Annotated in this window: 50 protein-coding genes, 1 other RNA gene and 2 pseudogenes; 29 read left to right on the top strand and 24 right to left on the bottom strand. The window is 73.7% G+C overall.

Annotated features, from left to right (window positions below):
• Positions 1-130: 130 nt before the first annotated feature.
• A complete protein-coding gene (locus AVW11_RS21295) occupies positions 131-1,591 on the bottom strand; it encodes an MFS transporter (protein ID WP_060178290.1) in 1,461 nt (486 codons plus the stop codon).
• Positions 1,592-1,705: 114 nt separating this feature from the next.
• On the opposite strand from AVW11_RS21295, the gene AVW11_RS21290 reads away from it, so the two are divergent.
• Complete coding sequence (locus AVW11_RS21290) at positions 1,706-2,119, top strand: MarR family winged helix-turn-helix transcriptional regulator (RefSeq protein ID WP_158076152.1); 414 nt, start codon at positions 1,706-1,708, stop codon at positions 2,117-2,119.
• A 407-nt stretch (positions 2,120-2,526) separates the two neighbouring features.
• Positions 2,527-3,750 carry an AfsR/SARP family transcriptional regulator gene (locus AVW11_RS21285; protein ID WP_051700621.1) on the top strand — a complete coding sequence of 408 codons (1,224 nt, stop codon included), beginning with the start codon at positions 2,527-2,529 and terminating at the stop codon, positions 3,748-3,750.
• A gap of 15 nt (positions 3,751-3,765) precedes the next feature.
• Here AVW11_RS21285 and AVW11_RS21280 read toward each other — a convergent pair whose 3' ends face one another.
• Positions 3,766-4,389 carry a TetR family transcriptional regulator gene (locus AVW11_RS21280; protein WP_030852348.1) on the bottom strand — a complete coding sequence of 208 codons (624 nt, stop codon included), beginning with the start codon at positions 4,387-4,389 and terminating at the stop codon, positions 3,766-3,768.
• Between the two features lie 217 nt (positions 4,390-4,606).
• Between AVW11_RS21280 and AVW11_RS21275 the strand changes: the two genes are divergently transcribed.
• The 3 genes from AVW11_RS21275 to AVW11_RS21265 all read left to right on the top strand — a co-directional run bounded on the left by AVW11_RS21275 (position 4,607) and on the right by AVW11_RS21265 (position 7,804).
• Positions 4,607-5,926, top strand: coding sequence for a glycosyltransferase family 4 protein (locus AVW11_RS21275; protein ID WP_076045336.1), 1,320 nt, complete (start codon positions 4,607-4,609; stop codon positions 5,924-5,926).
• Between the two features lie 64 nt (positions 5,927-5,990).
• Positions 5,991-6,725 carry a class I SAM-dependent methyltransferase gene (locus AVW11_RS21270; protein WP_030852354.1) on the top strand — a complete coding sequence of 245 codons (735 nt, stop codon included), beginning with the start codon at positions 5,991-5,993 and terminating at the stop codon, positions 6,723-6,725.
• Entirely contained in the window at positions 6,722-7,804 is a 1,083-nt protein-coding gene (locus AVW11_RS21265) for a prenyltransferase/squalene oxidase repeat-containing protein (RefSeq protein ID WP_076045334.1), read from the top strand. Before AVW11_RS21270 ends, AVW11_RS21265 begins: the two co-directional genes overlap by 4 nt.
• A 107-nt stretch (positions 7,805-7,911) precedes the next feature.
• On the opposite strand, the gene AVW11_RS21260 is transcribed toward AVW11_RS21265, so the two are convergent.
• Positions 7,912-8,214, bottom strand: coding sequence for a hypothetical protein (locus AVW11_RS21260; RefSeq protein WP_076045340.1), 303 nt, complete (start codon positions 8,212-8,214; stop codon positions 7,912-7,914).
• Between the two features lie 112 nt (positions 8,215-8,326).
• Between AVW11_RS21260 and AVW11_RS21255 the strand changes: the two genes are divergently transcribed.
• The 3 genes from AVW11_RS21255 to AVW11_RS37460 all read left to right on the top strand — a co-directional run bounded on the left by AVW11_RS21255 (position 8,327) and on the right by AVW11_RS37460 (position 9,998).
• Positions 8,327-8,962 carry a hypothetical protein gene (locus AVW11_RS21255; RefSeq protein ID WP_030852360.1) on the top strand — a complete coding sequence of 212 codons (636 nt, stop codon included), beginning with the start codon at positions 8,327-8,329 and terminating at the stop codon, positions 8,960-8,962.
• A 78-nt stretch (positions 8,963-9,040) separates the two neighbouring features.
• Positions 9,041-9,424, top strand: coding sequence for a hypothetical protein (locus AVW11_RS37170; protein ID WP_051700622.1), 384 nt, complete (start codon positions 9,041-9,043; stop codon positions 9,422-9,424).
• Between the two features lie 142 nt (positions 9,425-9,566).
• Positions 9,567-9,998, top strand: coding sequence for a hypothetical protein (locus tag AVW11_RS37460; protein ID WP_060178286.1), 432 nt, complete (start codon positions 9,567-9,569; stop codon positions 9,996-9,998).
• Between the two features lie 18 nt (positions 9,999-10,016).
• Here AVW11_RS37460 and AVW11_RS21240 read toward each other — a convergent pair whose 3' ends face one another.
• The 6 genes from AVW11_RS21240 to AVW11_RS21215 form a co-directional block, all read right to left on the bottom strand.
• Entirely contained in the window at positions 10,017-11,027 is a 1,011-nt protein-coding gene (locus AVW11_RS21240) for an LLM class F420-dependent oxidoreductase (RefSeq protein WP_030852377.1), read from the bottom strand.
• Positions 11,028-11,124: 97 nt separating this feature from the next.
• Positions 11,125-13,341 carry an N-acetylmuramoyl-L-alanine amidase gene (locus tag AVW11_RS21235; protein ID WP_076045332.1) on the bottom strand — a complete coding sequence of 739 codons (2,217 nt, stop codon included), beginning with the start codon at positions 13,339-13,341 and terminating at the stop codon, positions 11,125-11,127.
• Between the two features lie 162 nt (positions 13,342-13,503).
• Entirely contained in the window at positions 13,504-14,325 is an 822-nt protein-coding gene (locus AVW11_RS21230) for a hypothetical protein (RefSeq protein WP_030852382.1), read from the bottom strand.
• A gap of 155 nt (positions 14,326-14,480) precedes the next feature.
• Positions 14,481-15,485, bottom strand: coding sequence for an N-acetylmuramoyl-L-alanine amidase (locus tag AVW11_RS21225; protein WP_076045330.1), 1,005 nt, complete (start codon positions 15,483-15,485; stop codon positions 14,481-14,483).
• 89 nt (positions 15,486-15,574) lie between these two features.
• The gene (locus AVW11_RS21220) at positions 15,575-16,216 is read right to left on the bottom strand and encodes a class I SAM-dependent methyltransferase (RefSeq protein ID WP_076045328.1); all 642 of its coding nucleotides are present in this window, start codon (positions 16,214-16,216) and stop codon (positions 15,575-15,577) included.
• Positions 16,217-16,307: 91 nt separating this feature from the next.
• Positions 16,308-18,116: a serine/threonine-protein kinase gene (locus AVW11_RS21215; protein ID WP_076045326.1), complete on the bottom strand. Its 1,809-nt coding sequence runs from the start codon at positions 18,114-18,116 to the stop codon at positions 16,308-16,310.
• 111 nt (positions 18,117-18,227) lie between these two features.
• Here AVW11_RS21215 and AVW11_RS21210 point away from each other — a divergent pair, with 111 nt between their 5' ends.
• The 5 genes from AVW11_RS21210 (at position 18,228) to AVW11_RS21190 (ending at position 24,479) form a co-directional block, all read left to right on the top strand.
• Positions 18,228-19,076 (top strand): helix-turn-helix domain-containing protein, encoded by an 849-nt coding sequence (locus AVW11_RS21210; protein WP_076045324.1) that lies wholly within the window; start codon positions 18,228-18,230, stop codon positions 19,074-19,076.
• Positions 19,036-19,302 carry a DUF397 domain-containing protein gene (locus tag AVW11_RS21205; protein ID WP_076045322.1) on the top strand — a complete coding sequence of 89 codons (267 nt, stop codon included), beginning with the start codon at positions 19,036-19,038 and terminating at the stop codon, positions 19,300-19,302. The genes AVW11_RS21210 and AVW11_RS21205 overlap by 41 nt, the downstream gene beginning before the upstream one ends.
• Positions 19,303-19,337: 35 nt before the next feature.
• Entirely contained in the window at positions 19,338-21,023 is a 1,686-nt protein-coding gene (locus tag AVW11_RS21200) for a serine/threonine-protein kinase (protein ID WP_076045320.1), read from the top strand.
• A 93-nt stretch (positions 21,024-21,116) separates the two neighbouring features.
• A complete protein-coding gene (locus AVW11_RS21195) occupies positions 21,117-23,249 on the top strand; it encodes an acyl-CoA dehydrogenase family protein (protein WP_076045318.1) in 2,133 nt (710 codons plus the stop codon).
• 15 nt (positions 23,250-23,264) lie between these two features.
• The gene (locus AVW11_RS21190) at positions 23,265-24,479 is read left to right on the top strand and encodes a lipid-transfer protein (protein WP_060178277.1); all 1,215 of its coding nucleotides are present in this window, start codon (positions 23,265-23,267) and stop codon (positions 24,477-24,479) included.
• 248 nt (positions 24,480-24,727) lie between these two features.
• On the opposite strand, the gene AVW11_RS21185 is transcribed toward AVW11_RS21190, so the two are convergent.
• The 5 genes from AVW11_RS21185 to AVW11_RS21165 all read right to left on the bottom strand — a co-directional run bounded on the left by AVW11_RS21185 (position 24,728) and on the right by AVW11_RS21165 (position 27,206).
• Complete coding sequence (locus AVW11_RS21185; RefSeq protein WP_060178276.1) at positions 24,728-25,012, bottom strand: hypothetical protein; 285 nt, start codon at positions 25,010-25,012, stop codon at positions 24,728-24,730.
• Between the two features lie 301 nt (positions 25,013-25,313).
• Positions 25,314-25,742, bottom strand: a complete 429-nt coding sequence (locus AVW11_RS21180; RefSeq protein WP_076045316.1) for a hypothetical protein — start codon at positions 25,740-25,742, stop codon at positions 25,314-25,316.
• A 124-nt stretch (positions 25,743-25,866) separates the two neighbouring features.
• Positions 25,867-26,163: a hypothetical protein gene (locus AVW11_RS21175; protein WP_076045314.1), complete on the bottom strand. Its 297-nt coding sequence runs from the start codon at positions 26,161-26,163 to the stop codon at positions 25,867-25,869.
• Positions 26,150-26,695 (bottom strand): RNA polymerase sigma factor, encoded by a 546-nt coding sequence (locus tag AVW11_RS21170; protein ID WP_030852437.1) that lies wholly within the window; start codon positions 26,693-26,695, stop codon positions 26,150-26,152. The genes AVW11_RS21175 and AVW11_RS21170 overlap by 14 nt, the downstream gene beginning before the upstream one ends.
• Before the next feature lie 157 nt (positions 26,696-26,852).
• Complete coding sequence (locus AVW11_RS21165; protein ID WP_225885103.1) at positions 26,853-27,206, bottom strand: response regulator; 354 nt, start codon at positions 27,204-27,206, stop codon at positions 26,853-26,855.
• Positions 27,207-27,423: 217 nt separating this feature from the next.
• Here AVW11_RS21165 and AVW11_RS21160 point away from each other — a divergent pair, with 217 nt between their 5' ends.
• The 3 genes from AVW11_RS21160 (at position 27,424) to AVW11_RS21150 (ending at position 30,451) form a co-directional block, all read left to right on the top strand.
• Positions 27,424-28,278, top strand: coding sequence for a MaoC/PaaZ C-terminal domain-containing protein (locus AVW11_RS21160; RefSeq protein ID WP_076045310.1), 855 nt, complete (start codon positions 27,424-27,426; stop codon positions 28,276-28,278).
• Positions 28,279-28,316: 38 nt separating this feature from the next.
• A complete protein-coding gene (locus AVW11_RS21155; protein WP_060178270.1) occupies positions 28,317-29,393 on the top strand; it encodes a Zn-dependent alcohol dehydrogenase in 1,077 nt (358 codons plus the stop codon).
• A gap of 116 nt (positions 29,394-29,509) precedes the next feature.
• Complete coding sequence (locus AVW11_RS21150; RefSeq protein ID WP_060178269.1) at positions 29,510-30,451, top strand: 3-oxoacyl-ACP reductase; 942 nt, start codon at positions 29,510-29,512, stop codon at positions 30,449-30,451.
• 60 nt (positions 30,452-30,511) lie between these two features.
• Here AVW11_RS21150 and AVW11_RS21145 read toward each other — a convergent pair whose 3' ends face one another.
• Positions 30,512-31,591 carry a hypothetical protein gene (locus tag AVW11_RS21145; protein ID WP_030852453.1) on the bottom strand — a complete coding sequence of 360 codons (1,080 nt, stop codon included), beginning with the start codon at positions 31,589-31,591 and terminating at the stop codon, positions 30,512-30,514.
• Positions 31,592-31,815: 224 nt separating this feature from the next.
• Here AVW11_RS21145 and AVW11_RS21140 point away from each other — a divergent pair, with 224 nt between their 5' ends.
• Genes AVW11_RS21140 through AVW11_RS21130 form a run of 3 tightly spaced genes read left to right on the top strand, consistent with a single transcriptional unit; the run spans position 31,816 to position 34,822 of the window.
• Complete coding sequence (locus AVW11_RS21140; protein WP_030852456.1) at positions 31,816-32,682, top strand: Nif3-like dinuclear metal center hexameric protein; 867 nt, start codon at positions 31,816-31,818, stop codon at positions 32,680-32,682.
• On the top strand, positions 32,679-33,422 hold the full coding sequence (locus AVW11_RS21135; RefSeq protein WP_199818587.1) for a zinc ribbon domain-containing protein: 744 nt from the start codon (positions 32,679-32,681) through the stop codon (positions 33,420-33,422). The genes AVW11_RS21140 and AVW11_RS21135 overlap by 4 nt, the downstream gene beginning before the upstream one ends.
• Complete coding sequence (locus AVW11_RS21130; RefSeq protein ID WP_076045308.1) at positions 33,422-34,822, top strand: bifunctional RNase H/acid phosphatase; 1,401 nt, start codon at positions 33,422-33,424, stop codon at positions 34,820-34,822. The genes AVW11_RS21135 and AVW11_RS21130 overlap by 1 nt, the downstream gene beginning before the upstream one ends.
• A gap of 1,230 nt (positions 34,823-36,052) precedes the next feature.
• Here AVW11_RS21130 and rnpB read toward each other — a convergent pair.
• Positions 36,053-36,455: RNase P RNA component class A (gene rnpB, locus AVW11_RS21125), an RNA gene on the bottom strand.
• Between the two features lie 77 nt (positions 36,456-36,532).
• Here rnpB and AVW11_RS21120 point away from each other — a divergent pair.
• The 3 genes from AVW11_RS21120 (at position 36,533) to yaaA (ending at position 38,977) form a co-directional block, all read left to right on the top strand.
• Complete coding sequence (locus tag AVW11_RS21120) at positions 36,533-37,267, top strand: MerR family transcriptional regulator (protein WP_076045306.1); 735 nt, start codon at positions 36,533-36,535, stop codon at positions 37,265-37,267.
• Positions 37,264-38,094, top strand: a complete 831-nt coding sequence (locus AVW11_RS21115) for a hypothetical protein (RefSeq protein WP_076045304.1) — start codon at positions 37,264-37,266, stop codon at positions 38,092-38,094. The genes AVW11_RS21120 and AVW11_RS21115 overlap by 4 nt, the downstream gene beginning before the upstream one ends.
• A gap of 79 nt (positions 38,095-38,173) precedes the next feature.
• Positions 38,174-38,977, top strand: coding sequence for a peroxide stress protein YaaA (yaaA, locus tag AVW11_RS21110; RefSeq protein ID WP_030848995.1), 804 nt, complete (start codon positions 38,174-38,176; stop codon positions 38,975-38,977).
• Positions 38,978-39,017: 40 nt separating this feature from the next.
• Here the strand turns inward: yaaA and AVW11_RS21105 are convergent, their stop codons facing one another.
• Together AVW11_RS21105 and AVW11_RS21100 are read right to left on the bottom strand one after the other, a co-directional pair.
• Entirely contained in the window at positions 39,018-39,767 is a 750-nt protein-coding gene (locus AVW11_RS21105) for a bifunctional DNA primase/polymerase (protein ID WP_060178264.1), read from the bottom strand.
• A 113-nt stretch (positions 39,768-39,880) separates the two neighbouring features.
• Positions 39,881-40,549 (bottom strand): TetR/AcrR family transcriptional regulator, encoded by a 669-nt coding sequence (locus AVW11_RS21100; protein ID WP_051700440.1) that lies wholly within the window; start codon positions 40,547-40,549, stop codon positions 39,881-39,883.
• A 140-nt stretch (positions 40,550-40,689) separates the two neighbouring features.
• Between AVW11_RS21100 and ddaH the strand changes: the two are divergent.
• A pseudogene (gene ddaH / locus AVW11_RS21095) lies at positions 40,690-41,538 on the top strand (dimethylargininase); the annotation flags it as partial.
• On the opposite strand, the gene AVW11_RS21090 reads toward ddaH, so the two are convergent.
• Complete coding sequence (locus AVW11_RS21090; protein ID WP_076045300.1) at positions 41,535-42,557, bottom strand: small ribosomal subunit Rsm22 family protein; 1,023 nt, start codon at positions 42,555-42,557, stop codon at positions 41,535-41,537. The pseudogene ddaH and the gene AVW11_RS21090 sit on opposite strands and share 4 nt — an antisense overlap.
• A gap of 92 nt (positions 42,558-42,649) precedes the next feature.
• Positions 42,650-43,969 carry a Bcr/CflA family multidrug efflux MFS transporter gene (locus AVW11_RS21085; protein WP_078094137.1) on the bottom strand — a complete coding sequence of 440 codons (1,320 nt, stop codon included), beginning with the start codon at positions 43,967-43,969 and terminating at the stop codon, positions 42,650-42,652.
• Positions 43,970-44,078: 109 nt separating this feature from the next.
• On the opposite strand from AVW11_RS21085, the gene AVW11_RS21080 reads away from it, so the two are divergent.
• From AVW11_RS21080 to AVW11_RS21070, 3 genes are all read left to right on the top strand, one after another.
• On the top strand, positions 44,079-44,840 hold the full coding sequence (locus AVW11_RS21080) for an SDR family oxidoreductase (RefSeq protein WP_060178261.1): 762 nt from the start codon (positions 44,079-44,081) through the stop codon (positions 44,838-44,840).
• A 54-nt stretch (positions 44,841-44,894) separates the two neighbouring features.
• A complete protein-coding gene (locus AVW11_RS21075; RefSeq protein WP_060178260.1) occupies positions 44,895-45,758 on the top strand; it encodes a PhzF family phenazine biosynthesis protein in 864 nt (287 codons plus the stop codon).
• An 85-nt stretch (positions 45,759-45,843) separates the two neighbouring features.
• Positions 45,844-46,419, top strand: a complete 576-nt coding sequence (locus AVW11_RS21070; RefSeq protein WP_060178259.1) for a GNAT family N-acetyltransferase — start codon at positions 45,844-45,846, stop codon at positions 46,417-46,419.
• 172 nt (positions 46,420-46,591) lie between these two features.
• Here AVW11_RS21070 and AVW11_RS21065 read toward each other — a convergent pair whose 3' ends face one another.
• The 3 genes from AVW11_RS21065 to AVW11_RS21055 are packed head-to-tail and all read right to left on the bottom strand — an operon-like array spanning position 46,592 to position 49,759.
• The gene (locus AVW11_RS21065) at positions 46,592-47,461 is read right to left on the bottom strand and encodes a heme ABC transporter ATP-binding protein (protein WP_076045338.1); all 870 of its coding nucleotides are present in this window, start codon (positions 47,459-47,461) and stop codon (positions 46,592-46,594) included.
• A 50-nt stretch (positions 47,462-47,511) separates the two neighbouring features.
• On the bottom strand, positions 47,512-48,696 hold the full coding sequence (locus tag AVW11_RS21060; protein ID WP_076045296.1) for a FecCD family ABC transporter permease: 1,185 nt from the start codon (positions 48,694-48,696) through the stop codon (positions 47,512-47,514).
• A gap of 1 nt (position 48,697) precedes the next feature.
• The gene (locus AVW11_RS21055) at positions 48,698-49,759 is read right to left on the bottom strand and encodes a heme/hemin ABC transporter substrate-binding protein (protein ID WP_076045294.1); all 1,062 of its coding nucleotides are present in this window, start codon (positions 49,757-49,759) and stop codon (positions 48,698-48,700) included.
• A gap of 61 nt (positions 49,760-49,820) precedes the next feature.
• Between AVW11_RS21055 and AVW11_RS21050 the strand changes: the two genes are divergently transcribed.
• The 3 genes from AVW11_RS21050 to AVW11_RS21040 are packed head-to-tail and all read left to right on the top strand — an operon-like array spanning position 49,821 to position 53,744.
• The gene (locus AVW11_RS21050; RefSeq protein ID WP_079250719.1) at positions 49,821-51,551 is read left to right on the top strand and encodes an HtaA domain-containing protein; all 1,731 of its coding nucleotides are present in this window, start codon (positions 49,821-49,823) and stop codon (positions 51,549-51,551) included.
• 50 nt (positions 51,552-51,601) lie between these two features.
• Positions 51,602-53,059, top strand: coding sequence for an HtaA domain-containing protein (locus AVW11_RS21045; RefSeq protein WP_076045292.1), 1,458 nt, complete (start codon positions 51,602-51,604; stop codon positions 53,057-53,059).
• Between the two features lie 19 nt (positions 53,060-53,078).
• Positions 53,079-53,744 carry a PhzF family phenazine biosynthesis protein gene (locus AVW11_RS21040; protein ID WP_107423308.1) on the top strand — a complete coding sequence of 222 codons (666 nt, stop codon included), beginning with the start codon at positions 53,079-53,081 and terminating at the stop codon, positions 53,742-53,744.
• Positions 53,745-53,925: 181 nt separating this feature from the next.
• On the opposite strand, the pseudogene AVW11_RS21035 reads toward AVW11_RS21040, so the two are convergent.
• Positions 53,926-54,426: pseudogene (locus tag AVW11_RS21035) on the bottom strand (biliverdin-producing heme oxygenase); the annotation flags it as partial.
• Positions 54,427-54,525 lie beyond the last annotated feature (99 nt).

Genomic DNA, 54,525 nt, shown 5'->3' with positions numbered 1-54,525 from the left:
CGTGCGCGGGTCTTCCGCCCCACGCGAAGTGGGCTTGCAGCCGGGGGAGGCTGCAAGCCCACGTTCAGGGGGATGTGTGGTTGTTCGCGGCGGGAGGCTGGGCGCGTACGCCCCCTCCCGCGGGGGGTGGTCAGGCCTCGGCGCCCTCGGGGGCGCGGGTCAGCGACCGCAGGACGAGCGCGATCACGATGGCGACGCCCGAGCAGACGGCGAGGGCGAGGAAGCCGTTGCCGACACCCGCGGTGGTCGCGTCCGCGACCGAACCGCCGCCGTCGAGGCGGTCGTCGACCGAGGTCGCCAGGATGGTGCCGATGACGGCGATGCCGAGGGCGGCACCTGTCTCGTTGAAGGTGTTGAGCAGGCCGGAGCCCACGCCCGACTCCTCCACCTTGACGTGCGAGGTGCCGATGCCGAAGAGCGGGACGAAGCAGGCGGGCAGGCCTGCGCCGATCACGGCCAGGGCGACGATCGTCAGCGCGACGCTGTCGGTGCCGGTCGCCAGGATGCCCGTGCCGACCAGCTGGAGGGCGGCTCCGGCCGCGTACATCCCGCCCAGGCCCAGGGCGTTCGCCAGCGACGGCGCGACCAGGGCGACGACGAGGGCGGCCAGGCCCATGGGGAGCAGGGAGAGGCCGGTGGCGAAGGCGCTCATCTCGTGGACCCGCTGGAAGTACATGCTGGCCAGGAAGGAGCTGCTGATCATCACGCTGGCCACCAGGAGCAGGCCGACGCTGGACAGCCAGTAGGTGGGCTTGCGCAGCAGGTGCAGCGGGAGCAGCGGATCGGCCTGGCCGATCTCCATGAACGTGACCGCGGCGAGCAGGACGGCGGCGGCGCCGATGCTGATCCAGGCCGTCGTGTCGCCGAATCCCTCGTGCAGCCGGATGAGGCCGAAGGACAGGGCGGCGAGGCCGGCGGTGGACACGATCGCCGACGGCAGCCGCAGCTTGCGGCCGCTGCTGGTGTTGAGGGCCGGCATGCTGCGCAGGGCGCCGAAGCCGGCGGCGATGCTGACCGGGATGTTGATCAGGAAGGCCCAGCGCCAGCTGATCGCCGTGACGATCAGGCCGCCGAGCACCACGCCGATGGTCGCGCCGATCACGCCGAGACCGCTCCAGGCGGTCAGCGCGATCTTGCGCTGCTCCTCGTCCTGGTAGACCTCCAGGATGATCGACAGGGCGGCCGCGGACAGCAGTGCGGCGCCGGCGCCCTGTACGGCGCGGCCCGCGACGAGCAGTTCCTGGTTGCCCGCGATGCCGCAGAGCACGGAGGCCACGGCGAAGACGGTGAGGCCGGTGAGGAAGGTGCGACGGCGTCCGAAGACGTCGGAGACGCGGCCGCCGAAGAGCAGCAGGCTGCCGAGCATCAGGACGTAGCCGCTGATCGTCCACTGCAGGGCGGTCTGATCGGCCGGCAGCTGGGCGCCGATCGAGGGGAGGGCCACGTTCACGACGGTCGAGTCCAGCATGACCATCAGCTGGGCGACGCCGACCACCACCAGTGTGGTCCAGGGGGCCTTGGCGGGGGCCTGTGCGGGCGTTCGTGCCGCGTCCTGCTCGGCTGTCTGGGGTGCCAGCGTCTGCTCGGTCACCACGTCTCCTTCGTCTGTGTTAACGATTTATGCGAATGCATCGATCTTGGTGCCGCACAGTACATGCATGCGTATGCATCGACAAGAGGAGGCAGTGAACCTACGATGAGTAGCGTGACTGAAACAGCTCTCACCGCCCGCTGGGTGGCCGTGACCCGGGCCTGTGCGCAGATCAACCAGGCCGCCGAGCGCGTCCTGTCCGAGCGCCACGGCCTGTGTGCCAGCGCTTTCGAGATCATGGACGTGATGGCGCGTGCGGATGGCTGGATCCGGGCGGGGGAGCTCAGCTCCCGCGCGTCCCGCAGTCAGCCGCAGGTCTCGCGCCTGCTGGCCCAGATGGTCGGCGCGGGATATGCCGAGCGCAAGCCGTGTTCCAGCGACCGGAGGGGGTTCGACGTCCGGCTCACGCCGTCCGGTCGCGAGCTCTTCTCCCGGTCCGTCGACACCATGGAGGCGGTGCTGCAAGAGGTGGCCGAAAGCAGTCCAGAGGTGAGGGACGTTATGGGGCTAACCGTTACCCGCGAGTAGGGTAATCGTCGGCGCCATTGATCTGTCTGCTAACGTCCCAGGTCAATCGCAGTTCTGAGCCGTCCTGCACATTTCGTGCACGGCGGCGCGGAAGGCTTACCGGGGGGAAGCCGTGCGATCGCGCCAACGGAACGGGCCCCGCATGTCTCCATGTCGGGCCCGTTTCGAAACTCCCCCACGCACGGCGGAGCCGCAGCCGAAATCGGCCGGCGACGCCTGTGTCGACGGCAGCTGAATTCGGGGGAGACATGCTCAATCAGACGATGTCGCGAACACTCGGCCGCGTTCCGGCGGCCCGCGGCCCCGTGGCGCCGCAGTCCGGCTCCCGGGGCGCGGGACCGGCACACCTCAGGGCGAATCCGCCCGCCGGGAGCCCGGCCCGGCCCGCGGCCCCCGCGGACCCGGGGGTGTCCTTCCGGCTCCTCGGGCCGCTGGAGATCGCCACCGGCTCCGGACCGCTCCCGCTGCGGGGCATGAACCAGCGCGCCGTCCTGGCCTTCCTGCTGCTCCACGCCAACCAGGTGGTCGCCACCGGCGACCTCATGCAGGTCCTCTGGCCGAACGGAGACGCCCCGGCCACCGCCCGCAAGGTCCTGCAGAACACCATCTCGGCGCTGCGCGGCGTACTCGCCCGCGGAGCCGTCCCGGCCCACGTCGCCTCACTCGTCAGCCAGGCTCCCGGCTACATGCTGCGGATGGCGCCGGGGGTCCTCGACCTCGAACGCTTCCGGGTCCTCGCCGACCAGGGCCGCGAGGCGCTGGCCGCCGGGCAGCCGGAGAGCGCCGCCCGCCTGCTGCGTACCGCGCTCGGACTGTGGCGGGGCCGGGCCGCGCAGGAACTCGCCGAATCCGGCGTCGAGTGGCCGCAGCTCGCCGTGGTGGACAGCTCCCGCACCGCAGCGTTCGAGGACTACTGCGACGCGGAACTGCGCAACGGACGCCACCACGAGGTGATCGGCGGCCTGGAGGCCGGGGCGGCCGCCGAGCCCTCCCGGGAACGCTCCTGCCACCTCCTCATGCTCGCCCTCTACCGGGCCGGCCACCAGGCCGAGGCCCTGCGGGCGTACGAGCGGCTCCACCAGCAGCTGAGCAAGGACTTCGGCGTCCAGCCCGGTCGCGAGGTGCGGGACCTGCACCAGGCGATCATCAACCAGGACCCCGCCCTGCTCCCCTCCGACGGCCCGGACCTCGACTTCACCTCCCCCTCCGACCCCGAACTGGACCTGCTGTTCGCCCTGCTGGCACTGGTGCAGCGCCAGCGGCGCCCGCACGTGGTCACCCTCGCCGGCGGGCCGGGGGGAGGCCAGGGCTGGCTCCTGTCCGAGCTGGCGAGCACGCTGCGCCAGGACGGCCAGGTCACCGTCTGGCACGTGCGCACCGGTCCGGACGGCGCCGCACTCGGCGACGACCTGCGCGCCGCCCTGCGCCGCGCCACCCCCTACCGGCCGCTGGTGGTGGTCGCCGAGAACCTGCACGACGTCGGCGGCGGCGTGCCGGAATGCGTCGGCGAGGTGATCCGTACGGCGGGCCGCACCCCGCTGCTCGTGGTGCTGACCGCCCGGGCCGAACCCGAGAGCCTCTGGCCCGGCTGGAACGCGGCCGTCCCCTGGGCGACCACCATCATGGTGTGACGCCCGGCGGCTGCTTCAGGACTTTTCCGGCGACGTCAGGTCGATCAGGCGGCAGACCGTTTCGATGTCGATCTTCACCTGGGCGATCGAGGCGCGCCCCGACAGCCAGGTGATCAGCGCCGAGTGCCAGGTGTGCTCGATGACCCGGACGGCCGACAGCTGTTCCGCGGTCGGCGGGTGCTCCAGGCCCATCGCGTCCAGGATGATCGCCGTGGTCAGACGGGACACGGTGTCGACCTCGGGGCTCACGCTGCGGTCCGCGAAGGTCAGCGCCCGCACCATCGCGTCGGCCAGCTGCGGCTCCCGCTGGAGGGCGCGGAAGGCGCGCATCAGGGTCTCCGCGACCCGGGCCGCCGGCTCGTCCCCGGCGGGCGGGCGCTTGCGCAGCGTGGTGTGCATGTGCTGGAGCTGGTCCTGCATGGTGGCGACCAGCAGGTGCACCTTGGACGGGAAGTACCGGTAGAGCGTGCCCAGGGCCACGCCGGCCGCCTCGGCGACCTCGCGCATCTGCACGGCGTCGAAGCCGCCCCGGCTGGCCAGTTGGGCGCTCGCGTGCAGGATCCGGCGGCGGCGTGCCTCCTGGCGCTCCGTCAGGGGAGGCGACGCCGGTGTGGTGACGGCCTTCACTTCCGCACTCATGTGTCCCGTTCCGTGTCGTTGCGCGGGCTGGCTCCGGGCTGATCCGCAGCCAGCATCTCAGGCGCCGCGGTCGTGGCGCGAATCACCTGCTCCACCTCTTACGGTGTGGTTTCCGGCCGGTAGATTCAATGCTCTTAGGCGGATCAAGTCTGAAACTTGTTCTACATTATCCGAGCGGTTACGCTCCGGCGAAAGTGCAGTGAGAAGGGGGCCGAGAGTGACCGCTGAGGCCGTGGCGACGAGCCCTTTCGCGGGTCCCGCCGACGACGGCGAGCGTCCGCTGCGCATCGCCCTCCTCACCTATAAGGGGAACCCGTTCTGCGGCGGCCAGGGCGTCTACGTCCGGCACCTCTCGCGCGAGCTGGTCCGCCTCGGGCACCGCGTCGAGGTCATCGGCGCACAGCCCTACCCGGTGCTCGACACGGGCGCCACACTCACCGAGCTCCCGAGCCTCGACCTGTACCGCCAACCCGATCCCTTCCGCACACCCAAGCGCGACGAGTACCGGGACTGGATCGACGCCCTGGAAGTCGCGACGATGTGGACCGGCGGCTTCCCCGAGCCCCTGACGTTCTCGCTGCGCGCCCGCCGCCATCTGCGCGAGCGGGCCGGCGAGTTCGACGTCATCCACGACAACCAGACCCTCGGCTACGGTCTGCTCGGCGACCTCGGCGCGCCGCTGGTGACGACGATCCACCACCCCATCACCGTCGACCGCCAACTCGACCTCGATGCCGCGCAGAGCCGCGTGAAGCGGGCCTCCGTGCGCCGCTGGTACGCCTTCACCCGCATGCAGGGCCGCGTGGCCCGCAAGCTGCCGTCCGTGCTGACCGTCTCGGGCTCCTCCCGGCAGGAGATCGCCGACCACCTCGGCGTCCGGGACGAGCGCATCCACGTCGTGCACATCGGCGCCGACACCGACCTGTGGTCGCCGGACGGGTCCGTGGCCGAGGTGCCCGGCCGCATCGTCACGACCTCCAGCGCCGACGTGCCGCTCAAGGGCCTCGTGTTCCTCGTCGAGGCCCTCGCGAAGCTGCGCACCGAGCAGCCGGACGCCCACCTCGTCGTCGTCGGCAAGCGCGCCGAGCAGGGACCCGTGGCCCGCGCCATCGAGACGTACGGCCTCCAGGACGCCGTCCGCTTCGTCAAGGGCATCACCGACGCCGAACTCGTGGACCTGGTGCGCAGCGCCGAGGTGGCGTGCGTGCCGTCGCTGTACGAGGGCTTCTCGCTCCCGGCGGCCGAAGCCATGGCCACCGGCACCCCGCTCGTCGCCACCACCGGCGGCGCGATTCCCGAGGTGGCCGGCCCCGACGGCGAGACCTGCCTCGCCGTGCCGCCCGGCGACGCCGGCGCGCTGGCCGCCGCGCTGGGCCGGGTGCTGGGCGACGCGCAGTTGCGGGCCCGTCTCGGTGCGGCCGGGCGTGAACGGGTCCTGACCCGTTTCACCTGGGCCGCTGCCGCCGAGGGGACCGCCGCGCACTACCGTGCCGCCATCGAGGCGTCGCGGGTCGCCCGCAGCCGCCGCGCGCGGTGACCTTCCGCCTGATCCACACCGTCCCCACCCCCGTACACCCCCGCGACCGCGAAGGCAGGACCCCGTGCTGACCGTCGATTTCTCCCGGTTCCCGCTCGCCGCAGGCGATCGCGTACTCGACCTCGGCTGCGGCGCAGGCCGTCACGCCTTCGAGTGCTACCGGAGAGGCGCCCAGGTGGTCGCCGTCGACCGCAACGGCGAGGAGATCCGCGAGGTCGCCAAGTGGTTCGCCGCGATGAAGGAGGCCGGTGAGGCCCCGGCCGGCGCCACCGCCACCGCGATGGAGGGCGACGCCCTGGCCCTGCCCTTCCCCGACGACTCCTTCGACGTCGTCATCATCTCCGAGGTGATGGAGCACATCCACGACGACAAGGGCGTGCTCGCGGAGATGGTCCGCGTCCTCAAGCCCGGCGGGCGCATCGCCATAACCGTCCCGCGCTACGGCCCGGAGAAGATCTGCTGGGCGCTGTCCGACGCCTACCACGAGGTCGAGGGCGGCCACATCCGCATCTACAAGGCGGACGAGCTGCTCGGCAAGATGCGGGCCGCGGGCCTCAAGCCGTACGGCACGCACCACGCGCACGGGCTGCACTCCCCGTACTGGTGGCTCAAGTGCGCCTTCGGCGTGGACAACGACAAGGCGCTGCCGGTGAAGGCGTACCACAAGCTCCTGGTCTGGGACATCATGAAGAAGCCGCTCGCGACGCGGCTCGCGGAGCAGGCCCTCAACCCGCTCATCGGCAAGAGCTTCGTGGCGTACGCGACGAAGCCGCACCTTCCCGTCGGCGCGGCCCAGTGAGCTCGCCCGGGCGTACCGAACACCTGGTCCTGGACGGCGTACTGACCGCGGAGCAGGCCGCCCAGACGGTCGCGGGCATCCTTGCGGTGCAGCGCGCCGACGGCGCCATCCCGTGGTTCCGCGGCCACCACCTCGATCCGTGGGACCACACCGAGGCTGCGATGGCGTTGGACGCCGCCGGTGAGCACGAGGCCGCCGAGCGGGCGTACACGTGGCTGGCCCGGCACCAGAACCAGGACGGTTCCTGGTACGCGGCCTACGCCGACCGGCCCGACGGCGTGGACACCGCCGAGCCGCAGGACGCCAGCCGCGAGAGCAACTTCACCGCCTACATAGCGGTAGGTGTCTGGCACCACTACCTGTCGACCGGCGACGACACCTTCCTCGACCGCATGTGGCCGTGCGTCTACTCGGCCGTGGAGTGCGTCCTGTCGCTCCAGCAGCCGGGCGGCGAGATCGGCTGGAAGCGGGAGGCGGACGGCACGCCGGTCACGGACGCCCTGCTGACCGGGTCGTCCTCCATCCACCAGGCGCTGCGCTGCGCGCTGGCCATCGCCGAGCACCGCGAGGAGCCGCAGCCGGACTGGGAGCTGGCGGCGGGCGCGCTGCGGCATGCGATACGCCGTCACCCCGAGCGGTTCCTGGACAAGGACCACTACTCGATGGACTGGTACTACCCGGTCCTCGCGGGCGCTCTGACGGGCGCGGAGGCGAAGGAGCGGATCGAGGGGCGCTGGGAGGAGTTCGTCGTCCCGGACCTGGGGGTGCGGTGCGTCCTGCCGAACCCGTGGGTGACGGGCGGCGAGTCCTGCGAGCTGGCGCTCGCGCTGTGGGCGACGGGGGAGTCGGACCGGGCGCTGGAGATCCTGCGGTCGATCGGGCACCTGCGCGCGGACAACGGCATGTACTGGACGGGGTACGTCTTCCAGGACGAGGCGGTGTGGCCGGTGGAGCAGACGACGTGGACCGCCGGGTCGCTGCTGCTGGCCGTCGCGGCGCTCGGCGGCGACGAGGCGACCACCGAGGTGTTCGGCGGGGGTTCGCTGCCGGCCGGGCTGGAGCCGGACTGCTGCGGCTGAGCCGGACCTGACGGACGGACGAACCGGGGGCCCTCCCGCCCGTCGGCGGGGAGGGCCCCTTCACCTGCACGGGCGGCGCGGACGGGGCGGCGGCGCCGGGGCCGGCGTCAGCGGCGGTAGAGCCAGCCGGCGACGGCGTGGCCGACCAGGACGTAGACGACGGCGGCCAGGCCGTAGCCCACGACGACCTGGACCCATTCGCGGCTGAAGGTGAACAGGTCGTAGGACCAGCCGGCCAGCCAACTGGCGCTGTCGTGGATGAAGCCGACCAGCTCGTTGCCCTGGTTGGCGTCCAGGAACCAGAGCAGGATCCACAGGACGATCACGAAGGCAAGCACGTCCGCCACCAGCGCGACGGCCCGGCCTGCCTGACTGCTTCCTCGGGTGCGTACTCGCGTGTGTGAGGTCATGCCGCGCGTGTTGCCGCCCGGGCGCGTCGCAAACCCGAACGGGTCCGCCGGGTGGCGGGCCCGCGGGGGCGGGGTGAGGCTGCGGGGGACGCCTGAGTCCCCGGAGGAAACCGTGTCCGTACCCACGACCGTCCGATTCCGTCGCGCCCTCACGGCGGTGGTCCTGTCGACCGCGCTGCTCGCCGGTGCCACCGCCTGCGGCAGCGGTGGCGGCGCCCAGCGGGAGGAGTTGTCCGCGGCCTCGATGGGCGAGTTGGCCGCGCTGGCCGCCGCGGAGCCGGCGGCGGCGGAGGCCGACGAGCGGGCGGCCGTGACGCCTTCGCCGAGCACGTCCGCCGAGAAGCAGAAGTTCGCCAAGACGCGGTTCGTCGCCAACGCCTCGCTCGCGGCGGGCGCCACGTACCAGTGGATCGTCAAGCCCTACCGCGAGGGGAAGTTCAAGAAGGGCGCGAAGGGACGGACGTTCGCACTGATCAAGGCGGGCCTGGCGGGCGCGTTCGCGTACAACCGGCTGAAGGCGGCGGCCGACAACGCCAAGGGCGACCCGCTGCTGTCGAAGGCGATCGCCCCGCTGACGGCGGGCATCGAGTCGCTGAAGGGCCTCGGCAGCAAGCTGCGCAAGGGCGAGGCGGGCGACGCCGACATCTCGTCCTTCGACGACGTGATCAACAGTGTGAAGGAAGCCGGCAGGAGCGCGGGCGCCGAGGTGACCAACAAGGTTCCGAGCGCCTCCCAGCTCGGCGGCTAGCCGGCCGCCACCACCGTGCGGCCCCGGGCCGGGCGGGCGTCAGCGCCCCCTCGGCCGCGGGGCTGTTTCAATGGGCGGGTGATCGAGTACGTGGTGTTGGCCGGCGGGGTCGTCGGCGTCGGGTGGCTGGTGCGGCGCAAGCACCGGGCACGGGTGGCCACAGCGCCCGTGCCGGGGATTCCCGGGATGGCGCGGCAGCCGGCCGGGGCGGGGCGCTGGCGGCCGGGGCGGCTGTACGCCGACGCGGGCGCGGCCCGCTGGGTTCCCCAGCGCGGGGAGGCCGTGGAGCTGCCCGGGGGGCGGGCGAGCGGGCTGCGGGTCCCGTCGTTGAAGGAGGGGATCTCCATCAATCCCGGCTCGCGGATCGTGACCTGCTCCTACGACGGCGGCGGGAGCATCGAGATCGCCGTGATGCCGCTGGATGTGCGCGAGCTGCTGGAGGCCCTGCCGCAGCCGGACTGACCGCGTTCACGGCGTCCCGTCCACCGGACGCCGAAATTCCGTGGTGGTGGCGGTGGATGTCCGGGATTTCCTTGAGGGGGCGGGGCGCGCGCCACACGATGGTCGCCCGAGCAACGCACCCCGAGTCCGAAGGAGTACGCCCGTGCGCATCCGTACCACGGCGCTCGCCGCCGCCGCCGTCACGGCCGCCGCCGTCGCGCTGGCCCCGTCGGCCGCCGCCGCCACGGTGACCACCACGCCCCTGCCCTGGTCGCTGAACCTGCAGACGGCGAACGGCAGCGGGGCCAGTCACTGGACCACCGTCACCCGGGAGGACGGCTACGTCCTCTCACGGACCCTCACCGTCGAGGGAGCCCTGTCCAACACCGGCTCCGGCTGCTACCGGGTGCAGGTCGTGGAGGCCGTCTTCGGTTTCCCGAGTGCCGTGCACGACGCGGGGACGGTATGCGGGCCCGGAACCGTTGCCGTCCACTACGAGGGGCCGGCGATCAGCGCCGGCCTCTTCGTGTGTGCCGTCGCCCCGGGCGGCGGGTGCACCAAGATGGCGGGGCCGGCCTCGCTCTACCGCCGCTGAGCCTGCCCGGCGCGGCCCTCAGCCGGCCAGTTCCGCCAGGACGCGCAGGGTGTGCGGGTCGGGGGCCGTCACCAGGAGGTCCGTCACCGGGCCCGCGCGCCACAGCTCCAGTCGCTCCGCGATCCGTTGGCGCGGTCCGACCAGGGAGATCTCGTCGGCGAACGCGTCCGGGACGGCCCGTACGGCCTCCTCCTTGCGGCCGGCGAGGAAGAGCTCCTGGATGCGGCGGGCCTCCTCCTCGTAGCCCATACGGCCCATCAGGTCGGCGTGGAAGTTGCGGGCCGCGTGGCCCATGCCGCCGATGTAGAAGCCGAGCATGGCCTTGACCGGGAGCAGCCCCTCGGCGACGTCGTCGCAGACGTGCGCCCGCGCCATCGGCGCGATCATGAAGCCCTCGGGGAGGTCGGCCAGCGAGGCCTGGTAGACGTCGGTGCGGGTCGGCGACCAGTACAGGGGCAGCCAGCCGTCCGCGATCCGGGTGGTCTGGGCGATGTTCCTGGGGCCTTCGGCGCCCAGCAGGAGCGGGAGGCCGGCGCGCAGCGGGTGGGTGATGGGCTTGAGGGGCTTGCCGATCCCGGTCCCGTCCGCGCCGCGGTACGGGTGGCTGTGGAAGCGGCCGTCCAGTGCGACGGGCCCTTCGCGGCGCAGCACCTGGCGGATGACGTCGACGTACTCGCGGGTCGCGGTCAGCGGGCTGGCGGGGAACGGGCGGCCGTACCAGCCTTCGACGACCTGCGGGCCGGACAGGCCCAGGCCCAGCATCATCCGGCCGCCGGAGAGGTGGTCCAGGGTGAGGGCGTGCATGGCGGTGGCGGTCGGGGTGCGGGCGGCCATCTGCGCGATGGCGGTGCCCAGGCGGATCCGCGAGGTGTGTGCGGCGATCCAGGTCAGGGGGGTGAAGGCGTCGGAGCCCCAGGCCTCGGCGGTCCACACCGAGTCGTAGCCGAGGGCTTCTGCCTCGGTGGCGAGGTCGAGGTGGGCGGGGTGGGGGCCGCGGCCCCAGTAGCCGAGTGCGAGTCCGAGGCGCATGGGGCGGTCCCTCCAGCCGGTTCTGACGGTGCGTCAGGTGACTGTAGGGCAACGGCCCCCCGCCCGGAAGGGCGGGGGGCCGTCGCGCCGGACCCGGCTACTTGCTGAAGTAGCCGGTGATGTCGGCGATGAGGTCGACGCTGCCGGCGTTGTTGTAGAAGCTGACCTTGCCGTCCACGACGGGGACGATGACCAGGTTGGGGATGGTCTGCCCGGCGGTGAAGTTGAGGTTCGAGGCGCTCGTACGGGTCGTGCCGTTCGGGTACACCGACACGTGGCCGGCCGTGGTCGGGTTGGTCGCCGTCACGTTGAGGACCACCGCGGTGACGCCTTCGACCGGTACGCCCTCGACGCCCGCGGGGCCCGAGACCTGGAGGTCCAGGACCTGGCCCTGGCCGACCGGGGCGACGGGCGCGCCGCCCGTGCCGTCCCGGGTGTCCAGGATCCGCTTCGGACCGAGGTTCATGTGGGTGCCGCCCTCGCCGCTCGCGAGGAAGTAGCCGTTGATGTCGGCGATCAGGTCGACGGTGCCGGCGCTGTTGTAGAACTGGATGATGCCGTCCTGGACGGGGACGACGACCAGGTTGGGGATGGTCTGTCCGGCGGTGAAGTTGAGGTTGGAGGTGCTGGGTCGGGCCACGCCGTTCGGGTAGACCGACACGTGGCCGGCCTCGGTCGGGTTGGTCGCCGTCACGTTCAGCGCGACGGACGTCACGCCGTACGCGGGGACGCCCTGGACGCCCGCGACCTTCAGGGCCACCACCTCGCCGGGGCCGACCTTCGCCTTCGGCGCGCCCACGCCCTCGCGCGTGTCCATCAGGCGCTTGGGGAGGACCGGCACGTACTTGACGTCCGAGACGTCCGCCTCGACGGTGACCGGGAGGCTCGTGGACACCTTGCCGTTCTTGGCGGTCGCCCGGATCTGGACCCGGTGGCTGCCCAGGCCCAGCATGGTGGCGACCCGCGTGGCGTCACCGGTGACCGACGCCACCGGCGTGCCGTCGACCAGCAGCTCGAACGAGTTCACCAGCGACGCGGCCGTGCTGGTGGAGAAGTCGACCACCAGCGGCCCCGGGGTCTTCACCGTGGCGCCCGCCTCGACGGCCTTCTCGTTCACGGCGCCGATCTTCAGCCTGGCCGCCGGGCCCGACGTGCGGATCGTGTCGAGCTGCGGGTACAGCTGGTGGCCCGGGCACTCGGTGTTGAAGCCGTCGCGGTGACCGGAGACGGTCCTGAACTGGTACGGCTGCCCGGCGGTGAAGGCGGTGCCGGCGTAGTTCTTCTGCGTGGCGCCCGCGGTCAGCGTCGTCGTGCCGTTCATGTCGGCGTCGTACTGGCCCAGCTTGTACGCCGCCATCTTCGAGATGCCTTCGAGCGCGGCGGGCGAGGCCCCGGCGCTCGTGTGGTCGCCGAGGACCGCGACGCTCGTCGACTCCGAGTTGAAGCCGTAGGTGTGGGCGCCCATCACCGGCTGGTCCACGCCGCCCTGACGGCCCTCGAAGAGGGTGCCGCACTTGTCGACGAGGAAGTTGTAGCCGAGGTCGCGCCAGCCGTTGGTCTTCACGTGGTAGACGTGCAGACCGCGGACGATGGCCGCGGAATCGGTGCACTCGTACGGGGCGGAGGCCGCCGTGTGGTGCACGAACAGGGCCTTGATCCTGCCGCCGGCGAGGTAGATCGGGCCCTCGTTGTTCAGGGACTCGTCGGCGCCCCACTGGGCGCGCGAGACGACGTCCGGTCGCGGCGCCGTCGATTCCGGCCCGGGGGGCACCGCGGCGGCCGCCGCTCGGGCGCCCGACGCCGGCGCGGACTTCGCCGCACCGGCGCGCCCGGACGTGCCCGGGTCCACCAGGTCCAGCTCCAGGCCCGCGGGCAGCGCGGCGGAGCCGCCGCCCACCCTTACCTCGGCGCCGTCGGCGGAGCCGACCCACACGGGCTCCGTCGCACCTCGCGCGCCCGGGCGGACGCCGTCGAGACCGGCCTTGAGCGGCTCCAGCTCCACCCACGGCGTCCACACCCCGGTCACGGCGTTGCGGCTGCGGGCCTCGATCTTCCCCTGCACCTCTGCGGAGGCGTCCTTCCAGGACACGCCCATGAGCCCGAAGCGCTCGGTGCCCCGCGCGGAGACGGCCGCCTCCGTGGCGCTCTTCGACTCCAGCGCGAGCCTGCGGACCGTGCCCTCCACCGGGCCGCCCGTACCGGCGGAAGCACTGCTGCCCGCCCGGTCCGCGCCGGGCCCGGCGGCCACGGCCACCCCCGACAGGCACAGCGTCGTCACGACGCCGAGCGCGGCGGCGAATGCCGTACCGCGCATACGACTTGTTCTCACGTGTTCCCCCACCCGTTTTCAACTCATCGAATATGAGTACTGGTCGGGTCGATGCTACTGACACGTACCGACAGGCCCCGCACACACGCGTCGCCCCACCGGGGAACCGGTGGGGCGACGCGGGGGAACGGTGAACGCGTACGCGGATCAGCCGCGCTGGATGCCCGAGGTGTCGCTCAGGATGCCGCGACGGCCGTCCTGGGTCTGTGCGACCAGGGCGGCCGCGCCGCGCTGCTCGACCGCCAGGTACCAGGTGCCCGGCGCGAGTTCGGCGATCTGCGCGGACGAGCCGTCCTCCGCGAAGAGGGGACGGGCCACCGGCACCGCGAACCAGAACGGGCTGAAGTCCGACGCCGGAGCGGGCGTCGGGGCCGCCTGGTGGCCGGCACCGGAGTCGTGCGGGCCGGGCGCCGGAGTGGGCGTACCACCGTACGGCGGGACCGGCTGCGGGGTGGAGCCGTAGGGCTGCTGCCCGCCCGGGTAGCCGTACCCGGCCCCCGGCTGCGGCTGGCCGCCGTACGGCTGCGGGGCGGCGGGACGCGCCTCCGGCACCAGCGCACCGGCGAGCGCCGGGACCTTCGCGCCGAAGAGGGCCACACCGGCCAGGGCCAGGGTGGCGAGGAAGGCGATGACGGCGCCGGCGCCCAGGTCGAACGTGCTCGGGCAGGTGATCAGCGCCCACAGCGCGGACCAGGCGGCCGAGACGGCCAGGACCGTACCCCACGCCGACAGCGGCATGCCGAGCACCTTGCGGCTCTCCGGCTGGAAGCGGCCCGCGATCAGCAGACCGGCGGCGATGAAGCCGAGCAGGAAGACGCTGGGCAGCACCAGGCGGTAGGCGTCGGTGTCCCACGGGCTCGGCAGATCGACGCCCGTCGCGGAGTAGAAATCGAGGAACGAGGCGATGAACAGCAGCACCGCTGCTCCGATCACCACGCCGTCGCCTCGAGTGAGGGAGCGGATGTTCACGTCTTAGGTGTCCTTCTCGGTCTCGGTCGTCTCGTGGTGCCGCGGTCGCAGCGCAGATCGAGCCTGCAGCAGGGCGGGCGGCACCATGGTACGGATGTATCCCGCAACCGAGAGGATCGGGGCGGCGGGCCTCCCGGCGGGACGCCCGAGGAGGACTACCCGCCGAGGAAGCCGACGATGCCGTCGGCGATGCCCTGGGCCGCCTTCTGCCGCCACTGCGGACTCGTCAGCTGCGCCGCGTCCTTGGCGTCACGCATGTTGCCGCATTCGATGAACACCTTGGGCCGAGTTGACAGGTTCAGCCCGCCCAGATCGTCGCGGACCACCAAGCCGGTTCCGCCGCCGAGGTAGTTGGCGGGCGCCGAGCCGGTGGTGCGGGCGAAGTTCCCGGCGATGCGTTCGCCCAGCTCGCGCGAGGGTCCGACGATGTTCGCGGTGTCGGCGGCCCCGCTCTTGACCTTCGCCGGGAGGATGATGTGGAAGCCGCGGTTGCCGGCCGAGACGCCGTCGGCGTGGACGGACACGACCGCGTCGGCGTTCGCCTCGTTGCCGATCCGGGCGCGCTCGGTGATGCACGGCCCCCAGGCGCGGGCGCCCGTCTCGTGGGTGAGGACCACCTTCGCACCCTGGGCCTCCAGCGCGGTCCGCAGGCGCTTCGACACGTCCATCGTGAACTCCGCCTCCATGTAGCCGGAGTTGGTGGTCGTGCCGGTGGTGTCGCACTCCTTGCGGTTGGTGCCGATGTCGACCTGCTGGTCGATCTCGTCGGTGTGCTTGAAGTTGCCGGTGTTGTGTCCGGGGTCGACCACCACCGTTTTGCCGGTGAGCGGTCCCTTGACGGGCGCCGGTACGGGGGCCGCGGTCGTGCTCGGGCTGCCGGTCGGGCTCGTGCTCGGGCTCGTGCTCGGGGTGGAGCCCGGTTTCGCGTCCCGCTGGCCCGGCGACAGGGACGCGTGCGAGGCGGGCTGCGGCGCCGGGCCGGACCGGCTCGCGTCCGAGCCGGTCCCGGACAGGGTCTGGGTCAGGACCCAGCCCGCCAGGCAGGCCGGGGCGAGTGCCGCGATCCCGACCACGAGCGTGGAGCGTCGGGTGAACCAGTGCCGGTCCGGATCGGCCGAGGAACCGGACTCGGGGGGCGGGGAGCTGTCGTCGTAGCGCACGTCCGCGATGCTAGACCGCTCCCCGGCGGCCCGGCCGGGACTGCGCCATCCGGGGGCGTGGTGCGCTTATATGAACGGCGGGTGCGGTGTCAGATGCCCGGGCCGGTGCGGCGCAGCACGCGCAGCGAGTCGGTGACGGAGACCTCCTCGAAGGCTCCCGAGGCGAGGGCGCGCAGGTAGATCCGGTACGGGGCCTGGCCGCCGTCCGCCGGGTCCGGGAACACGTCGTGGATGACGAGCGTGCCGCCCTCCGCGACGTGCGGGGCCCAGCCCTCGTAGTCGCCGGTGGCGTGCTCGTCGGTGTGGCCGCCGTCGATGAAGACGAAACCCAGCTTGCCGCCCCACGCCGCCGCGACCTGCGGGGACCGGCCCACGATCGCGATCACGTGCTCCTCCAGCCCGGCCCTGTGCAGGGTCCGGCGGAAGGTCGGCAGGGTGTCCATCAGCCCGATCTCCGGGTCCACGACCGTCGGGTCGTGGTACTCCCAGCCCGGCTGCTGCTCCTCGCTGCCCCGGTGGTGGTCCACGGTGATCGCGGCCACGCCGGCCTCACGGGCGGCGTCGGCGAGCAGGATCGTCGAGCGCCCGCAGTACGTGCCGACCTCCAGCAGCGGCAGCCCGAGCGCCCCGGCCGCGGCGGCGGCCTCGTACAGCGCGAGGCCCTCCCGTACGGGCATGAACCCCTTGGCCGTCTCGAAGGCGGCGAGGGTCTCCGGCTTGGGGCTGGCCATGTCGTTCCTCCTGCTGAGCTGCGTGTGGCGGCCCATGCTGCCCTACCGCCGGGTAGGGGTCCATGCCGGGGGCTGCGCAGGTGCGCGCGGATCAGCGACCGAACAGCCGGGACAGCCCGCCGCCCGGCCCGCCGGAGCCGTCCGCGCGCCGCCGCGCCCGTACGGCCCGCCGGAATTCCGACCGGGTGGCGGAGACCTCCTGGGCCAGCCGCTGGGTGCCGCTCAGGAACGGGAGCCGGTGCAGCAGCAGGTCCATGTGGGCCAGCGCGCTCACGGGATCGCCCGCCTCGCCGATGCTGCGCAGGACGCGGTGGGCCACCTCTGGATCGCCGTACTCGGCCAGCTCCGCCAGGTCCGGGAAGAGGCGCCAGTACAGCTGCGCGGCGCCCGCGCAGTCGCCGACGAGCCAGGCGTCGTGCGCCAGCCGGCGCCGCACGTCGAGCAGGACGGGACTGTCGGCGTCCAGCGCCCACTCCAGGTCGGGCAGCAGCGGCCCCAGCCAGGCGCGTTCGCTCTCCGCCCGCTCCCGGGTGCGGGCGTCCCACTGGCCGTCGCGGTCGCGGGAGCCCCGGTGCATGGCCGAGGCCAGGTGGTAGCGGGCGGTCAGAGTGACGAGTCCGTGCTCGCCGAACACCCTCCCGGCCTGCGCGATGAGCTCACGCAGCTCCTCCTCGTGGCGGCGGCCGTCGCCGGGCCCGAAGGCCGCGGCCTCGCCGACGCAGGTGGCGCGGGCGGTGATGGTGTCCGGATGCTCCAGGCCCAGGACCCGCACCATGCGCGGCAGGATCCGTTCCAGGTCGGTCGCGGACTGCCGGCGGACCCGCACCGCCCGGTGGTAGGCGGCGCGGACGGTGAGGGGGTCCTGAACGCCCAGTTCCTCGGTCAGGTCGTCGACCAGCAGGGAGAGCCGGTCGACGACGTCCGCGGGGGAGTCCTCCAGCAGCTGCGTCAGCCGCCGGTCCAGCATCATGCGGACCGCGCCGTCGGCGGCGGTGTGCACCGAGGGGGCGTACGCGGGCGGCGGCGGGTACGACACGGCAACCGCCGGCCCCTCGGCGGCGACGGCGCGCGCCGCATCGGCGAGCCGGCGGGAGACCTCCGCCGCGTCAGCGGGCCGATCGCGGGGGTCCTTCGCCAGCAGGTCCCGTACGAGGCAGTCCAGCGCGGCCGGTATCCCCGCCCGCAGCGAACTGGGCGCGGGCGGCTCGGCCGTGAGGTGCTGGGCGAGGAGCCCGTGCAGCTCGACGGCGGCGAACGGACGGGCGCCGGTCAGCAGTTCCATGAGCACGCAGCCGAGGGCGTACAGGTCGGCCCGGCCGTCGACCGGCGAACCGTCGGCCCCGCCGGTCCAGCGCTCGGGGGCCATGTACGGGAACGAGCCGATGAGCATCCCGGTGCCGGTCAGGTCCGTACCACCCCCGCTCCCGCCGCCGGCCTTGGCGATACCGAAGTCGAGGACCTTCACCACGCCGCTGTCGGTGACCATCACGTTGGCGGGCTTCACGTCCCGGTGCACGATTCCGGCGCAGTGGGCCGCCCCGAGCGCGTCCGCGATCCGCCCGGCCCACTCCAGGGCGTCCGCGAGCGGCGGCACGCCCTCCGCCAGAACCTCGGCGAGGCTGCGGCCGCGCAGCAGCTCCATGACCAGGAAGACAGCCTCGCGCCCGGCGCGCTCGACACGGCCGAAATCGTGGACGGTGGCGATGTTGGGGTGCGCGAGGTTCCCGGCGAGGCTGGCCTCCCGCTCGAAGCGGCGGGTCTCCTCGGGCGTCTGCGGATAGCCGATCTTGACGGCGACCCGCCGCCCCACCCGTCCGTCCTCGGCCTGCCACACCTCGCCGAAGCCGCCCCGGCCGAGCAACTCCTCCAGTGCGTACCGGTTTTCGATCAGTTCCCCCACGGGCGCATTATCGCCGACGGCCGCCCCGGTCCGCCGAATCGGGTCACCGGGAGGTGTGCGGATGGCTACGCTCAGCCACGGAACCGGCAACTGGCTTGGGGGTGACCGTCCATGGTCGGCGTGCGTGATCTCGATCCCAGCGCCTCACCGCTGGACTACTACGGATCCGAACTGCGCCGCCTCAGAGAGGACGCGGGGCTCAACCAGGCGCAGCTCGGCAGCATCGTCTTCTGCACAGGCTCGCTGATCGGCCAGGTCGAGACCACGCGGAGGGTCCCGACGCGGGACTTCTCGGAGCGGGTGGACGCGGCGCTCGGCACGGGCGGGGTGTTCTCGCGACTGGTGGGGCTGGTGCTGCGGCATCAGCTGCCGACGTGGTTCCAGCCGTATGCGGAGATGGAGGCGCGGGCGGCCTACATCTCCACCTTCCAGGCGCAGTTGGTCTACGGGCTGCTCCAGACGGAGGAGTACGCGCGGGCGGTGCTGGGCGTGCGGAGCGAGGGGGACCTCGACGCCAAGGTCGCCGCCCGAATGGAGCGGCAGCGGATCCTCGACCGCGAGAACCCGCCACTGATGTGGGTCGTCCTGAGCGAGGCCGTACTGCACCAGGAGATCGGCGGCAGGGACGTCATGCGGAACCAGCTGGCTCACTTGCTGGATCTGCGGGGGCGGGAGTGGGTGCGGGTGCAGATCCTGCCGTTCGAGGCGGGCGCCCACGCCGGGCTGCCGGGCTCGTTCACCGTCATGCGGTTCGACGGCGACCCGGACATCGTCTACACCGAGGACTTCGTGCAGGGCCATATGACGGCCAATCCGCAAGCTCTCAGGGAGGGTTCGCTCCGATACGATCATTTGCAGGCTGCCGCCCTCTCCCTGGAGGACTCGGCGGCGCTGATCGCCCGCGTATTGGAGGAGCGCTATGGAGACCAACCAGCACCTGACGGGCGCGAAGTGGCGTAAGTCCTCGTACAGCTCCGACACCGGCGGGGAGTGTGTCGAGTGCGCCCCGCTCGGCGCCCTGGCGTGGCGCAAAGCCTCGTACAGCGGTGACACCGGCGGTAATTGCGTCGAGGTGGCCGCGCAGCCCTGCCTCGTCGCCGTGCGGGACTCCAAGGTCCCCGAGGGGCCGGTTTTCACCGTCCGCCCCGCCGCGTTCGCCGCGTTCGTGAAGGCCGTCTCTGTATGATCCGCTCCCGACTTGGGGAGTAGGGGGCGGGGGACATGGAGCAGGTGGGGCCGGGGGGCCCGACGCATGTGGGGCCGTTCGAGGTCGTCGGCGTGCTCGGGCAGGGCGGGATGGGCCGGGTGCTGCTGGCGGCCGGCCCGGACGGGCGGCTCGTCGCCGTCAAGCAGGTCCTCGCCCACTTCGCGGACGACGCGGGCTTCCGGGCCCGTTTCCGCCGTGAGGTCACCGCCTCCCGCAAGGTCTCGGCCGCGTACACGGCCGCCGTGATCGACGCCGACCCGGACGCCCCGACACCCTGGCTGGCCTCGGTCTTCGTCGCCGGGCCTTCCCTCGGCGCCGTGGTCAAGGCGGTCGGGGTGCTGCCCGAGGACGTCGTACGCCGGCTCGCCGCGGGCCTGACGTCCGCCCTGGCCGAGATCCACCGGGCCGGGCTCGTCCACCGGGACCTCAAGCCCGACAACTTGCTCCTCGCGGAGGACGGCGTCCGCGTCATCGACCTCGGCATCGCCCGGGCCACGGAGGGCGAACCGGACGGCGATACCGGGCTGACGCGTACGGGGTTCGTCGTCGGATCGCCCGCGTACATGTCGCCCGAGCAGGCGGAGGGCAAGCCGCTCACGCCCGCCAGCGACGTCTTCTCCCTCGGTTCCGTGCTGGTCATGGCGCTGACGGGCCGCAGCCCCTTCGCCGGGTCCTCCACGCTCAAGACGCTGTACGAGGTGGCGCACGGCGAGCCGGACCTCAGCGCGGTGCCGGCGGGGCTGCGCGACCTCGTCGCGCGCTGCCTGGCCAAGGACCCGGAGGCCAGGCCGTCCCCGGCGGAGCTGCGCGAACTCATCGGTCCGGTGGCCCCGGCGGGTCGCCAGTGGCCGTCCGCCGTTTACGGGATGCTCGCCGAGCAGCGGGCGCGGATCGACGGGCTGCTGGCCGGGGTTGCGGCGGCCGGCAGCCCGGAGGCGGCCCAGGCCCGCGGATCGGCGCGGATGCCGGAAGACGTGCACGCCGGGGGCCCGGACCCCGTTCCGGCCACCGCGCCCGAGTCCGTGCCTTCGGCGGTCCCCCCGGCCGGCGGCGAGCCGCTCGCGGCTCCGGCGCCGCACGGCGCCCCGGATCCCGTGGCCGAGGTGCCGCCGCCCCCCGCGCGCCCGGACACCGCCGCGGGCGGCGGTCCGCCGCGCGCCCGGCGGCGCCGGGTCGCGGCGCTGGTGGCGGCCGGGGTGCTGCTCGTGGCCGGTACCGGCGGCGCCCTGTACGTACGGGAGCGGATGAACGCCCCCCTCGCCTACACGGCGGTCCCCAGCTGCCAGGAGGCGCGCGGGAAGCTGCCGCTGGACCTGCGGCCGTCGACGGCGGACAGCCGGACCGGGACGGCCGACGGCGCGCAGGCGACCTGCGGCGGGGGCGGGGACACCGCCGCGTCGCCGACCACCCTGGTCCGATGGGGTCTGAGCCTCGGCGGTGACGCGGAGGCCGACGCGGCGGCGCAGAAGCGGCTGTTCCAGTCGGAGGCGGCCGGTCAGCGCGCGGCGGCGCGTCTCGGGTTCGGCACCGAGGCCTACTGGGGGTCGGCCGGCGGCGGCTGGACCTGCGTCCTCGGCGTGAGGGAGGGCAACCTCTCCGTGCGGGTGAGCCTGCGGGCGAAGCCGTACACCAAGGCCGCCTGCGAGTCCAAGGCGAAGGATGCCGCCCGCGCGGCGCTGAAGGCCGCCCCGCGGCGCTGACCCACGCCACCGCCCCGCGCCGACCGGGTCGCCCGTGAAGAACACCTCCATCTGACCTTCCGTCAGATTGGAACGTGTTCTAGTCTGCCGCGCATGGGCATCGGAATCACGCAGGAGCAGCGGGAGTTGGCCGAGGCGGTGCGCGGCTGGGCGGCGCGGGCCGTGCCTCCGGAGGAGGTGCGCAAGCTGCTCGACTCCCCGCCGCGCACCGGGGTGCGGCCCGGTTACTGGGACGCACTCGTGGAGTCGGGGCTGTTGGAGCCGCACCTGGAGGGCGGGACCCTGCTCGACCTGGCCGTCGTCGTCGAGGAGGCGGCCCGGGCCATGCTGCCCGGCGCGTACCTGCCGAGCGCGCTGGCCTCCGTACTGCTGGACCGGGCCGGGGCCGAGCCCCTCGCCGGCCGGGTCGGGGCGGTCGCGCTGGGGCCGGGGACCCTGACCGCCGTGGCCACCGAGGGCGGCGGGCACCTGCTCGACGGGCTCGCGCCGCCCGTGCTCGGCGCGGGCGAGGCCGACCTCGTGCTGCTCGCCGCGGAAGCGGCGCACGGGACCCGCTGGTTCGCCGTGGACGCGGCCGCGCTGGACATCCGTACGCACGAGAGCGCCGACCCGACCCGCCCCACCGCCGAGGTGCGGGCGCGCGGCGCGGCCGTCCCCGCCGGGCGGCTGCTGGAGCTCGACGCGGCCCTGGTCCGCGACCTCGCCTGCACGCTCTTCGCCGCCGACGCCTGCGGCACCGCCGCCAAGGCCCTGCACACCGCCGCCGAGTACGCCAAGGTGCGCGAGCAGTTCGGCCGGCCCATCGGGCAGTTCCAGGGTGTCAAGCACCTGTGCGCCGACATGCTCGTACGGCTGGAGCAGGCCCGTGCGCTGGCCTGGGACGCAGCTCACGCCATGGACGAGCCCGCCGGCGTCCGCTCGCTCGTGGCGGCCCTCGCCGCCGGGACCGCCCTGGACGCCGCGTACTCCTGCGCCAAGGACTGCATCCAGATCCTCGGCGGAATCGGCTTCACCTGGGAGCACGACGCCCACATCCACCTGCGGCGGGCGATCGTCGCCCGCCAGCTGCTCGGCCCCGGCGACGGGCACCGCGTCCGGGCCGTGCGGTACGCGGCGGGCGGGGCACGGCGCGAGCTGCGCCTGGAGCTGCCGGCGCAGGCCGAGGTCCACCGCGCGAAGGCGCGCGCCGCCATCGAGGACGCGCGCGGGCTCGACCCGGCCGCCGCCCGGAGGATCCTGGCCCCCACCGGCTACGCCGCGCCTCACCTGCCGCCGCCCTACGGGCTGGGCGCCGGGCCCGTCGAGCAGCTCGTCGTCCAGCAGGAATTCGCGGCCGCCGGGGTAGAGGTCTCCGACCTCGGCATCGCCACCTGGATCGTGCCCTCCCTGCTGGCCTACGGGACGCAGGCCCAGCGCGACGCCTACGTACTCCCCACCCTGCGCGGGGAGATCACCTGGTGCCAGCTCTTCTCCGAGCCGGGCGCCGGCTCCGACCTGGCCTCGCTACGGACCCGGGCCGAGCGGCGGGAGGACGGCTCCTGGCTGGTCAACGGACAGAAGGTGTGGACGAGTTCCGCGCACAGCGCCGACTTCGCGATCCTGCTGGCCCGTACCGACCCGGACGCGCCCAAGCACAAGGGCCTCGGCTACTTCGTCGTCGACATGAAGAACACCCCCGGCATCGACGTCCGGCCGCTGAAGGAGATCACCGGCGAGGCCCTCTTCAACGAGGTGTACCTCGACGACGTCGAGCTCCCCGCGGACACCCTGGTCGGCGCGGCCGACGGCGGCTGGAAGGTGGCCCGCAACACCCTCGGCAACGAACGGGTGCACATGGCCGACCGGATGACCTTCGACACCGGGCTGGAGGCCCTCCTCGCCCGGGCCGCCGACCTCGACGGCGCCCACCGGGCCCGGATCGGGGCGCTGGCCGCCGAGGCGCACGCCCTGGCCTGCATCGGGCTGCGCACCACGCTCCAGCAGGTGTCGGGGCTGGAGCCGGGCGCGGGCGCCTCCGTACGCAAACTCGTCCAGACCCCGCACCAGCAGCGGACCGCCGAGCTCGCCCTCGAACTGCTGGGTCCGGCGGGCGCGGTGCGGGAGGGGGCGGGGGAGCGGGCGGTGCACGGGATGCTCATGTCCCGCTGCCTGACCATCGCCGGGGGCACCACGCAGGTCCAGCTCAACGTCGTCGCCGAGCGGATTCTCGGCCTCCCGAGGGACTGAAGGGACACCAGGGGCATGAAGTCGTACATCGTGGGCGTCGGCATGACGAAGTTCGAGAAGCCCGAGTCGCGGGACTGGCAGTACTGGGACATGGCCAAGGAGGCCGGGTCCGCGGCCCTCGCGGACGCGGGCGTGGACTACGGGCAGGTGCAGCAGGTGCCGGTCGGGTACTGCTTCCAGGCGTCCACCGCGGGCCAGCGCGCGGCGTACGAGCTGGGGCTGAGCGGCGTGCCGGTCTACAACGTCAACAACAACTGCGCGACCGGGTCGACGGCGCTGATGATGGCGCGGCAGTTCGTGGAGGGCGGGCTGAGCGACTGCGTGCTGGCGCTGGGCTTCGAGAAGATGAAGCGGGGCGCGTTGGGAGGGGGCGCGGACGGGGGTGCCCGCGGCGGAGCCGCTGATGAATCCTTCAAGACGTCACCGGTGGCCCGGCACTACGGGATCATGGCGGCGGGGCACGGCTTCGAGATGTCCCCGCCCACGGCGCAGATCTTCGGCAACGCGGCGCGGGAGCACATGGAGCGCCACGGGACCACGCCCGCGCAGCTGGCGGCGGTCGGCGCGAAGAACCACCGGCACTCGGCGAACAACCCGAACGCGCAGTTCCAGGACGTGTACTCGGTGGAGGAGATCCTCGCCGCGAAGGAGATCCACGCACCGCTGACCAAGCTCCAGTGCTCGCCGACCTCGGACGGCGCGGCGGCCGCCCTGGTGGTGTCCGAGCGGTTCCTCGTCGCGCACGGGCTGCACGGCAAGGCGGTGGAGATCGTCGGGCAGGCGATGACGACGGACACGCAGGAGTCCTTCGCGTCGGGCTCCTGCATCGACGTCGTCGGCAAGCCGATGAGCGCGGCGGCGGCCCGGCAGGTGTACGAGGCGTCCGGGCTCGGCATCGAGGACGTGGACGTGGTGGAGCTGCACGACTGCTTCTCGATCAACGAGCTGCTGACGTACGAGGCGCTCGGCATGTGCGAGGACGGCGCCGCGGGCAAGCTGGTGGAGAGCGGGGCCACGACGTACGGAGGCCGGTGGGTGGTCAACCCCTCGGGCGGGCTCATCTCCAAGGGGCACCCGCTCGGCGCGACGGGGCTGGCACAGGCGGCCGAACTGGTGTGGCAGCTGCGGGGCGAGGCGGGGGCGCGGCAGGTCGCGGGGGCCCGGGTCGGCCTGGCCCACAACGTCGGCCTGGGCGGCGCGGCGGTCGTGACGATGCTCCGCCGGGGGTAGGCCCGGGCAGGGCCGCGCGCCCCGCTCCCGCGGGCGGGGCCGCGGGACCGGGCCTGCCCGAGTGCCCCGACCGCCCCGGCACCGTCAGCGCCGTCAACGACGCGACGGGCTCGGTGCGGGACCGGGGCGCCCGCGAAGCCCTCGGCCGCGCACCCCGGCAGCCTCGCCGGGAAGCAGTGGCCGGCCGATCACCGGTTCCGGACGAACGTGCTGCGGCGCGCGTCCGGAACCGGGCCGGGCGCTTGCGGTCAGGGTGTGGTGAGGGTCGGGTTCTTGACCACCTTCGCGCAGATCGCGTACGCCTTCAGGGTTCCCGCGTTGCTGGGGTCGGAGTTCGTCGCGAACGCCCACCAGCGCTCCCCGCTGATCGGCGCACTCGCCGTCAGGTGGTACCGGTCGGCGTAGGAGTTGCCCGCGGTCACGACGGCGCCGCCGCCCGTCCGGGTCTCGCCCGCCGGACACTCGGCCACCGCCACCGCCCGGCCCGGGTAGCCGCCGGCAGCCGGTGGAATGGTGACCTCCGAGCTCTCCACGACACGCACTACATCATCAGCTTGCGCCAGACCTGCACCCCCGAACACCATCACGACGGCTGCGGCGGCTACGCACGACTTCTTCAACACAGAGATCTGCCTTCACTCGAACCGGAAAGGGCGGGGCACGCACGCCCGGTGCGGCCCCGCCTCCACCTAACTCCAGCCCGCGCGCGCGTCCGCACTCCCACTCCATGTCCGATCGCACGTTCACCGCAGAAACGATTGTCGTTACCGCAAACAGTCCACCCCGCGCGCCTGGGGACGGGGGCTGTCCGCCTCGGACGCGCGCACTGGCGTCTCAGAGCTTCTGGATGTCCTTGTGCACGACGTCGGAGCCGAGGTGGTCGGAGGCCAGGCGCACCTTGAGGGGGTGACCGGCCGGCGCCTTGATGACGATGTCGGGGTACTCGACCAGGCCGGTGCCGTTGCAGGAGGGCTCGGTGGTCAGATTGGACCAGCCGTCCGTGCCCTGCGGGTTGTTCCACGCCACCCAGGCGCAGTCGAGCTCGCCGCTGTAGATCGTCACCGACTTGATCCTGACGGAGTTCACCGCACCGTCGACGCGCTCGTAGAGCACCGTCGCGGTGTTGTGGTGGCGGCCCTTGCCGGCTTCCAGGTCGGCCTGGAGGACCGGGCCGGCCGGGGTGTCGGCGGTGGCCGGAGCCGCGCCCGAGACAAGGGTCGCGGCCACGAGCGCGGCGGCGGCGGGCAGGACGGACAAGCGCATGATCGACCTCTCCACGAACCAGGTTGAGGAAGCTCATCCTGGTCCAGGGAGCGGGCGCGCGCTGCGCCGGAATCCGTCAATCGGTGGCCCGGAACGAACGGTGGGCGGCGTCGGCGGGCCGGGGTCAGCGGGACGCCGGCTTCACTTCGCAGCTGCCGTTCGTGCACTCCCTTCGGATCCGGCCCCGGGAGACGGTCTCGGCCAGGCCGATCGCCCAGCACATGGGGCAGCCGCGGAGCGCGACCACACCGACCGGGGCGAGGAGCAGGGTGGCCGGGCCGAAGACCGGGATGAGGGCGAAGGCCGCGATCAGCGCGCCGAAGCCCACCGCGCCGCGCGCCAGGTGCCGCGGCACGGACGCGCTCGCGAAGCCGGATGCGGACGCGGATGCGGGGGAAGCCGCGGTGTCAGTGGTGGGCACGGGTGTCTCCCAGGGTGTGCTGGAGCGCCGCGCGGGCGCGGTGGAGCCGCGACTTCATCGCGGCGGTGCTCAGGCCGAGGGCCTCGGCGGCGGTCCGCCCGCTGTGGCCCTGGACGTCCCGCATGATCAGCACGCGCCGCTGGTCCGCAGGCAGCGCGGCGATGGCCTCCGCGACCCGTCCGGCCTCCAGGCGCCGCAGCACCTCGTCCTCGGCGGACATGACGGCCGTGTCCGGCAGCGGCGCCCGCTCCCTCGGCATCAGCCGGGCGCGGCGCAGGCACTCGTTGCGGACGATGCGGAACATCCACGACGCCAGCGCCCCGGACGCCCTGAGCATCCCGATCCTGCGGTACAGGATGATCAGCGCTTCCTGGGCCGCGTCCTCGGCGTCCTCGCGCGACGCGCACAGGGAGTGCGCGAAGCGCCGTACGTTCGGGTGCGATCCGGCGACCAGCGCGGTGAGCGAATCGAGGTCGCCGGCCTGCGCGGCGACGACCAGCGACTCGCCGGGCCAGTCCGTACGGTCAGCCACGGGCCCGGCCCCGCTTGCGCAGGACGGCGACGGTGCACGCGCAGAGCAGGACGGCGGCGCCGGCGACGACGAGAACAGTGATCACGTCAACCTCCAGGTCAGGTGCCGACCTCGGCGTCGGCAACATACACAAGAGGCACGGGCACCCCGAAAGGATTCACCCCAGGGCCGGATCGATCACCGTCTCGCCCGTCGAGGCCCGTCGGATCGCGTCCGCCAGGTCCTCGACCGGGCCGTCCCGGACGATCAGCCCCGCCGCGCCGGCGGCGAGCGCGGCCTCCCGCAGCCCCGGGCGGGCCGAGCCCGTCAGGACCAGGATCCGGCACTCCGGAACGTCCTCCAGGAGGGCGGTCACCGCGGCGACCTCCTCCACCAGGGCCACCTCCGGGCGGGCTGCCGCATCCCGGACGACGTCGATGTCGGGCTGGAGGCCGAGCTGGAGCGCCAGGGCCGGATTCTGCGGCTCCAGGAGGACCCGCAGGGTGCGGGTCCGAGGGTGTTCCACGGGCATTTCGTCCACCGGGGCAGCGTATCTGACGGGGAGTCAAGAGTCTTCCCAAGTGCCGGGGCGTGCGTTATACATTCCCTCACCGGTCGAGCCTAGAACGCGTTCTAGAAGCGGCCGCCCCGCATGCGACCTCGGTGCGGCCGACGGTGCGGACGGCCGCGCCGAGGTCTTCCAGGGCAGCGATTTTCCCGCCACACCGACGACAGGGAGCCGCATCCTCATGCCGATCGATGCCGCCAGGGCCCTCGCCGCAGAACCCCGCCAGGGGGACATCGCCTGGGACCACAAGGACATCCAGCTCTACCACCTCGGCCTCGGCGCGGGCCTGCCGGCCACGGACCCGGACGAGCTGCGCTACACCCTCGAATCCAAGCTCCACGTCCTGCCCAGCTTCGCGACCGTCGCCGGAGCCGGCATGGCCATGCTGGGCGGGCTCGCCGCCCCCGGCATCGAGGTCGACCTCGCCCACGTCCTGCACGGCGGCCACTCCATCGAGCTGCACCGGCCCATCCCCGTCAAGGGGCGGGCCACCTCCAGCTCCAAGGTCGCCGCCGTCTACGACAAGGGCAAGGCAGCCGTCATCGTGCTGCGCTCCGAGGTCGCCGACGCCGACGGGCCGCTGTGGACGAGCGACGCGCAGATCTTCGTACGGGGAGAGGGCGGCTTCGGCGGCGAGCGCGGCCCCTCCGCCAAGGAGGAACTGCCCGGGCGCGGACCCGACCGGGTCGAAGAGCGGCACATCCGCGAGGACCAAGGGCTCCTCTACCGCCTCTCCGGCGACTGGAACCCGCTGCACGCCGACCCCGAGTTCGCCAAGCTGGCCGGCTTCGACAAGCCGATCCTGCACGGCCTGTGCTCGTACGGCATGACGCTCAAGGCCGTCGTCGACACGGCCCTCGGCGGGGACGTCTCCCGCGTCCGCGCCTACCGCACGCGTTTCGCCGGGATCGTCTTCCCGGGCGAGACGCTGCGCATCCGGATGTGGCAGGAGACCGGCCGCGTCCTGGTGTCGGTGACCGCCGCCGAACGGGACGACGCACCGGTCCTTGCCGACACCGTCGTCGAACACGCGTAGCCGTAGCACCCGCCGGACACCCCCTAAGGAGCCGCACCGTGCGCGCAGCACTGCAGAGCGAGATCGGCCAGGACAAGCTCGAAGTCGTCGACGACATGGAGGCCGTGGGCTTCGGCCCCGGCAAGGTCAGGATCCGCGTCAAGGCCACCGGCCTGTGCCACTCGGACCTCTCCGCGATGAGCGGCGTCCTGCCGCAGCCCGCCCCCTTCATCCCGGGCCACGAGGGCTCCGGCGTGGTCACCGACGTCGGCGACGGAGTCACCACCCACGCGATCGGCGACCGCGTCCTCGTCTGCTGGCTGCCGCCGTGCGGCCACTGCCCCTCCTGCAGGCGCGGCCAGGGCCACCTGTGCCTGGAGGCGTTCGGGAACGTCGCCACCCCCAACTTCAAGCGGGCGTCGAGCGACATCTTCGGCTTCGCCGGCACGGGCACCTTCTCCGAGGAGATGGTCGTCCCCGCCGCCTGCGCCGTACCCATCCCCGACGACCTCCCCTTCGACATCGCCGCACTGATCGGCTGCGGTGTCACCACCGGCCTCGGCGCGGCCATCAACACCGCCCGGGTGGAGGCCGGGTCCTCGGTGGCCGTCATCGGCTGCGGCGGCGTCGGCATATCCGTCATCCAAGGCGCCAAGGTGCAGGGCGCCGCCCAGATCACCGCCGTCGACCCGGTCGAGTCCCGCCGCGAGGCCGCCCTGCGCTTCGGGGCCACCGAGGCGGTCTCCCCGGAGGAGTTCGCCGACGCCAAGAACCGGATCACCGCCGGCGAGGGCTTCGACTACGTCTTCGAGGTCGTCGGCAGGTCCGCGACCGTGCAGAAGGCGTACGAGATGACGCGGCGCGGCGGCTCCGTCGTCGTGGTCGGGGCCGGCGCCCTCGACGACAACTTCCAGATCAACATGTTCTCGCTGTTCTTCGACGAGAAGAAGATCCTGCCGTCGATGTACGGCGGCGGCGACGTGCTCCGCTCCTACGAGCGCACCATCGCCCTGTGGCGGGCCGGCCGCATCGACCTGTCGAACCTGATCACGCACCGGGTGAGCCTGGCCGAGGTCAACGACGCCCTCGACCAGATGCGCACCGGCGTCGCCCTGCGCACCTGCATCGAACTCTGACCTCGCCGAGCGCCCCGACCACCGAGGGCCCCGACCATCGAGCGCCCCGGTCAGCGGTCGAGCCGACCACCGGCCGACCCGTTCCGCAGATCCGATCTCCGAGGGGAACCGTACGGATGTCACTGCCACTTGAGGGACTCGCCGCCATCGTCACGGGGGCGGGCCGCGGCCTCGGCCGGGCCGAGGCGATCGAGCTCGCGCGGCTGGGCGCGAGCGTGGTCGTCAACGACTTCGGCCAGCCCGGCCGGGACGGCTCGGGGGAGGCCTCGGCCGCCCCGGCACAGGAGGTGGCCGAGGAGATCCGCGCCGCAGGCGGGCAGGCCGTCGCCCACCTCGGCGACGTGGCCGACTTCGAGCAGGCGCGCGAGCTGGTCGCGCTCGCGGTGGGCACGTACGGCAAGCTCGACATCCTGGTCAACAACGCGGGCATCCTCCGCGACCGGATGATCTTCTCGATGTCGGAGGAGGAATGGGACTCGGTGATCCGGGTCCACCTCAAGGGCCACTTCAACACCACCCACTTCGCCTCCGCCCACTGGCGCGAACGCTCCAAGGCGGCCGGCGGCCCGGTCTACGGCAGGATCGTCAACACCTCCTCCGAGGCCTTCCTCGGCGGCTCGGCCGGCCAGCCGAACTACGCCGCGGCCAAGGGCGGCATCGTCGGCCTCACGACCTCGACGGCCCTGGCCCTGGCCAAGTACGGGGTGACGGCCAACGCCATCTGCCCGCGCGCCCGCACCCGTATGACGGAGGACGTCTTCGCCGGCTTCGAGGTCCCCGAGGACGGCAGGCTGGACGCCCTCGCCCCCGAGCACGTGGCGCCGCTCGTCGGCTACCTGGCCTCACCGGCCTCCGCCAAGGCCAACGGGCAGCTCTTCGTCGTGCACGGCGGCATCGTCGTCGTCATGGAACGCCCCAAGGTGGCGGCGAAGTTCGACACGGGCAAGGAGTCCTTCTCCTACGAGGAGCTCGACGAGGTCCTCACCGCGCACTACGACTCCCGCCCGGCGAACGAGACCTTCGCCGCGCCGGAGGTCCTCGGCCTCAAGCACGGCTGAGCCGCTGCCGGGCCCGCCGCCGAACCGCTACGGCTGCCGAACCGCTACGGCCGCGAACCGCTACTGGCGCCCCGCCAGGGGTGCCTGCTGGAGCGGGACCGGGCGGGGCGACGGCGGTGGCGGCGGGTCCACGCGGACCGGCGCGGGAGGCGGAGCAGGAAGGTTCATCCCGACGATCCCGCAGGGCGTCTCCGCCGTCGTGCACGGCAGGTGCAGGCGGCCCTGCGGGCTCCACATCCCCGCCCCGCCGAGCCACCCCGCCGGGGCGGCCAGCCGGAAGACGTGCCGGTCGGCGGGGCGCCACAGGCCGATGTCCCCCTCGGGCAGCCACAACGCCACCCCGCAGGTCTCCGGCATCAGGGCCTGGCCCGGCTGGACCGCGAAGGGAAGCGCCGCCCCGAGCCGCAGGCACTCCGGGAAGCGGACCGGACGCGAACTGCCCAGCACCCCCCAGCCCAGGCGCGGCTCACCCGGGGCGTCGGAGCGGATCAGCAGCAGCCCGCTGTCCGGCTCGGCCAGCAGCAGCCGGTCGTCGCTGTCCTCGGTGATCTGGAGCAGCGGGGAGACCTCGCCGTCGCGCCCCAGGTCCACGGCGACGGCCTTGACGGTCCCCTCCAGCTCGCGGTCCAGCGCCAGCAGCCGGCCCGTCCGGTCCAGCCACACGCCGCCCGAGCAGCGCCCCGGGATCCGGGCCACCCGCTGCGGCCCGAACGCGCACCCGGCGACCTGCCACAGCGTGGTCACGGCGTCCGACGCGGCCACCGCGAAGGCACCGGAGCCGTCCGGGGCCGGCGGGAGCAGGAAGACCCGTACCCCCTCCTCCGCGTCCACCCCGCCCAGCTGGAGCTCCCCGGTGCGCGGCCCGGCCGCGGCGCCCGTCGGGTACAGCAGGGCGAAGGCGTGGCGGTCGGCGACCCGCCGGTGGATCAACACGCGCCCGTCGGCCAGGGGGAGGAGCTCGCTGTCCGCCTCCTCGGGCTGTGCGAGGGGCAGCGGCACCGCGTACGGCTCGGGACCGGCGAGGGTCCAGCGTTCCGCATAGCGGGCCTCGCCTTCTCCGGCGAGCCGGGCGGCGTACGACCCGTCCGCGGAGATCGTGAACGGGGCCGTGGTCGTCATCTCGATGGCACAGACAGTCATCCGGGCCGTCACCTCCGGTGAGGAAGCTAGTTTTCGGCATTCCTGCCGAACAACACGACCAAGGCGGCTTCACACGTAAGGGTGTCCGGGCGGCGATTCGTCTGTGATGGGCGGTGTAATTGTGCTGTGAGGCATCGAAAGGCAGGCGCGGCGGGCGGGCGGCGGGCCGTTCCCCCGGGACCTGCGCTGACCGGGCCGGCCGCCACGGACGGTAGCCTTGGCCCGTGCCCCGTCTCTCTGAAGTCATCGCCGCGCTGGACGCTCTCTGGCCCCCCTCGCGGGCCGAGCAGTGGGACGCGGTCGGAACCGTATGCGGCGAACCCGATGCCGAGGTCACCCGGGTCCTGTTCGCCGTGGACCCCGTCCAGGAGATCGCCGACGAAGCCGTGGACCTCGGTGCCGACCTGATCGTCACCCACCACCCCCTCTACCTGCGGGGTACCACCACGGTCGAGGCCGGCACCTTCAAGGGCCGCGTCGTCCACACGCTGATCAAGAACGACATCGCGCTGCACGTCGCCCACACCAACGCCGACACCGCCGACCCGGGCGTCTCCGACGCCCTCGCCGGCGCCCTGGACCTGCGGATCACCGGCCCGCTGGTCCCGGACCCGACCGACCCGGCGGGCCGCCGGGGCCTCGGCCGGATCTGCGAGCTGGACCGTCCCGAGACCCTGCGCGAGTTCGCCGCCCGCTGCGCGGCCTGGCTGCCGCCGACCGCCCAGGGCATCAGGGTCGCCGGCGACCCGGACGCGATGATCCACCGCGTCGCCGTCAGCGGTGGCTCCGGCGACAGCCTCTTCGCCGAGGTCCGCGCCGCGGGCGTGGACGCCTTCGTGACCGCCGACCTGCGTCACCACCCGGTGTCCGAGGCCCGCGAGCAGAGCCCGCTGGCCCTCGTCGACGCGGCCCACTGGGCCACCGAGTGGCCCTGGTGCGAGCAGGCCGCCGCACAGCTCGACGCGATCTCCGAGCGCCACGGCTGGGGTCTGCGCACCCACGTCTCGCGCACGGTCACCGACCCCTGGACGGCGCACGCGCCGTCCGTCGTCTCCTCAACTCCCTCTTCTATCTCAGGAGCCCCCAACTGAACGCCGAGCCCGCCGACCAGATCCGACTTCTCGATGTCCAGGCGCTGGACGTCCGGCTGTCTCAGCTCGCCCACAAGCGCAAGTCGCTGCCCGAGCACGCCGAGCTCGACACGCTCACCAAGGACCTGACGCAGCAGCGCGACCTGCTGGTCGCCGCCCAGACCCAGGCGAGCGACACGGCGCGCGAGCAGACCAAGGCGGAGCAGGACGTCGACCAGGTGCGCCAGCGCGCGGTCCGCGACCAGCAGCGCCTGGACTCCGGCGTCGGCATCTCGGCCCGGGACCTGGCGAACCTGCAGAGCGAGGTCGTCTCCCTCGCCAAGCGCCAGGGCGACCTGGAGGACGTGGTCCTGGAGGTCATGGAGCGCCTCGAAGCCGCGCAGGAGCGCGTCACCGAGCTCACCGAGCGGGTCTCCGCCCTGGAGGCCAAGGTGGCCGACGCCACCACCCGCCGTGACGCGGCCACCGCCGAGATCGACGACGAGGTCGCCAAGGCCACCAAGGACCGCGAGGTGATCGTCACCTCCATGCCGGCCGACCTGATGGCCCTCTACGAGAAGATCCGCGTCAAGCAGGGCGGGGTCGGCGCCGCGCGCCTCTACCAGCGCCGCTGCGAGGGCTGCCGGCTGGAGCTCGACATGGCCGAGGTCAACGAGATCAAGGCCGCGGCCCGCGACCAGGTCGTCCGTCACGAGAACTGCGGCCGCATCCTGGTCCGTACGGCCGACTCGGGCATCTGATGCCGCGTTTCGTCGTCGAGGCGGACGGCGGGTCCCGGGGCAACCCGGGGCCGGCAGGCTACGGCGCCGTCGTCCTCGACCCGGCCTCGGGCGAGACGCTGGCCGAACGCGCCGAGTTCATCGGCGTCGCGACGAACAACGTGGCCGAGTACAAGGGCCTGATCGCCGGGCTCACGGCGGCCCGTGACCTCGCGTCGGACGCCGAGGTCCTGGTCCGGATGGACTCCAAGCTCGTCGTCGAGCAGATGTCGGGCCGCTGGAAGATCAAGCATCCGGACATGAAGCCGCTGGCGGCCGAGGCCGCGCGGATCCTGCCGCGCGCCCAGGTGACGTACGAGTGGATCCCGCGCGAGCGCAACAAGCACGCCGACCGGCTCGCCAACGAGGCGATGGACGCGGGCAAGCGCGGCAAGCAGTGGGAGCCGTCGGCCTCCACGGCCGTCTTCACACCCCCGCCGGGTCCGCCCGGCGACGCCGCCGCGGGCGCCGCGGCCGCCCGAGCGGCCCTGGCCGCGGCCCGCGGGGCCGCGGACACCGTGGCCGCCCGCGGCATCGCCGCCGACGCCGACACGCTGTTCGGCCCGCCGCCCGCCGGGGCCCGGACGGCTGCGGCCCCCGCGCCGGCGCCCGCGGAGGCAGGGGCCGACACCCTCCTGGCGGCGCCCGGCTCCGGTCCGGGCGGATCGACCCCGTCGGCGCCGCCGGCGCACGACCGGGCCGGCCACGCGACGACCGCGGCGGCTCCCGCAGCGGGCCAGGGCTGGGGTCCCGACATGGGCGCGCCGGCCACCTTCGTGCTGCTGCGCCACGGCGAGACCGCGCTCACCCCGCAGAAGCGGTTCTCCGGGAGCGGGGGGAGCGACCCCGAGCTGTCCCCGGCCGGCCGACGCCAGGCGGCGGCCGTCGCCGAGGCGCTCGCCGCCCGCGGGACCATCCAGTCGGTCGTCAGCTCGCCGCTGCTGCGCTGCCGCGAGACCGCCCACACCGTCGCAGACCGCCTCGGCCTCGACGTCACCGTCGAACAGGGCCTGCGCGAGGTGGACTTCGGTGCCTGGGAGGGCCTGACCTTCGCCGAGGTGCAGGAGCGCTTCCCGGACGACCTCCAGGCGTGGCTGGACTCCCCGAAGGCCGCCCCCACCGGCGGCGGGGAGAGCTTCGCGGCCGCCACCCGCAGGATCTCGGCCACCCGCGACCGGCTGCTGGCCGCACACGCGGGCCGCACCGTCCTGCTGGTCACCCACGTGACCCCGGTCAAGATCCTGGTCCGCCTGGCCCTCGGCGCCCCGCCGGAGTCCCTCTTCCGGATGGAGCTGTCCGCGGCGTCCCTGTCGGCGGTGGCCTACTACGCCGACGGCAACGCCTCGGTCCGCCTCCTGAACGACACCGCGCACCTGCGGTAGGCCCCGGCGGCGGCGGTCGGGATCCGGACTCGGCGTTGTACGGGGCTGCCCGGCCGCTCCGCGCGGGGGGCTGCGCATGCTCGTCCGCGTGGAGTTGGGCGGGATCCGTCGCGGTGGCGGGCGGTGCCGTATCCCTGGCGGGGCGGGGCAGGATTCGGGCCCGGTGCCGTACCCCTGGCGGGGCCGGCGCCGATCCGCCGGGCGGGATCCGTCGCGGTGGCGGGCGGTGCGCGGTGCCGCCGAGGGGTATCTCCTCGGCTCGGCGCCCGCGGGGTGTCTCGGCGGTACTCGGCGGTCGCGCCTCGTCCTGCGGGGACACCCCTCACCGTCCCCGCTCCGACAGCGCGAGCCCGGTTCCGCAAACCCCGAAGCCTGGGCGTGGGGTGGGGACACGGCGGAGTGTCCCCGCAGGACGAGCGCGCGACCCAGGCCGCCTGGCCGAGACACACCCGCACGCGCCGAGCCGAGGAGACACTCCGGCGGGGCACCGCCCCACACCGCGCTGTCCCCGCCCCGCGAAAAACCTGCCACCCCGGCGGGAGCCCAGGGGCCCGCGCCGAGCCGAGGAGACACTCCGGCGGGGCACCGCCCCACACCCCGCTGTCCCCGCCCCGCGGAAACCCTGCCACCCCCGGCGGGAGCCGCCTGGCACGCGCCAAGCCGAGGAGATACTCCGGCGGGGCACCGCCCCAGGGAAATGCTGCCACCCCGGGCGGGAGCCGCCCTGGCACGCGCCGAGCCGAGGAGATACTCCGGCGGGGGCACCGCCCCAGGGAATCCCTGCCACCCCGGGCGGGAGCCGCCCTGGCACGCGCCGAGCCGAGGAGACACTCCGGCGGGGCACCGCCCCACACTCCGCTTTCCCCGCCCCGCGGAAACCTGCCACCCCGGCGGGAGCCGCCCTGGCACGCGCGGAGCCGAGGAGATACTCCGGCGGGGCACCGCCCCACACCCCGCTGTCCCCGCCCCGCGGAAACCCTGCCACCCCCGGCGGGAGCCGCCTGGCACGCGCCGAGCCGAGGAGATACTCCAGCGGGGCACCGCCCCAGGGAATCCCTGCCACCCCGGCGGGAGCCGCCTGGCACGGGGGGAGCCGAGGAGATACTCCGGCGGGGGCACCGCCCCTCACCGCTCCGATTCCGCCCCGCGGTGGTCCGGGTACCGGCGGGAGGCCGGGCCGCATGCCCCGGGCCGGGAAGACCGCTCGCCCCCGAACGGGAGTGGAAGCGGCAGACGAGCCGGCCTGTACGCCGGGTTCTGTCACCCGGTGACCTCGCGGTCGCCGGGGAGACGGCCATCCATCTAGGACCGGCGTTGCCGCCGGCCTCGTGCGGTCTACCCGCGAACTCGGGCGGGCAGCCCTCAAGCGTTCGCGCAGACCCGTCCGGGGACGGATCCTCTTGACCTTGCTCCGGGTGGGGTTTACCTAGCCGCCTGGGTCACCCCAGGCGCTGGTGGTCTCTTACACCACCGTTTCACCCTTACCGAGGGCCGAAGCCCCCGGCGGTCTGTTTTCTGTGGCACTGTCCCGCGGGTCACCCCGGGTGGGCGTTACCCACCACCCTGCCCTGTGGAGCCCGGACGTTCCTCGGCGGGATCCGGAGGATCCCGACGCGGCCGCCCGGCCGACTCGTCTGCCGTGGCGACCATGCTACCGGCTGTGCGATCGCCGCTTGACCTTGCCGCAACGGCAGGGTTTCTACTGGGGGCATGCGGATCGGAGAGATCGCCGCGGTCGTCGGGGTCACCACCCGGGCGATCCGGCACTACCACCATGTCGGCCTGCTCCCGGAACCGGAGCGTCGCCCCAACGGATACCGGGCCTACACCGTCCGGGACGCCGTCCTGCTGGCCCGCGTACGGCGGCTCACCGAGCTCGGGCTCAGCCTCGACGAGGTCCGCGACGTCCTCGCGGACGACGCCGGGCGCGACCTGGCGGACGTCCTGGCGGAGCTCGACGCCGACCTCGCCCGGCAGGAGGCCGAGGTCAAGGAGCGGCGGCGACGGCTCGGCGTGCTCCTGGCCGCGGACCCCGGGGAGGGCGAGCCGATCTCGCCCGCGCTCGCCGAGCTGTTGGCGAAGGCGCCGCGCACCGGCTCCCCGGCCGCGGCGAAGGACCGCGAGCACCTGACGCTCCTCGACGCCCCGGGCGCGGGCGGCGAGGAGATCTACGCCGCGCTCGGACCGCTGGCCGCCGACCCCGGGGTGCTCGCCCTGTACGAGCGGCTGGACGAACTCGCCGACGCCCCCGCGGACGACCCGCGGATCCCGGGACTGGCGGCGGAGCTGGTGGCGGCGGTCCCCGACGAGGTGTTCGCCGCGATCCCCCGGGACGGGGCGGTCGTACCCGGCTTCAAGGAGGCGCTGCTCGCCGAGTACGCGCCCGCGCAGGCGGAGGTCGTCCGCCGGGTGATGGAGGCCTTCATCGAGAGGGGGCGGGGATGACCCGCGCGGTGCGGGCGGCACGGATCGCGGTGGCCGCGGTGCTGCCGGCGGAGCTGGCGCTCGTGGTGTGCGCGGCGGCCGGGGTACGGCCGCCAGCGCCGGTCCTGGCCGCCGCCGAGGCCGTGGTGTGCGGGGTGCTCCTGCTGGAGGCGTGGGTGCTGCACCGGCTGTACGCCGCCGCCCGCGCCGCCGGGGAGGAACGCGGGGCCGCCCTGCGTACGGCCGTCCGGGCCGTGGTCCCGGTCCAGGTCCGGCGGCTGCTGCGGCACGAGCTGCGGGCCGGCGCCTCCCTCGGCCGGTGGGTCCTGCGCCGCAAGCACGGGGTGCGCCCCGGCGACCTCGCCGCCGCGTACACCGAACCGCAGACGGCCCTCATGTACGGGATGCTCTTCGTGTCGGTCGTCGAGACCGTCGCGCTCGCCCTCCTCATCCCCTGGCCGGCCGTCCACCGGGTGGTGCTCGTGCTGGACGTGTACGGGATCGTGCTGGTGATCGCCCTGCACGCCGCCTGCGTCACCCGGCCGCACGTGGTCGGCGCCGACGGCTCGCTGCGGATCCGCTACGGCGCCCTCTTCGACCTCGCCGTCCCGCCGGACGCGGTGGCCTGCGTACGGGTGGAGCGCCGCTATCCCGAAGGGCGGCTGGTCACGCTCTCCCCGGACGGGGTGCTCGACCTCATCGTCGGCAGCCAGACCACGGTGACCCTGGAGCTGAACCGCCCGCTCACCTTCACCCGCCCGCTCGGCGCCCGCGCGTCGGCCCGCACCATCCGCTTCCACGCCGACGACCCCCGCGCCCTGGTCTCGGCCCTGCGCCGGCCGGCGTAGGCGGAGGGGGCCGGGCGGGCGTCTACCCTGGCCGGGGGGCCGCATCCCCTGCGACGTGTCGTACCGAAGGAGAACCACCGTGCTCGTGCTGCTGCCGCCCTCCGAGGGAAAGGCCGCCGGAGGATCCGGCGCACCGCTGGAGCCGCAGGAGCTGTCGCTGCCCGGCCTGGCGCCGGCCCGCGCGGCGGTGCTGGAGGAACTGCTCGACCTGTGCACGGGCGACGAGCTGAAGGCCCGTGAGGTGCTGGGCCTGAGCGAGGGCCTGCGCGGCGAGGTCGCGAAGAACGCGGAGCTGCGCTCGGCGGCGGCCCGCCCGGCGGGGGAGATCTACACCGGCGTGCTCTACGACGCGCTGGGCCTGGCCGACCTGCCCGCGCCGGCGCGGACCGTCGCCGAGGATGCGCTGCTCGTCTTCTCGGGGCTGTGGGGCGCGGTGCGCGTCACCGACCGCATCCCCTCGTACCGCTGCTCGATGGGTGTGAAGCTGCCGGGGCTGGGCGCGCTCGGCGCGTACTGGCGCGCCCCGATGGCCGAGGTGCTGCCCGCCGCGGCCGGGGACGGGCTGGTGCTGGACCTTCGTTCGGCGGCGTACGCGACGGCGTGGAAGCCCAAGGGCGAGGTCGCGGGCCGGACCGCGACCGTGCGGGTGCTGCACTCGCAGATGGTCGACGGCGTGGAGAAGCGGTCCGTGGTGAGCCACTTCAACAAGGCGACGAAGGGCCGGCTGGTCCGGGACCTGCTGGTGGCCGGCGCGGTGCCCGGCTCGCCCGCCGAGCTGGTGACGGCCCTGCGGGACCTCGGCTACGTGGTCGAGGCGCAGGCCCCCGCGAAGGCGGGCCGCGCCTGGTCCCTCGACGTGGTCGTGACGCAGATCCACCACTGACGCGCTGTGGCCGGGGGCGCCGCCCCCGGCGCTCCACGTCTCAACGGCCCAGCGGCCAGGCCACCGTCGCCGGGGTGCGGTCGGAGGTGTCGGCGTACGCGGCGCAGGCGTCCGTCAGGGTTTCCAGGAGGGTGAGCGGGTCCGGGAGGGGGTGCTCCATGCCGCGGATCCAGGTCACCGCCTGGTCGCCGGGGAGGGCCGCCGGCGGGACCAGGACGTAGCTGCCGCGGCAGTGCCAGCGCAGCCCCGGGTGTTCGTCCATGGTTTCGGGGTGGCAGTCCAGCGCGCACGGCCACCACTCGTCCTCGTCCTCGGGGGTGCCGCGGGTGGCGGTGAAGAAGAGCATCCGGGCCTGGTCACCGGTGCCGGCCGATTCGGCGACGGGGCCGACCTTGATGCCGGCTTCCAGGAGCCGCGTCAGGGCGGCGGCGCCGGCTTCCAACGGGACGTCGAGCACGTCGTGGACCATGCCGGTCGCGGTGATGAAGTTGGCCTGGGGCTGGTTGCGCGCCCACCGCTCGATCTGTGCGCGGTCGGTGGTCGACTGGGTCTGCCAGGCGAAGGAGACGGGATGTCGTGCGGGGGTCGGACAGCCGATGCGGTCGCACGAACATCGATAGCCGACGGGATGCGCGGCGGGGGCGAGGGGGAGACCGGCGGCGGCGACGGCCAGGAGGAGCGCCTCGCGCTCGCGTACGGGGTCCTCGGCGGTGGGTTTCTGCCGCCGGCGCAGCCACTGGGAGATCCTGCTCTGCTCGCCGCGTTCGACGCGGCCGGACTCAGACCCCATCTATCCCCTCACCTCACCGTTTCCCCGGCAGACCTTCACATGGTCCCACCATCCTGCGCCCCGGGTGACCGCTCTGTGAGACCGGGGGGCCGGGGATGGGTGAACGCCAATCCCTACATACCCGCAGAATCAGGGCAAACATTCCGGGGTGAACGCAGGTGGTCGGCCGCCTGGCGGGCGGTGACGTTTGCCACCCCGCCGAGCACCCTGTCCACCAGTGCGTCGGTGTACGCGTGCGTGAGCGGCGCGGTGCGCAGCAGCCAGCGGTACGTCAGCGGCCCGAGCAGCATCTCCACCGTCAGTCGCAGGTCGGTGTCGGGCGCGAGCTGGCCGGCCTCGCGGGCCGTGCGCAACCGGGCCTCGTAGAGGGCGAGCTGCGGCTCCAGCAACTGCTCGGTGAACCGGGCGCCGAGCTCGGGGTCGGTGGCGCCGGCCGCGGTCAGGGCGCGCGCGGGGGCCTCGTACTTCTCGTCGTTGAACTCGTCGACCGTCGCCCGCAGCACGGACTTCAGGTCGGCGGCGAGGTCCCCGGTGTCGGGGAAGCCGGCCCATTCGGCATCCGCCTCCGCGTCCCCGGCGAGGGCGAGGGAGGCCTCCAGGAGGACGGCGGCCTTCGAGGGCCACCAGCGGTAGATGGTCTGCTTGCCGACGCCGGCGCGGGCGGCGATGGCCTCGATGGTCAGCTTGTTGTAGCCGACCTCCCCCACCAGGGCGAGCGCGGCGTCGAGGATGGCGCGCCGGGAGCGGTCGCTGCGGCGTGTGGCGTCAGGGGTTCTGGTCATGCCCCGAAACTATCAAAGCGAGACGTCTCGTCTCTCGCTCTCCTCGTCTCTCAACGGTTCGGTAAACCACCCCATCGGTCCACTGCGTCGTCCCGGTCCAGGAGAGACGATTCTCTCCAGCACTCGTCCCGAGTCGTGAAAGCCGTGAGGAGCCTTCTTTGCGCAGAGACGCCACACCCCGGCGCTATCTGATGTGCCCACCCGCACACTTCAAGGTCACGTACTCCATCAATCCGTGGATGGATCCCACGAAACCGGTGGACCTGCCCCTCGCACAGACCCAGTGGGAGGACCTCAGGGACCGGTACGTGTCCCTGGGCCACACCGTCGAGACCCTGGTACCGGATCCCGAGCTGCCCGACATGGTGTTCGCGGCGAACGGGGCCCTGGTGGTCGACGGCAGGGTCCTCGGGGCCCGGTTCGCCCATCCCGAACGCGCCGCCGAGGCCGGACGGCACCTCGACTGGTTCCGCAGCCACGGCTACCGGGACATCCGCGAGCCCGCCCACGTCAACGAGGGCGAGGGCGACTTCGCCGTCACGGCGAGCTTCATCCTCGCCGGCCGCGGCTTCCGCTCCAGCCCGCTCTCGCACGACGAGGCCCAGGAGTTCTTCGGCCGGCCCGTCATCGGGCTCGACCTGGTGGACCCGCGCTACTACCACCTGGACACGGCGCTCAGCGTCCTCGACGGCGACGAGGTCATGTACTACCCGGAGGCCTTCTCACCCGGGAGCCGGGGCGTGCTCAGGCGGCTCTTCCCCGACGCGCTGATCGCCGACGGGCGGGACGCCGCAGCCCTCGGCCTGAACGCGGTGTCCGACGGCCGGCACGTGCTGCTGCCGCAGGCGGCGACCGGGCTGTTCGGCCCGCTGCGCGAGCGGGGGTTCGAACCGATCCCGATGGACCTCGGGGAACTGCTCAAGGGCGGCGGCAGCGTGAAGTGCTGCACCCAGGAGCTGCGACCCGGCCCAGGGCTCGGCGCCGCCTAGTTCCCGGCGTCCTCGGAGGGCGGCGGCCAGGCCCGGCCCCAGTCGGCGTCCCGCGCGGCCTTGTAGAGGTCGCCGTGGCGCTTGGTCACGTTGACGCGGGTCAGGCCGGCGCCGTCGCCCTCCGCGGGGCCGCACAGCTCCAGCAGGACGAGCCCCTTGCGGATCTGCGGCTTGCGCGTGATCCGGGAGGCGGCCGGCTCCACCGGGAAGCGGGTCGCCGCGACGTAGCTGAACTTCTCGTCCTCGTACGGCAGCGAGCCGCCCTTGACCTGCCGGTGCAGGGAGGAGCGGCTGACCCGCGCCGAGAAATGGCACCAGTCCTTGCCGACCTCGATGGGGCAGGTCCCGTCGTGGGGGCACGGCGCGGCGACCTTCAGCCCCGCAGCGATCAGCTGGTCGCGGGCCTCGCGGATGCGCAGGTAGCCCTCGGGCGTGCCCGGCTCGATCAGCACCACCGCCCGGCCGGCCCGGGCCGCCTCGGCGACGACGGCCGTGCGGGCCTGCGGGGTCAGTTCACCGAGCACGTACGACACCGTCACCAGGTCGGCGTCGGGGATCGCCATGCCGGAGCCGATGACGGCCCGCCGCCACTCGGCGCCGCGCAGCACCGGTGAGCCGGAGGCCGCCGCCAGTTCCCGGCCGAGGGCCAGCGCGGGCTCGGCCCAGTCCAGCACGGTGGTCTGCCGCGGGCCGTCCCAGGTGGCGTCCACCGCCCAGGTCGCCGCCCCCGTGCCGCCGCCCACGTCGACGTGCGAGGCGGGCGCCCAGTCGGGCGCGGCCTCGGCCAGGGCGTCCAGGGCGGCCCGTACGGCCTCGAAGGTGGCGGGCATGCGGTACGCCGCGTACGCGGCGACGTCCGAGCGGTCGCGCAGTACGGGTGCGTCGGTGGGGGTCCGCCCCCGGTAGTTGGCGATGAGCCGTTCGACGGCGGCCGAGGCCTGCTTGGGCGGGAGGCCGTCGAGCAGCCCGCCGAGCGTGCTGCGGAGGGTGTCGGCGGTGGTGGGGGCGGAGAGGTTCACCTGCCGAGTTTACGGCGAGCCGGGGCCGGGGCCGTCCGTGCGGCCCGGGCCGGGGCCTCCGCGAGGCCCGGCCCCGGCCCCGGCCGCTCGGCTCAGTCCTCGGCCGCGGCGGGCGCGGTCTGCGCGTCCCGCTTCTGCCAGGGCCGGCACAGGGCCAGGAAGCAGCTCACCGAGAGCACCGCGCACACCAGCTGCACCAGTGCCATCGGGACCGCCGTGTCCTCGCCCGCGATGCCCACCAGCGGCGACGCGATCGCGCCGACCAGGAAGGAGGAGGTGCCGAGCAGCGCGGAGGCCGATCCGGCCGCGTGCGGGGTCCGCATCAGTGCCTGCGCGTTGGTGTTCGGCAGCACGATGCCCATCGCCGACATGAGGACGAACAGTGCGCCCGCGATGGGTGCCAGCCCGACCTCGCCGAAGGCGCCCGTCGCCATCAGCAGCAGGGACACCGCGGAGGCCAGGACGACCGCGAGGCCCACGGCCAGCACCTTGTCCAGGCGGACCCGGCCGACCAGCAGCTTGCCGTTGACCTGCCCGACGAGGATCAGGCCGACCGAGTTCAGGCCGAAGAGCAGGGAGAAGGTCTGGGGCGACGCCCCGTAGATCTCCTGCACCACGAAGGGGGAGGCGGAGATGTAGGCGAAGAGGACGGCGAAGGCGAAGCCGCCGGTCAGGGTGTAGCCGGTGAAGACCCGGTCGCCGAGCAGTCCGCGCATGGTCCGCAGGGCGGAGCCGACGCCGCCGGTGTGCCGCCGCTCGGGCGGCAGGGTCTCGCCGAGGCCGCGCCAGACCATCAGGGTGAGGAGCATGCCGACACCGGTGAGGACGACGAAGACGCCCCGCCAGTCGGCGAAGCGCAGCACCTGGCCGCCTATGAGCGGCGCGACGATCGGGGCGGCCCCGGATATGAGCATCAGGGTGGAGAAGAAGCGGGCCATCTCGTCGCCGTCGTACAGGTCGCGCACGACGGCGCGGGCGATGACGACGCCGGCGGCCCCGGCGAGGCCCTGGAGCAGCCGGAAGGCGATCAGCAGCTCGGCGGTCGGGGCGAGGGCGCAGATGGCGGTGGCCAGGACGTAGACCACCATGCCGACGAGCAGCGGCCGGCGGCGGCCCCACTTGTCGCTCATCGGGCCGATGACGAGCTGGCCCAGGGCCATGCCGGCGAGGCAGGCGGTGAGGGTGAGCTGGATGGTCGCCGCGGGGCTGTTCAGGGCGTCGGTGACCTGCGGCAGGGCCGGCAGGTACATGTCCATGGACAGCGGGGGGAGGGCGGTGAGCCCGCCGAGTATGAAGGTGACGAGCAGGCTCGTGCGGCGGGCGCGCGTCAGGGACGCGGTGGCGCTGGGGGCGGAGGGCGATTCGGGCGACGAGTCGTGCGAGGGTGCCGTCGCGGGGCCTCTCTCCGACATGCGGAACTCCAGTCTTCTCATCTGCTTTTATGCACCCCTGACCGACCCATGCTCTCAGCAATCGGAACGTCCCGGGACCGGAGCGCGCTGTGACGTACCCTGCGGCCCCATGGACGAACCTACGAAGAAGATCGCCGTGGTGACCGGCGCCGGCTCCGGTATCGGCCGCTCGGTGGCCCTGACCCTGGCCGCGGCGGGATGGGCCGTGGCCCTGGCCGGCCGTCGGGCCGAACCGCTCCAGGAGACCGCCGCCGCGGCCGGGGCCGACGCCGACGTACTGTGCGTGCCGGCCGACGTCAGCGACCCGGACGAGGTGAATCGGCTGTTCGAGTCAGTGCGGGCCCGCTACGGACGCCTCGACCTGCTCTTCAACAACGCGGGCACCTTCGGGCCCGGCGGCGTCCCGCTGGAGGACATCACCTACGAGGCCTGGCGCTCGGTCGTCGACGTCAACCTCACCGGGGCCTTCCTCTGCGCGCAGGCCGCCTTCCGGCAGATGAAGGGCCAGGACCCGCAAGGCGGCCGCATCGTCAACAACGGCTCCATCTCCGCCCACGTGCCCCGCCCGAACTCGATCGCCTACACCGCGACCAAGCACGCCATGACCGGCCTGACGAAGTCCCTGTCGCTCGACGGGCGGCCGTACCGGATCGCCTGCGGCCAGATCGACATCGGCAACGCGGCGACCGAGATGACCGAGCGGATGCAGGCCGGCATCCTCCAGGCCAACGGGCAGCTGGCCGTCGAACCGGTCATGGACGCCGCCGACGTGGCCCGCACGGTCCTGCACATGGCCGAGCTCCCGCTGGAGGCGAACGTGCAGTTCGCGACGGTGATGGCGACCGCCATGCCGTACATCGGCCGCGGCTGAACCGCTGCCCGGCCCCCGTTGCCACGACGCGCCGACGGCGCCGATCATGACCGCATGACCGATACCGAGGTACTGCGCTACACCGCGTTCTCCGACGACCCGGACGGCGGCAACCCCGCCGGGGTCGTCCTCGACGCCTCCGGGCTGGACGAGGACGCGATGCTGGAGATCGCCGCCACGCTGGGCTACAGCGAGACGGCCTTCCTCACCGACCCGCCCGAGGGGCTCGGCGGCCAGGAGGGCCGCTCCTTCACCGTGCGCTACTTCAGCCCGAAGGCGGAGGTCCCCTTCTGCGGCCACGCCACCGTCGCCACGGCCGTCGCGCTCGCGGAGCGGATCGGAGCCGGCGAGCTCCTCCTCGCCACCCGGGCGGGAACCGTCCCGGTGTCCGTCACCGCCGAGCACGGCCGCCTGAGGGCCACACTGACCAGCGTCGAGCCGCACATCGAGGAGATCGCCGCCGCCGACCTCGCCGAGGCGCTCGCCGCGCTGGAGTGGCCGCAGGCCGACCTCGACCCGGCGTTCCCGCCGCGGATCGCCTACGCCGGAGCCCGCCACCTGGTGATCGGCGCCGCCACCCGGGCCCGGCTCGCGGACCTCGACTACGACTTCGCCCGGCTGGAGGCGCTGATGCGGCGCCTGGACCTCACCACCGTCCAGCTGGTGCACCGGGCGGGCCCGCGGGAGTTCCACGTACGCGACCCGTTCCCGGTCGGCGGCGTCGTCGAGGACCCGGCGACGGGGGCCGCGGCGGCCGCCTTCGGCGCGTACGCCCGCGCCCTCGGCCTGGTCCCGCAGGACGCCGTGCTGACCCTGCACCAGGGCGCGGACATGGGCCGCCCCGGCGTCCTCACGGTCGAACTGCGCGAGGGCGACCCCCGCGTCCGCGTCGGCGGCGCGGCGGTCCGCATCCCGTGACCCGGCACCTGCGACACATGAGGAGCCGGGCCCGGGACGCAGCCCCGGCGGCGGCGCGGCCGCCCGCCGGGTGCGGAGCCGCAGCGTGAGCGCGGAACCGCGGGTGCTGGGCTTCGCCGAAGCCGACGTGCCCGCGGCGCTGGCCGTCCAGGTCGCGGACCTGGAGGCGGAGGCCTGGCCCGGCTCCACCCCGGGGCACGACCCGGCGCTGGCGCCGCGCACCCTCCTGCTCCTCGACGACGAAGGGGCGGTGGCCGCCGCGCTGGCGCTGCTGTACAAGGGGATCCCGCTCGCCGGGCGCACCTACCGGGCGGCCGGGCTGAGCTCCGTCGTGACGCGCAGCGCGCTGCGCGGACAGGGCTTCGGCGGGCGGCTGGTGGCCGCGGCCCGCGCGGAACTCGCCGCGGACCCGGCCGTGGACCTGGCCCTGTTCAGCTGCGACCGGCCCCTCGCGCCGTTCTACGAGGCGGCCGGCTTCGCCCCGCTGCCGGGCACGGTCCTCGTGGGCGGGACCCCCGGGGACCCGCTGGCCACCGACGCCCCGGGCTTCGACAAGGCGGTGATGGCGGCCTTCTTCACCGAGACCCCGGCCGCGGACCGGGCGGCCTTCACCGCCGTGCGCGTCCCGCTCCACCCCGGCAGCGTCGACAGGCTCTGGTGAACCGTCAGCCGGCGGGCGCGGCCACCGGGTCGCCGCAGGCGGGAGGCCCGTGCCGACGCCCGCACGAACACCCACACGTCCTTGAAGCCCCTCATGGTGCGCGGCGTCCGCTCGTCGGGCGTCGTCGCGGACGTCTTGCCGGAACCGGGCTGCGGACAGTGCACTTCAGCTCTCACGTCCCGGCCTGGGACACGAGGCCGTCGTACGAGCCCTCCACGGCTCGTACGGGGACCACCAGCGGGGCCCCCGTCCGGGGGTGCGGGAGCACCTCGACGGGCTGCCGGTACACGCGGCTGAGGAGGGCATCCTCGAACACCTCGGCCGGCGGGCCGTCCGCGGCGATCCGCCCGTCGTGCAGGACGGCGGCCCGGTCCGCGTAGGCGGCGGCCAGCCCCAGGTCGTGCAGGACGACGACGACCGCGTCACCGGCCCGGGCCCGCTCCCGGCAGATGCGCAGCACCAGTTCCTGGTGGCGCAGGTCGAGGGCGGCCGTGGGCTCGTCCAGCAGCAGCAGCGGCGCCCGCTGGGCCAGTACGCGGGCCAGCGCGACGCGGGCCCGCTCGCCACCGGAGAGAGCGGAGAAGGGGCGCGCGGCGAATTCGCCGACCTCGACCACGGCCATCGCCGCGGCGACGGCCTCCTCGTCCGCTTCGGCGAAGGGGGTGCCGGCCCAGGGCGCGCGGCCCATCCGTACGACGTCCCCCACCGGGAAGGGGAACGACAGTGCGGCCGCCTGGGGCAGGACCGAGCGGCGCAGCGCGAGATCCGGGGCGCTCCAGTCGCCCACCGGGCGGCCGTCGATGCGGACTTCCCCGGAGGCGGCGGGCAGGTCCGCCGCGAGCGCGGCGAGGAGGGTGGACTTGCCCGCGCCGTTCGGGCCGACCAGAGCCAGCACCTCCCCGGCCCGGGCGGACAGGTCGATACCGGCGAGCACCTCGCGCTGCCCGAGCCGGACGTGCAGGTCCACGGCTTCGGCGAGGGCCGTGCCGGGGGCCGGCCGGGCCGGGACGGTGCGGCGGCCGCGGGCGAACAGGCGCGACAGCGCGCCAGGCCTCGCCGCGCCGGTTCCGGGGGCGGTGGTGTGGGTGCGGGTCACGCCCAGCCTCCTTGCTTGCGGCGGGTGCGACGCAGCAGCCAGAAGAAGAACGGGCTGCCGATGAGGGCGGTCAGGACGCCGAGCGGCAGCTCGGCCGGCTGGGCGAGGGTCCGGGCGGCGAGGTCGCCGGCGACCAGGACCACGGCGCCGGCCAGGGCGCTGCCCGGGACCAGGAAGCGGTGGCCGGGGCCGTTGGCCATGCGCAGCAGGTGCGGGACGAGCAGGCCGACGAAGGTGATGACGCCGGCGACGGCCACGGCGGCCGCGGTGAGCAGCGCGACGACCAGGATCAGGGCCAGGCGCAGCCGTTCGACGTCGACGCCGAGGTGGCGTGCGGGCCGCTCGCCGAGCGAGAGGAGGTCGAGCCGGCGGGCGTAGAGGGGGGCGATGAACAGGCCGGCGGCGGCGCACGGCAGGACCGCGAGGACCTTGGGCCAGGTGGCCTGGGCGAGGGAGCCCAGCTGCCAGAAGGTGATCTGGTTGACCTGGCCGCTGTCCGCGAAGAACACGAACAGGCCGATGAGGGCGCCGGCGAAGGCGTTGACCGCGATGCCGGTGAGGATGAGCGTGACGACCTCCGTCTTCCCGCCGTTGCGGGAGAGGAGGTAGACGGCGCTGACGGTGGCCAGTCCCGAGACGAACGCGCAGACGGTGATGGTCCAGTTGCCGAAGAAGCTGAGTCCGAGGCCGATGGCGGCGACCGCGCCGACGGCCGCGCCCGCCGAGATGCCGATGACGCCGGGCTCGGCGAGCGGGTTGCCGAAGACGCCCTGCATCAGCGCGCCCGCGCAGCCGAGGCAGGCGCCGACGAGCAGTGCCAGCACGACGCGGGGGAGGCGTACGTTCCACAGCACGCTCTCGCCGACCCGGTCCAGCGGCGCCCCGCCGAGGCCCAGGCGGTGCTGGGCGGAGGCGAGGACGTCCGCGGTGGGGATGCGGTAGGCGCCGGTGCCGGCGGAGACCAGGGCGAGGAGGAGCAGGGTCGCGACGAGGGCGAGGGTGAGGAGCAGGGCCTTCCGGCCGCGCCACCCGCCTGCGGTTCCCGTGCCGGGGGCGGTGGCTTTGGCGGGGGTAGGGGCGGCTGCGGCCGGGCCGGGTGCGGTTCCCGTGCCGGGGGCAGCGGCTTCCGTGCCGGGGGCGGTGGCTTTGGTGGGGGTGGGGGCGGCTTCGGGGAGCGTCATCTCAGCCCTTGCCGTAGAGCTGGGTGATCAGGGAGGACAGGACCTGGTCCGTGCGCGGGCCGTAGTTGAGCAGCACGCCGTCGTCGACCGTGACCACGCGGCGGTCCATACCGGCCGGGGTCTGGGCGACGCCCGGGATCTTCACCAGTCCGTCGATGCCGCCGACCGATTCGAGCCCCTTGGACATCACCAGGATCGCGTCGGGGGCCGCCGCCGCCAGGGCCTCGCTGGTGATCGGGGTGAAGTCCTTGCCGAGGCCGGACTCCTTGCCGGTGTCGACCGCGCCGGCCGCCTCCAGCAGCGAGGCGGCGCCGGAGTCCGAACCGCCCAGCAGGTAGACGGAGGCGGTGCCCCGCAGGTAGAGGAAGGCCACCCGGGGCTGCTTGCCCCCGGACGCGGGAACGTTCTTGCGGACGGCGGCGATCCGGTCGGCCGTGCGCCGGGTCAGCTGTGCGCCGGCGTCCTTGACGCCGAGCGCGGCGGCGACGGCGTCGATCCGCTTCGGAACGTCGTCCAGCCCCTTGGCGGGAGCGACGACGAGGACCGGGATGCCGGCGTCGCGGATCTGCTGCACTGCCTCGGCGGGACCGGTGGTGGTCTCCGCCAGCACCAGCGTGGGGCGCAGGGAGAGCACGCTCTCGGCGGAGACATCGTGGCCACGTGTCACCACCGGCAGCCGGGCGGCCTGTTCGAAGGTGGCCGTGATGTCGCGGGCGACGACCTGCCCGCCGAGCCCCAGCGTGTGGACGATCTCGTTGAGGCTGCCGGTCAGCGGGATCACCCGGTCGGCCGAGGTGACGGTCACCTGGGCGCCGTCGGCCGAGGGCACCGTCACCGGCAGGGCGGGCTGCGGCGTCGCGGCGAGCGGTTCCACCCGGTCCGGAGCGGCGGCGGGGGCGGGTGAGCCCGGAGTGGTGGCCGTACCTCCGCAGCCTGTCAGCGCCAGTGCCAGGGCTGTCACGGCAACTGCGAGACGGGGAAAGCGGTGTGACGCGGCGGGCGTAGGCACGAAGGCACCGTCCTGATCGTCCGACTGAGGTTCTGGGGACCGGGGGGTTTCCATCCGGCCTGGGTGTAGCTTAGGTTAGCCTAACCTTGCTTGCTAGACCCTGGAGGGGGCATTCATGCCCGCGAGACCCGTCCGTACGCTCGCCATCGCCCTGCTGGCGGGCCTGTTGGGGGCTCTGCTCCCGGCGACCGCCGCTCACGCGGGCACCGTACAGGGGGGTCGGCTCGACTGGGGCATCAAATCCTCTTTCCAGAGTTATGTCACCGGTCCTGTGGCAAAAGGCGGTTTCCAGCTGAAGGGCGGAGCCGCCACGGCCGGCGGAAGCCTGTTCCGCTTCCACTCGGCCACCGGCTCGTACGACCCCGACACGGGCGCGTTCGAAGCCTCGTACTCCGGCGGGGTGACGTTCCAGGGCCACCAGAAGCCCGACGGCGTCCACGAGCTGGACATGACCGTCAGCCGCCCCACCGTCAAGATCAGCGGCGGGAGCGGGACGCTGTACGTGGACGTCTCCAGCCGGGCCAAGGACACCGGTGCGGTCAGCAACCAGAGCCAGGTGCCCTTCGCGACGCTCGGTGTCGGCGGGATCAACATGAAGGGCGGCGCCTCCCCGCTGACCCTCACCGGCATCCCGGCCACCCTCACCTCGCAGGGCGCCCAGGCGTTCGCCGGCTACTACCCGGCCGGCACGCGGCTCGACCCGCTCTCGCTCTCGGCCGACGTCAAGACGGCCCCCGCCGGGGAGGTTTCGCAGCCGGCGACCGCCCAGCCGGGCGCCACGGCCGAGGCGCCGCAGGCGCCCGGCGCGTTCGCCGACGCCGCCGTCGACTGGGGGGTGCGCCGCACGTTCCGCGAGTACGTCACCGGTTCGGTCGGCCAGGGCAAGTGGACCCTGGCCGAGGGCGCCCAGGACGGTGGTGCGCTGTTCCGCTTCCCGCAGGGCAAGGGTGCGTACGACGGCCGGAAAGGCACGCTTGACGCGGCGTTCGCCGGCACCGTGCAGTTCACCGGCGCCCACTTGGACCTGACGCTCGGCAAAGTGGGCGTGAAGGTGGAGAACGGCAAGGGCGTGCTGTCCGCGGACGTCACCACGCAGGGCGCGACGAAGAACGCCGTCCCGCTGGTCGAGTTCGACGCCAAGGCCCTGAAGGCCGAGGGCGCGCTCGTCACCCTGACCGAGGCCCCCGCCACCCTCACCGAGGGCGGTTCGCAGGCCTTCAACTCCATGTACAAGGCCGGCACCGAGATGGACCCCGTCTCGCTGGCCGTCGCCCTCGACGCCACCGCGAAGCTGCCGGCCCTGCCCGATCTGGGCTCCACGGCCTCGCCGTCGGCGGCCCCCGCTCCCGCACCGTCGGCGGACGAACCCGCCCCCGCCGCGGAATCCGGCACCTCCTCGAACACCGGCCTCTACGCGGCCCTCGCCGCGGCCGCCCTGCTCCTGGCCGTGGCCGCAGCCCTCCTGCTGCGCAAGCGCCGCCCGAACCCGGCCGCCACCGCCACCCCGGCCCCGGGCCCGGCTTCGGGTTCGGCGCAGGCTTCGGCCGCGGGGTCGGTTGCCCCGGCCCCGGCCCCGGCCTCGGCCTCTGGCTCGGCGCAGGCTTCGGCCGCGGCCTCGGGTCAGGTGTCGACGCCGGGCTCGGCCGCCTCGGGCGCTGGTCCTTCCGCGGGGGCGGGCCCGACCCCGGCTGCCGGCTCGGGGCCCGCATCGGCCCCGGCCTCGGCCTCGGCTCAGGCCGGCCCGCCCGCGGGCACGGCTCCGGGCAACGGCTCCGGCTCCGGCTCCGCGGCGGAGGCTTCCGCCGGAGCGGCCGGGTCCGAGCCGGATGCCGACGGGGTGAAGTAGTGCCCCACCCCCGCCCCCTTTTCCCTTCCGTCTCCCAGGAGTTCCCCGCGATGTCGTCCATCCGCCGCCCGATCTCCCTCGCGGCCGCCGTCCTGACCGCCGCCGCTCTCGGCACCACCGCCTTCTCCCTGCCGGCCACCGCCGCGGGCGGCCCGCCGACCGGCCCCGTGAAGATCGTCGGCGGCACCCTCGACTGGGGCGTCCTCGCCGGCTACCGCGCGTACGTGACCGGCATGGCCAAGGGCACCATCACCGTCGCCGAGGGCGCCCAGCAGAACGCCGACGGCGCCCTGCGGTTCATCGAGGCGACCGGCCAGTACGACCCGGCCGGCGGCCACGTCGTGAAAGCGGCCTTCAAGGGCAGCGTCACCTTCTCCTCGCCCGCCCCGCCGACCGGCCACGGCTTCGAGGTCAAGCTCTCGGACATCCGCATCGACACCGGCACCAAGAAGCTGACCGCGGACGTCACCAAGTCCGGTGCCACCGCCCAGGACGTTCCGCTGGCCACCGTCGCCTTCGCCGGCCCGTCGATGACCGGCCTGGCGACGACCCTCACCAAGGAGGCCGCGGACGCGCTCGGTTCCCCGGGCTACGAGAACAAGGCCGGAGACCCGCTCACCGCGCACCTGAAGTTCGAGGAGCCCGCCCCCGAACCGACCCCGACGAAGCCGACCCCCACCAAGGACCCCGCCCCCACGAAGGACCCCGCTCCCACCCAGGACCCCAAGCCCACCACCCCGGCCGACGGCACGCAGAAGGTCCTGAACGGCAAGCTGACGTGGGGCGTGAAGGAGTCCTTCCGCCGGTACGTGCTGGGCGCGGGCTCGATCACCCCGGCCGGCGGCGCCGCCAAGAACGGCGAACTCTTCGACTTCGCCTTCGGCAAGGGCGAGCTGGACGTGAAGCAGCAGAAGCTGAACGCCTCCTTCGAGGGCACCCTCCGCTTCCAGTACGCCGCCCACGGCATCGACATGACCTTCGGCAACCCCCGTATCGACGCCACCGGCAAGACCGGCACCCTGTACGTCGACGTCAAGAACGCCGCCGGCAGCAGGACGGGTGTCGCCTTCGCCACGCTCGACCTGTCGAAGACCGACTACAAGACCCAGCACGGCGTGCTGGCGCTGAACGGCGTACCGGCGGCCTTCACCGCCGACGGCGCGGCCGCCTTCGCCAACGACACGACCGGCCCCATGTACCGGGCGGGCGACCCGATCGACCCGGTCACCTTCTCCGTGGCGGTGGACAAGGACGCCACCCTGCCGCCGTCCACGGGCGGCACCACCACCGGCGGTTCGGCGGGCACGACCACCGGCGGTACCGGAGGCACCGCGGGCGGCGGCACCGCGGGCGGCGGTTCGGTGGGCGGCGCCTCCGTCGGCGGCAACCTCGCCGACACCGGCGCCGAGATACCGGCCGCGGCGCTGCTCACCACCTCCGGTGTCGTCATCGCGGCCGGCGCCGGCGCCGTCCACCTGGCCCGCAGGCGCCGTACGGCCCAGGTCTGAACCGTGCTTGAATTCCCGCGTGAACGATCTCGATGTCCTGAAGGTCTTCTGCGCGGGGGACGGCCGCCACGGCAACCTGCTCGGTGTCGTGCGCGACGGCCGGACCTGCCCCGACGACGCGTCGCGGCAGGCACTGGCCGCCGAACTCGGCTACAGCGAGACGGTGTTCGTCGACGACCCCGAGCGCGGGGTCGTCGACATCCGCACCCCCGGCACGCGGATGGCCTTCGCGGGACACCCGCTGGTCGGGGTCGCGTGGTTGCTGGACATCGAGGAGCTCCAGCCGCCCGTCGGATCCGTATGGGCCCGTGACGACGGGGAGTTCACCTGGATCACGGCCCGGCCCGAGTGGGTCGAGGACAAGCGCACCCAGCAGTACGCAAGCGTCGCCGAGGTCGAGGCGCTCCCGGCGCCGCCGCCCGGCGAAGGCTGGCTGTACGCCTGGGCGTGGGAGGACGAGGCCGCGGGCCGCGTCCGGGCCCGGGGCTTCCCGCGCCGCCCCGACGGCGTCATCGCCGAGGACGAGGCCACCGGATCGGCGGCGATCCTGCTGACGGCCCAGCTGGACCGCTCCCTGAACATCACCCAGGGCGCCGGCTCCCAGATCCTCACCGCCCCCGGCGCCGACGGCACGATCGAGGTCGGCGGCCGCGTCCGCTTCGCCCCGCCCGCGCACCCGGCGTAGGTCCCGCACCCGGAAGGTACGCGGGCGCCGACGAGGGAGCCGGTCGCCACGGCGGGACGGCGCCCGGACGACGAACTCGGCGCCCCGGCCGCCGCACGGGCGGCGGCAGCGGCCGGCCCCGCCCGTGCTCCTGTGGCCACAGGGCCCCGTGGCCCTGTGGGCGCTCACGGCCTCCTGAAACGGCCGCGGGGTTGGAGATGTCCGCGAAGACGTAGAAGCGGACGCCGTCGCCCTTGCGCTCGAAGCCCCACGTGCGCTCCGCCTTGTCGCGGATGATCTGCCCGCCGGAGAGGTCGCCCAGGTAGCGGGTGTAGTGGTGGGCGACGTACCCGCCCGGCCACTCGGCCGCGCACTGGGCCACCCGTGCGGCGTAGGCCTCGGTCGAGGGCAGCGCCACCACGTTCCGGCGCCACTGCGGGCCCAGCAGGTGCGCGAGGTCCCGCTCTATCTCCGCGACGCGCATCAGCTCGGGCCGGATGAAGGGTCCCGCCACCGGGTCGTCCTTCAGGGACTCGGCCGCCTCCTCCAGGGCCCGGTACACGAACCACAGCTGTTCGGTGTAGCGGGTGTACGCGTCCACTCCGAGCCGCCCGCCCAGCAGGTCGCTCATGAAGGTCGACGTCTCGGCCTCGGTGTGCTGCTCGTGCGACGCGACGCGGATGACCGTAGAGAAGGCGTCCAAGGCGGACCTCCAGGAAAGAGGAAACGGGCGTGGCGGCACTGCCGCCACGCCCGATACTCCTACTTAGGCTTGCCTAAGTCAATGTGTTCCCGACGCCTT

Origin of the sequence: Streptomyces amritsarensis (genome assembly GCF_001953875.1) — a bacterium.
Lineage (GTDB): Bacteria > Actinomycetota > Actinomycetes > Streptomycetales > Streptomycetaceae > Streptomyces > Streptomyces amritsarensis.
The sequence above is the reverse complement of the archived record's forward strand: the minus strand, read 5'-3'. Positions and strand labels throughout refer to the sequence as shown.

Excerpts from the sequence above, each read along its gene's own strand:
- AVW11_RS21045 (WP_076045292.1), top strand. The coding sequence starts at position 51,602 with ATGTCGTCCATCCGCCGCCCGATCTCCCTCGCGGCCGCCGTCCTGACC.
- AVW11_RS21260 (WP_076045340.1), bottom strand. The coding sequence starts at position 8,214 with ATGACCTCACACACGCGAGTACGCACCCGAGGAAGCAGTCAGGCAGGC.
- AVW11_RS21145 (WP_030852453.1), bottom strand. The coding sequence starts at position 31,591 with ATGACTGTCTGTGCCATCGAGATGACGACCACGGCCCCGTTCACGATC.
- AVW11_RS21240 (WP_030852377.1), bottom strand. The coding sequence starts at position 11,027 with ATGCGCCTCGGACTCGCACTCGGCTACTGGGGCCGCGGCCCCCACCCC.
- AVW11_RS21205 (WP_076045322.1), top strand. The coding sequence starts at position 19,036 with ATGGAGACCAACCAGCACCTGACGGGCGCGAAGTGGCGTAAGTCCTCG.
- AVW11_RS21050 (WP_079250719.1), top strand. The coding sequence starts at position 49,821 with ATGCCCGCGAGACCCGTCCGTACGCTCGCCATCGCCCTGCTGGCGGGC.
- AVW11_RS21055 (WP_076045294.1), bottom strand. The coding sequence starts at position 49,759 with ATGGAAACCCCCCGGTCCCCAGAACCTCAGTCGGACGATCAGGACGGT.
- AVW11_RS21190 (WP_060178277.1), top strand. The coding sequence starts at position 23,265 with ATGAAGTCGTACATCGTGGGCGTCGGCATGACGAAGTTCGAGAAGCCC.
- AVW11_RS21235 (WP_076045332.1), bottom strand. The coding sequence starts at position 13,341 with ATGCGCGGTACGGCATTCGCCGCCGCGCTCGGCGTCGTGACGACGCTG.
- AVW11_RS21180 (WP_076045316.1), bottom strand. The coding sequence starts at position 25,742 with ATGCGCTTGTCCGTCCTGCCCGCCGCCGCCGCGCTCGTGGCCGCGACC.
- AVW11_RS21115 (WP_076045304.1), top strand. The coding sequence starts at position 37,264 with ATGACCCGCGCGGTGCGGGCGGCACGGATCGCGGTGGCCGCGGTGCTG.
- AVW11_RS21160 (WP_076045310.1), top strand. The coding sequence starts at position 27,424 with ATGCCGATCGATGCCGCCAGGGCCCTCGCCGCAGAACCCCGCCAGGGG.
- AVW11_RS21220 (WP_076045328.1), bottom strand. The coding sequence starts at position 16,216 with ATGGCCAGCCCCAAGCCGGAGACCCTCGCCGCCTTCGAGACGGCCAAG.
- AVW11_RS21085 (WP_078094137.1), bottom strand. The coding sequence starts at position 43,969 with ATGTCGGAGAGAGGCCCCGCGACGGCACCCTCGCACGACTCGTCGCCC.
- AVW11_RS21150 (WP_060178269.1), top strand. The coding sequence starts at position 29,510 with ATGTCACTGCCACTTGAGGGACTCGCCGCCATCGTCACGGGGGCGGGC.
- AVW11_RS21200 (WP_076045320.1), top strand. The coding sequence starts at position 19,338 with ATGGAGCAGGTGGGGCCGGGGGGCCCGACGCATGTGGGGCCGTTCGAG.
- AVW11_RS21195 (WP_076045318.1), top strand. The coding sequence starts at position 21,117 with ATGGGCATCGGAATCACGCAGGAGCAGCGGGAGTTGGCCGAGGCGGTG.
- AVW11_RS21210 (WP_076045324.1), top strand. The coding sequence starts at position 18,228 with ATGGTCGGCGTGCGTGATCTCGATCCCAGCGCCTCACCGCTGGACTAC.
- AVW11_RS21105 (WP_060178264.1), bottom strand. The coding sequence starts at position 39,767 with ATGGGGTCTGAGTCCGGCCGCGTCGAACGCGGCGAGCAGAGCAGGATC.
- AVW11_RS21165 (WP_225885103.1), bottom strand. The coding sequence starts at position 27,206 with ATGCCCGTGGAACACCCTCGGACCCGCACCCTGCGGGTCCTCCTGGAG.
- AVW11_RS21080 (WP_060178261.1), top strand. The coding sequence starts at position 44,079 with ATGGACGAACCTACGAAGAAGATCGCCGTGGTGACCGGCGCCGGCTCC.
- AVW11_RS21280 (WP_030852348.1), bottom strand. The coding sequence starts at position 4,389 with ATGAGTGCGGAAGTGAAGGCCGTCACCACACCGGCGTCGCCTCCCCTG.
- AVW11_RS21075 (WP_060178260.1), top strand. The coding sequence starts at position 44,895 with ATGACCGATACCGAGGTACTGCGCTACACCGCGTTCTCCGACGACCCG.
- AVW11_RS21120 (WP_076045306.1), top strand. The coding sequence starts at position 36,533 with ATGCGGATCGGAGAGATCGCCGCGGTCGTCGGGGTCACCACCCGGGCG.
- AVW11_RS21060 (WP_076045296.1), bottom strand. The coding sequence starts at position 48,696 with ATGACGCTCCCCGAAGCCGCCCCCACCCCCACCAAAGCCACCGCCCCC.
- AVW11_RS21130 (WP_076045308.1), top strand. The coding sequence starts at position 33,422 with ATGCCGCGTTTCGTCGTCGAGGCGGACGGCGGGTCCCGGGGCAACCCG.
- AVW11_RS21100 (WP_051700440.1), bottom strand. The coding sequence starts at position 40,549 with ATGACCAGAACCCCTGACGCCACACGCCGCAGCGACCGCTCCCGGCGC.